Consider the following 57,671-nt stretch of genomic DNA (forward strand, 5'->3'; position numbering starts at 1 on the left):
TTGGAAGCCGTCAATTAAAAGCGAATGTGTGCGAACGCAGATCAGCGTCGCTCGATCGGCTCGATCACTTGCAACGCCAGGTTGCCCTTGTGGGAGCCCATCTTGACCTTGAAGGCCGGCACGCCGTTGGCGCGCATGATCATTTCTTCCGGTAGTTCCACCGGGATCACATCGCCCGGCTGCATGTGCAGGATGTCCCGCAGGCGCAATTGGCGACGGGCAACCGTGGCACCGATCGGTACGTCGACGTCCAGCAAGTCCTGGCGCAAGGCATTGACCCAGCGCTCGTCCTGATCGTCGAGGTCCGACTGGAAGCCGGCATCGAGCATTTCGCGGACCGGCTCGATCATCGAGTACGGCATGGTCACGTGCAGATCGCCGCCACCGCCATCGAGTTCGATGTGGAAGGTCGAGACCACCACCGCTTCGCTCGGCCCGACGATGTTGGCCATGGCCGGGTTCACTTCCGAGTTGATGTACTCGAAGTTGACTTCCATGATCGCCTGCCAGGCTTCCTTCAGATCGATGAAGGCCTGTTCCAGCACCATGCGCACGACGCGCAATTCGGTCGGGGTGAATTCACGGCCTTCGATCTTGGCGTGACGACCGTCACCGCCAAAAAAATTGTCCACGAGCTTGAATACCAGCTTGGCATCCAGAATGAACAGCCCAGTGCCGCGCAACGGCTTGATCTTGACCAGGTTGAGGCTGGTCGGCACATACAGTGAGTGCACGTACTCGCCGAACTTCATCACCTGTACACCGCCGACGGCAACGTCTGCCGAGCGACGCAACATGTTGAACATGCTGATGCGGGTGTAGCGGGCAAAACGCTCGTTGATCATTTCCAGGGTCGGCATGCGTCCGCGAACGATGCGATCCTGGCTGGTCAGGTCGTAGCTTTTGGCTCCGCCCGGTTCAGCAGCGTTGTCGGTCTGTACCAGACCATCGTCGACGCCATGCAACAGCGCATCGATCTCATCCTGGGACAGCAGGTCCTGCACGGCCATGTCGTGTTCCTACTGCAGTACGAAATTGGTGAACAGCAACTGGTCGATAACGACTTTGCCGACTTCTTTCTGCGCGACTTCCTGCACACTGGCAGTGGCTTTCTGGCGCAGCATCTCCTGACCGACCGGAGTCGCCAGGGTGTCGAAACTCTGTCCGGAGAAGAGCATGACCAGATTGTTGCGAATCACCGGCATATGCACTTTCAGCGCATCCAGATCGGCCTGGTTACGCGCTTGCAGGGTAATGCTCACCTGCATGTAGCGTTGACGGCCATTCTGGTTGTAGTTGGCCACGAAGGCCGGGGCCATGGGTTCATAAATCGCCGCAGGCTTGGCATTACTGGCGGCTTCGGCTGCAGGTGCAGGCTTGCTCTGAGCGCTGTGCATGAAGTACCAGGTCGCCCCCACGGACAGACCAATCGCCAGCAACACGGCCAGCACAATCACGAGAATAAGCTTGAGTTTGCCTTTCCCGGCAGGGTCTTTCACTGCTGCTTCGCTCTTCGCCATGCCAATAATCCGTCACTATTCGAGTTTTCACAGGTGCACGGCAAGGCAAGAGCAAGTGTTATGCCAGAAGTGTCGGGAGGGGGAATGGTAGGGACTAGAGGCAATCTACAAGACACCACAAGACCAATGTGGGAGCGAGCTTGCTCGCGATGAGGCCTTAACAGTCGATATCTTTGTGGACTGTTACACCGCTATCGCGAGCAAGCTCGCTCCCACAGGGTTGAGCATTTGATCAGGCGTAGTAGTCGACGGCGCTGGAGCCGATGACGCTGGTGGTGGCGGCCGCTTCAGCCACGCTCACCGGCTGCTCGTCATCCGCCGAGCCCAGGCGACCACCATTGCCACTGGCGGGCCCGTTTTGACCTTGCTGAGCCTGCTGCCCCTGCCCTTGCCAGCCGCGGGACTGGTCGGACACGTTGACATCGACTTGCCCCATGCCTTGCTGGGCAAACATGTCGCGCAGACGATGCATCTGGCTGTCCAACGCCTCACGCACACCTATGTGAGCGCTCATGAAAGTCACTTGAGTCTGCTGATCGGGAACCATGTTCACCCGAATATCCAGGCGACCCAATTCTGCCGGCTGAAGCTGGATATCGGCCGCCTTGAGGTTGGCACTCGACAGGTACATGACCCGATTGACCACTTCCTCGGTCCAGCCGCTCTGATGCATGGCGATTGGTTGATTCACCGGCAACGCATTCGCGGTCTTGGGCGTGGCGGCCTGGGTCAGCGCTGCCAGGCGATTGGCAAAATCGTCAACGCGCGTGTCACTGGTCGCCGATTTCAGGTCCTTGAGCCCGTCGTCGATCAAACCGCTGAAGGACTTCTCGCCTCCCTGGCTAGTGCTGTCCTTGCTGATTTGCACGTCAAGCATGCTCACCATGCCATTGGCAAAGTTCTGCGCCGGGGTGGGCTCGCTATCGGCCTGATCCGGTGTCGCTTTGGTCGGGGACTGGCTGGAGGCCGACACGTGACCACTTTGCTCCAGTGCCAGACGCAAGGCCGGCATCGCGTCCAAAGGATCGGATGCAGGATCAAACGAGGGATCCGTCGTGGCCGCAGGCTGAGCAGGCGCAGGCGCCACCGTCGCCGCAAGAGCCGCATCGACCTGAGGCAGGGTCTGAACCTGATCCTGAGCGACCACTGGCGGTGCTTGAGGATCGGGTACCGGCACTGGCACCGGCGTCGACTGCACCGCCTGCGCCAATGCCGGATCGAGAGTTGGGTCGAGCGGAGCACTATCAGCCACCGGAGCATCCTTGGCCGCTGCAGAATCGCTTGTGTCGCTAGCGGCCTTGTCGCTGGTATCCGCCGGCTTGTCGGCGGGCAAGGATTTGCCGCTATCGGCAACTTTCGCCTCTGGCGCGGCAGACTTGTTGTCAGGCGCCACTTTTTTGCCGGTGCTGTCCGCCACTTTGTCGCGCACGCTTTTACCGGCCCCGTCAGCACTGGACGCCGGGGTAGCTTGCGCCTGTTTGGCATAGACCTGAGAAAAGCTTGCAGCCTTATCCCGGGGCTCCGCAGGCGCTGCCGGCGCATTGACAGGCACGCTGGCAGACACGGACTGAGTCTTGGCCTGCGAGGCGGCCTGAAGAAGCGAATTCGGGGCGAGGGGCATAACGGTCTCCGCTGCACTGGGATCGTAGGTACAGTTGAGAAACAAAGCTGCAAGGGTCGAGCCAGGTCTGCTCAGGTGCTGGAAAAACCTGCAACGAGGGCGCTTTCAACAATGAAAACGCTGGCGCTCTTCACGGTACAAGCGTCGGACGATGGCAAATTCGCCGTCGATTTCGCCGACCAGCTTTTCGATGCCAAATATCTGTTTTTCCTTGGCTCGCAGCTCCAGCTGACTGCACAACTCCGCCAGGCGCAGGGCACCCATGTTGCTGCTACTGCCCTTGAAGCTGTGGGCAGTACTGAGCAGTTGATCAGGGTCTTGGGATTTACGCAGTTGAGTCAAACGCTCTTCAGAGTCCTGAAGAAAAGTATCCAGTAGTGTCGGGTACTCATCTTCCATCACCTCTTGCAGCGCACTCAGTACGTCGTGATCCAGATGAATGTCAGTCACTTGTTCGCTCCTTGATCAAGAATATGCGGATTATGCCTGAGCCTCCCAGGAAAACTCCACGCGGGCACGCCGGCCATTGTCCGACCAACTGGCGTTGTGGCTCAACTGACGAATCAGACTCACACCACGACCCGACAAACGGCCATCGTCGACCGGTCGACCCATGACCCGTTGCACGTCGAACCCCGCGCCACTGTCTTCGACTTCCACCACCAGACAGCCTCCCGCACCTTGCGGTGACAGCTGCATATGCACCCGCAGGTAGCCATCCTCAAGCGCCTCCAGACGCGCATTGCGCTGCTCGTAATACCGCGAAAACCCGGAGGCATCGCGCTTGATACTCGAATCCAGGCCCAGAACACCATGCTCCAGCGCATTGGAATAGAGCTCGGCCAGCACACTGTAAAGCGCCCCGCTTTGCGCCCGCAACCCATGCACCTCAAGCAACAATTGCATCAGATAAGGCAGCGGGTTGAAGCGTTTGAGCGAGTCTGCACGAAACTCAAAACTCACCGACCAATCCAGTGGGCAAGACACACTACTGTCGGAATACACCATGGCCGGAGGCGTGAGTTGCGAGGCCTCGAGCAGGCGAACCTCCAGCATGCTGACATCGTCACGCGCCTCACCACGGAAATCCCGCAGCGCCTGCTCAATCTCCTCGAACAACCGGTCCGGCTCCCGATTGTCGATGAATACTTGCTCCAACCGCTCGACACCAAACAACTGCTCGTTGTCATCACAGGTATCGATCACGCCGTCCGACAACAGGAACACCCGGTCGCCGAGGGCCATCGGGAACACCTCGGTGCGATCATCAAAAGCTTGCGCACTCAACACGCCCAAGGGTAGATGCCGCGCCAGCAACGTGGTGCGCTTGCCGCTGGCGATATCATGCAGATAACCATCCGGCATACCGCCGTTCCAGACCTCCACCGAACGACGCTGAAAACTCAGGCACAACAGGGTCGCGCAACAGAACATATCCACCGGCAGGATACGCTTGAGCTTGGCGTTCATCTCGCACAGCATTTCCGCCAGACCGTAACCCTTGGCGGTCATACCATAAAACACTTCCGCCAGCGGCATGGCGCCGACCGCCGCCGGCAGGCCATGACCGGTGAAATCCCCCAGCAGCACATGCATATCACCGGTCGGGGTGAATGCCGCCAGCAACAGGTCGCCGTTGAACAGTGCGTAGGGGGATTGTGAATAACGGATGTTGGGGGCGCTCAGGCAACCGGAGTGAGCGACCTTGTCGAACACCGCCTTGGCCACCCGCTGCTCATTGAGCAGGTACTCATGGTGCCTGGCGATCAGATCGCGCTGCTCCAGGACCGTCGCCTGCAAGCGCCGCAAACGATCCATCGCCTTGATCTTGGCGCTGAGGATCACCTGGTTATAGGGTTTTGCCAGAAAGTCGTCACCACCCGCCTCCAGGCAACGCGCCAAGGCCTCGCTTTCCGTCAGCGAGGTCAGGAAGATGATCGGCACCAGCGTTTCGCCAGCCAGCAGCTTGATTTGCCGCGCCGCTTCGAAACCGTCCATCACCGGCATCATCGCGTCCATCAACACCAGCTGCGGACGCTGCTGCTGATACAGCTCGACCGCCTCGGCGCCGTTGGCCGCAGCCAACACCTCATGCCCCTGACGACGGACAATACTCGACAGCAGCAAGCGGTCGGCCGCGCTGTCTTCAGCGATCAGTACCGTCAGCGGTTCGGGCGGTGGTGGCATGGCGCTCACGCCACGTCGAAAATTTGTTCGAAGTTGGAGATGGCGAGAATCTTGCGCACATCTGAATTAGCGTGGGTCAACGTGATATCGGCATTCTCGCCGCCAGCGTGATCACGCAATAACAACAGCATGCCGAGCGCCGAACTATCGAGGTAGGTGGCGTCTTTCAGGTCTACCTCGATGGATTCGGGTTTAGGTTCAAGATTCTCGTAGGACTCTCGAAATTCCTGATGCTTGGCGAAATCAAACCGCCCCTTGACCGAAATCGTGAGTTTTTGCCCATCCGCGGATACTTCTGTAACGACTGACATGTTACGGCTTCCCTGTCATTGGCAACGTGTAGAAGGTGTAGCACTTGCAGGGGGCATGAGCAAGGCAGGAAAGCCTTATGGAGCAGTTCTTTTCGGAGCCCAGCCCTGATCAATACGGATCGTGGCGCGGCAAACGCTGGGAAAGCTCGTCGAGCAGCCTCTGCTCGCGCCGGTCTTCGAGTTGACGGGCTTCATCCATGTAACGCTGCACCAGTTTGCGCAGCCCTTCAACCCGGGCAAACGCCTGCTGCCAGGTGTCACGCGCCTTGTTCAGGTTGTTCTGGTGCCAGGCCAGGCTTTGGCGCTGCTGATCGATCGCGGTACCCAGTTGCGCGAGAAAGCCCTGATACCCCAGCAACCATTGCCCCGAGACGCCACTGCTGCCGCGTACGATCCATTGTTCCTGGTACTCGAGGCGGAAGTTTTCGAGGTCGGCGAGCTTGCTTTCGGCCAATCGCACCTGGCCCTGGAAGTGTCCCAGGCGCTGGGCAGCGGTCTTTTCGGCCTTTTCAGCCATATCGACCACGGGCGCCAGGCGCGCCGACCGACTCTGGGCCATAAGGTGTTAGCCGCCAGCCGCCGGGGCGAAGATCGAGCCAAGGTATGCCTCGCTCTCGCCCAGGTTGATGCTGTCGTTCAGGCCCTGACGCAAGTACTTGGCCAACTGCGGCTGCAACGAGATCGCCAGATCGGTTTCCCGATCGCCGCCCGCCACATAGGCGCCGACGCTGATCAGGTCGCGACTTTGCTGATAACGCGACCACAGCTGCTTGAAGTACTGCGCACGGGTCATGTGCTCCGGGCTGACCACCGACGGCATGACCCGGCTGATGGACGCCTCGATGTCGATCGCCGGGTAGTGCCCCTCTTCCGCCAGGCGCCGCGACAGGACGATGTGCCCGTCGAGCACGCCCCGCGCGGCGTCGGCGATCGGATCCTGCTGATCGTCGCCTTCGGACAACACCGTATAAAACGCGGTGATCGAACCGCCGCCCGCCTCGGCATTACCGGCACGCTCCACCAGTTTCGGCAGTTTGGCGAATACCGAGGGCGGATAACCCTTGGTCGCAGGCGGCTCGCCGATGGCCAGCGCGATTTCCCGTTGTGCCTGAGCAAAACGGGTAAGAGAGTCCATCAGCAACAGGACGTTCTTGCCCTTGTCACGGAAATACTCGGCGATTCGCGTGCAATACATCGCGGCGCGCAGACGCATCAGCGGCGCATCGTCCGCCGGAGACGCCACCACCACGGAACGCTTGAGCCCCTCTTCACCGAGGATGTGCTCGATGAACTCCTTGACCTCGCGACCCCGCTCGCCAATCAGCCCGACCACGATGATGTCGGCTTCGGTGAAGCGGGTCATCATGCCCAGCAGCACACTCTTGCCGACGCCGGTGCCGGCGAAGAGGCCGAGGCGCTGACCGCGACCGACTGTCAATAATCCGTTGATGGAGCGAATGCCCACGTCCAGCGGCTGGCTGATGGGGTCGCGCTTGAGCGGGTTGATGGTCGGACCATCCATCGGCACCCAGTCTTCGGCTTTCATTCCGCCCTTGCCGTCCAGCGCACGGCCGGCGCCATCCAGTACCCGTCCGAGCATGCTCATGCCCATCGGCAAGCGCCCGGCATCGGCCAAAGGCACAACCCTGGCGCCCGGGGCGATGCCGGCGACACTGCCGACCGGCATCAGAAACACCTTACCGCCAGAGAAGCCCATGACTTCGGCTTCGACCTGTACCGGGTGATAACTGTCGTCGTTGATCACCATGCAACGGCTGCCCATGGCGGCGCGCAGGCCCTCGGCTTCAAGCGTCAGGCCGACCATGCGCAGCAAGCGCCCTTCGAGGATCGGCTGACCGGGCAACTCGGTGGCCTGCGCATAAGTACTGAGGCGTTTGCCAAAGCTGGTGCGATCAAGGCGCATCAGCGACTTCCGGCTCTGGTTCAAACACTGGGGCAGACGGTTTTTCACTGACGGGAAGCTCCAGCGTCAAATCCGCCTCGGCCGGATGCAGCGCCTGATCGTGCAATTGATCGAACAGCTTGGCCATGATTTGCGTGATACGGGTTTCTACGGTCGCGTCGATTCGGCTGTGCTCGGTCTCGACCCGGCATCCGCCTGGCAACATGGCTTCGTCTTCGACGATGCGCCAGGTCTCTTCATGGCGCTCGCGCAATGCCTTGACCAGCTCGAAGTCCTGCGGATTGATGTACAGACGCACATTCCCGACGCCCAACGGCAGCAATTTCAGGGCTTCGCGCATGACATGCTCGATTTGCGTCGAATCGATGGCCAGTTCGCGCTGAATCACCTGTTTGGCAATGTGCCGGACCAGCCCGACCAGAGACTTCTCGATCTGCGTATCCTGCTCGGCAATCGGTTCGAACAGATTGCCCATCAGCAATTCAAGGCTGGCGAGCTTCGCACTCAGGGCCACGTCAGCTTCCTGACGAACCTTGAGCGTGGTGCTGTGAAAACCTTCTCGCTCGCCGGTGGCAAAGCCTTCGTTGTAGGCTTCCTGACGAATGCTTTCGAGTTCCTCGAGGGTCAGTGGCTGGACTTCCTCCAGCGGCACCTCCTCCATCTCCGGCGGCTCGGGCTCAGGCTCGGGTTCAGGCTCCGGGACGTGCGGGTCGAAGCTGGGCAACGACCAGATATCAAAACCGCGGACATCACGCGCACGGATCAGGTCGGTGGGCGACTCATCACTCTTGGATGCCATAGCGTTAAATCATTTCCTCGCCGCCCTTGCCGCCGAGAACGATTTCTCCGGCTTCGGCCATACGGCGGGCAATGGTGAGGATTTCTTTCTGTGCGGTTTCGACGTCGCTGACGCGTACCGGGCCTTTGGCCTCCAAGTCGTCGCGGAGCAATTCGGCCGCACGCTTGGACATGTTCTTGAAGATCTTTTCCTTGACGCCTTCGTCCGAGCCCTTGAGGGCCAGCACCAGCACGTCCGAGGACACTTCGCGCAGCAATGCCTGAATTCCGCGGTCATCGACGTCGGACAGGTTGTTGAACACAAACATGAGGTCTTCGATCTGACCGGACAGGTCTTCGTCGACTTCGCGGATCGAGTCCATCAGTTGGCCTTCGATCGAGCTGTCGAGGAAGTTCATGATGTCGGCTGCACGCTTGATACCACCCAGGGTGGTGCGCGCGGCGTTGGAGTTGCCGGAGAATTGCTTCTCGAGAATCTGGTTCAGCTCTTTCAGCGCGGCGGGCTGCACGGTGTTCAGTGAAGACACGCGCAAAATAATATCCAGACGTACTTTATGGTCGAAGTTGCCGAGCACTTCGCCAGCCTGATCCGGGTCGAGATACGCCACGACGATGGCCTGGATCTGCGGGTGCTCGTAACGGATCACGTCCGCCACCGCACGCGGCTCCATCCACTTCAGGCTGTCCAGGCCGCTGGTGTTGCCACCCAGCAGGATACGGTCGATCAGGCCGTTGGCCTTGTCTTCGCCCAGCGCCTGGGTGAGCATCTTGCGCACATAGTCATCGGAGCCGACGCCGAGGCTGGTCTGATCGCCGACGATGTCGACGAACTCGCTCATCACCTGCTCGACCTGCTCGCGGTGCACGTTGCCCATTTGCGCCATGGCCACACCCACACGCTGGACCTCTTTAGGCCCCATGTGGCGCAGCACTTGCGCAGCATCGGTTGAACCCAGGGACAGCAGCAGAATCGCGGCTTTGTCGACCCGGGTGAGTTTGGCGATAGCGGCTCGGTTATCACTCATCTGCGTTAATCCACTCTTTCACGACCTGAGCCACACGACCCGGGTCTTCGGCCACCAGGCTCTTGATTGCGTTCAACTGTGCGTCATAGCCTTCGCTCGGGCTAGGCAGCAGAATACTTTGCGGGCCACCGAGACTGACGCGGTCGTTGGCCAGTTCGCCGTCCATGCCGCCCATGCCACCGAGCTCCATATCGCTGCCCAGACCCGCCAGTTGCTTGCCTTTACCGCCGCCGGTGATGTTGTTGAGCACCGGACGCAGCACGCCGAACACCAGCACCAGGATGAACAGCACGCCGAGAACCTGTTTCACCACATCCCAGAACCAGGGCTGCGAGTAAAACGGAATGTCGGCGATGACTTCGCCACGCTCGGCCGAGAACGGCACGTTGATCACGCTGACGCTGTCGCCACGGCTGGCATCAAAACCGACGGCGTCCTGCACCAGACGCGTGAAGCGCGCCAATTCATCGGCGCTCCACGGTGCACGGGTGGTTTCACCGTTGGCCGCGTTGACCTTGACCTGGTCATCCACAACAACCGCAACCGAGAGGCGACTCAAACGGCCCTGCTGTTGCTTGGTGTGACTGATGGAACGGTCGAGTTCGAAGTTCTTGGTGGATTGCTGACGCTTGTCTGCCGGGTACGGTGCCAGCATCGGCTGACCGGTTGCCGGGTCCATGATTTGCTGGCCGTTGGCATCCAGCAGTGGCTGACCCGGCTGCACCATGCCAGCGGAAGCGCTTGAGCCACCGGTGGTTTGTGGTGCAGAAGCCGGCGATGGCGGTTGATTGCTCAGAGCTCCGGGAACGCCTTGCGGGCCGTTGCTGGCCGTGCGCTGTTCGGTCGTCGACTGCTCGCTGCGCAGCGCCGGCTGATCCGGGTTGAATTGCTCCGAGGTCGACTCGACCGCGCTGAAATCCACGTCAGCGGAGACTTCAGCCTTGTAGCGATCGTTACCCAGCACCGGCTGCAGAATATTGTGCACGCGCTGGGTGAGCATGCTTTCCATGCGGCGGCTGTAATCGAATTGCTTGCCGGCCATGGTCAGTTCGGAGTTTTCCGCCTGATCGGAGAGCAAGGTGCCCTTCTGGTCGACGACAGTGATCTGCGACTTGCTCAACTCGGGAACGGCGGTCGCCACCAGGTTGATGATGGCCATGACCTGACCTGGCTCCAGCGAACGGCCTGAATAAAGCTCGACCAGTACCGATGCGCTGGGCTTGCGTTCGTCACGCACGAATACCGAGCTTTTCGGAATCGCCAGGTGCACTCGGGCACCCTTGACGTTGTTCAGACTGGAAATGGTCCGCGCCAGTTCACCCTCAAGGCCGCGACGGTAACGGGTCGCCTCCATGAACTGACTGGTCCCCAGACCCTGGTCCTTGTCGAGGATTTCAAAACCGATGTTGCCGTCGCTGGGAGTGACACCAGCAGCGGCGAGCTTGAGCCGCGCACGCGCCACATCATCGGCCTTGACCAGCAAGGCACCGGAGTTGGGTTCAACGGTGTAGGGAATGTCGGCAGCGGCCAGGGTTTCCATGACCTGCTTGGCGTCCATACCGGCAAGGCTGCCGTACAGCGGCCGATAGTCGGGTTGCTGCGACCACAGCACCACGGCAAAACCAATTGCCACACTCGCAGCCAGGCCAACCAACAGGCCCACCTGACGCAGCATGGTCATCTCGGAGAGGTTTTCCAGGAAGGACAGACCAAACAACGGCGGTTTGCCGTCTGCTGGCGTGACCTTGGCCGGAACGTTATCGGCGACTGCTTCTGCCATGACTCAATACTTCCTTAGACCGGCATCTGCATGATGTCTTGGTATGCCTGTACCAGCTTGTTACGCACTTGGGTCAACGCCTGGAAAGACACGCTGGCCTTCTGCGAGGAAATCATTACATCTGTCAGGTCGACGCCGCTTTTGCCAATTTCGAACGCATTGGCCAGTTGGTTCGAAGCCTGTTGGGTGTCATTGACCTTGTTGACGGCCTTACCGAGCATGTCGGAAAAGCTGCTACCGCCCATTTCCGGCACCGCGACTGCCGCTTTCGGCTGAGCCATGGCGTCCATTTGCATGGACCGCATGTCCAACATCAAGCGATTAAATTCAATACCTTGGCTCATGGTCTACTCTCTCTGACGACCCGCAATTTTTTGACACTCACTCGGCGGATAGAGTGGTGTTAGCAACAAGGGTGCCAGCTCCATGGCGACACTTGAGAAAAGCCCATTCGAGGCTTTGCAGGCGGACGACTTACATGGCAAACCCTTACGCGGAAAACAGATGCGCCTCGACATCCATTCCCGCATCGCGCATTTGCGCCAGCTTGTAGCGCAAGGTCCGCGGGCTGATACCCAGGCGCTCGGCCGCTTCCTTGCGCCGCCCGCGCTCGGAACGCAAGGTATCGATGATCATCTGAAACTCGCGACGCCGCAGGTCATCGCCCAGCGCGCCCGCTGAATCGCCTTGCGGCGCCTCGACTTCGAGCATGCGTGACGGCATCGGAACCGGCGCCAATGCCGGCAGTGGCGCGCAAGCGACCGGCCCCGCAAGGCAAAAGTCCTGCGGCTGAATCAAACCACCCTGCTGCAAAATCAGCGCCCGCTGAATGGCGTTGTCCAGCTCACGCACGTTGCCCGGCCATGGATAACCGATCAGGCAAGCCTGAGCTTCCGGCGACAGCCTGGCGGCGGCATGCTTCATTTTATTGACGTGCTTGGCCAGCAGACGCTCGGCCAGCGGCAAAATATCGGCAGTGCGTTCACGCAACGGACGCCAGGCCAGCGGAAACACCGACAGACGATAGTAAAGATCTTCACGAAAGCGCCCCGCCGCCACTTCGCCCGCCAGATCACGATTCGTGGTCGCCACCACCCGGATATCCAGCGCAATCGGCTTGCGCGCGCCCACACGCTCGACTTCACGCTCCTGCAACACGCGCAGCAACTTGGCCTGAAGCCCCAGGGGCATTTCGGAAATTTCGTCGAGCAGAATGGTCCCGCCATCAGCTTGCTCGAACTTGCCGGCCTGAGCCGCAATAGCGCCGGTGAACGAGCCTTTCTCATGCCCGAACAGCGTCGCCTCGAGCATGTTGTCCGGGATCGCCGCGCAATTGATTGCAATGAACGGCTGACTGGCGCGACGCGAGTGCTGGTGGATGTAACGCGCCAGCACCTCTTTGCCGGTGCCCGACTCACCCGAGATCAATACCGTCGAATCACTGCGCGCCACACGGGCTGCCAGCTCAAGCAACTGCGCACTGGCCGGCTCGAACGCTACCGGACCTTCGCCCTCTGCGGCACCGAGGCACCCCAGGGCATGGCGCGACACCAGATCCAGCAACGCCTTGGGCTCGAACGGTTTGACCAGATAGTCTGCCGCTCCCTGACGCATCGCATCGACGGCGCGCTCAACCGCGCCATGAGCGGTCATCAGCAACACCGGCAATTGCGGCTGGCGAATTCGCAACAAACCCAACAACTGATGACCATCCATGCCCGGCATGTTGACGTCACTGACCACCAGATTGAATGACTCGCTCGCCACAGCCTCCAGTGCGTCTTCGGCCGAGCCCACTGAGGTGTAATCATGACCGGCCAGCAGCAGCGTATCCGCCAATGCTTCGCGCAGCGAGCGGTCATCTTCGACCAGTAAAACCTTGATTGCCATCAGCCTCTTTCCACTCCTTGAGCGCTGGAAAACAACGGCAAGACCACCACTGCACACGTACCGCGGCCTGGCCGCGAGCGCAGCTGCAATTCTCCCTGATGAGCACGAGCCACCGCCTTGACCACGGTCAGGCCAAGGCCGGTGCCGGTGGTTTTAGTCGTAAAAAACGGCTCACCCAGACGCGCCAGCACAGTGGGGTCGATACCGCCGCCGTTATCGCTGACGCACAGCCGAAGGGTGTTTTTACGGGTGTATAGATGGACCTTCAGACGGACATCGCCAGCACTGGCCTGAATCGCATTTTCAATCAGGTTCAGCAGCGCGCCGACCAGCGTGTCGCGATTACACAGCAACTCCCCGGCATGACTGTCGCACTGCCAGCGCACCGGATAATCCTGGACATGCGTCAATGCCGCCGCTTGCAGCGATTGCAGAAGCGCCCCTGGCGTCAGGCGATCAGTCAACGGCAGTTCTCCGCGAGCAAACACCAGCATATCCCGCACCTGATGTTCGAGCTCATGCAGGCGTTCTTTCAAACGCCCGGCAAAGCGTTGCTGGGTAGCGACCGGCAGCTCTTGCTCAGTCAAATGACTGGCATACAGCAATGCCGCGGACAGCGGCGTGCGAATCTGATGAGCCAGGGAGGCGACCATCCGGCCGAGGGACGACAAGCGTTCATGGCGAGCCAATTGATCCTGCAGGTGCCGGGTTTCGGTCAGGTCGTTGAGCAGCACCAACTGCCCCGGCTCGGCATCCAGCGAGCGCGTGGCAATCGACAGACGTCGACCATCCTTCAGGGAAATTTCATGACCATCGTCTTCGCGTGGAGCAAAGCAACGGGCAATGACATGACGCCACAACTCGCCTTCGAGCGGTAGACCCAGCAGCTCGCAGGCCGCCGGATTGGCTTCGCGCACCATCCCGTGGGCGTCAATGACGATGACGCCACCAGGCAACAAGTCGAGAAGGTTTTGCAGCCGGTTGGCCAGGCGTTCTTTTTCGGCCAGCTCTTGCATGCGCTGAGCACTGACCACTGCCAGTTCGCCCTTGAGCTCGGTGACCCGGGCTTCAAGCATGCTGTAGGAATCGGTCAGTTGGCTCGACATCTGATTGAACAGCGCGAACGCCTGCTCAAGGCCAAGCCGACTTGCCTGCTCTACAGAGGGCGATTGCCCCGAGACTTCGGAGACAGGAGACACTTGGGCGGCGTGGGACATCGTGTTCTCTCGCTTGGCTGACCGTCAGTTAAACGGAACGTTGCGAGGGACGTAGCAATACCCGTGCCTAAAAAAAACCGCCCATTATTCAGTGAGTTGAAAAACAGGCGTCAATCATCCGCCTGTTCATCACCTTCGCGACGGCTCATGCCGTACTTGCGCATCTTCTCGACCAGAGTGGTACGGCGAATGCGCAGGCGCTCGGCGGCACGCGCCACGATGCCATTGGCATCATCCAGTGCCTGCTGAATCAGGCCCTGTTCCAGGCCACCGAGGTAGTCTTTGAGGTCCAGACCTTCTGGCGGCAGCATGGCGTTAGCGGTGAAGTCCGGGGTATGGCCATTGATGGCTACCCGCTCTTCAAGATCGCTGCGCAAACTATCGACCAGTTGCTCGTCTTCATCATCGACATAACGGAATTTCTTCGGCAATTCGACCACGCCGATCACGCCGTACGGGTGCATGATCGCCATGCGCTCGACCAGGTTGGCCAGTTCACGGACGTTACCCGGCCAGCCATGACGGCACAGCGACATGATTGCTGCCGAGTTGAAGCGAATGGAACCGCGCTTCTCGTGCTCCATGCGCGAGATCAACTCGTTCATCAGCAACGGAATGTCTTCGACACGCTCACGCAGCGGCGCCATCTCGATCGGGAAAACATTGAGGCGGTAGTACAAATCCTCACGGAAGCTGCCGACCTCGATCATGCTTTCGAGATTTTTGTGGGTCGCAGCGATGATCCGCACGTCGACGCTCTGGGTCTTGTTGCTCCCCACGCGCTCGAAGGTGCGCTCCTGCAATACCCGCAGCAGTTTGACCTGCATCGGCAATGGCATGTCGCCGATCTCGTCGAGAAACAGCGTACCGCCGTTGGCCAGCTCAAAACGCCCGGCACGGCTGGTGATGGCCCCGGTAAAGGCGCCCTTCTCATGGCCGAACAGTTCGCTTTCCAGCAGTTCGGCCGGGATCGCACCGCAGTTGACCGGCACGAACGGCGCGTCGCGCCGCTTGGAGTGATAGTGCAGGTTACGCGCGACCACTTCCTTGCCCGTGCCGGACTCACCAAGGATCAGCACGCTGGCATCGGTGTCGGCCACTTGCTGCATCATCTGGCGGACGTGTTGAATCGCCCGACTGGTGCCGACAAGACTACGGAAAAGATTGGGTTCACGGTGACGACCGCGCTCGCGGGCCTGGTCGTACATCTCGCGATAAACCTGGGCGCGATGCAGGGAGTCGAGCAACTTGCTGTAGCTGGGCGGCATTTCCAGCGTGGAAAGCACCCGGCGACGCTGGTCTTCCGGCAGGTCAATGGAAGAATTATCGCCCATTAACAAAACCGGAAGGAACTCATCCCAGGTAGCGAGTGTCTTTAACAGGCCCGGAAGAGAGCCAGGTGCATTTACCGTCCCGATAAGGACGCAAATAACTTCACGACTTGATGACAAAGAGCCGACTGCCTGCTGCCAGTCATGGCTACCGCAGGGTAAATTTTCTTCGCCCAGAAAATTTAAAATCACCGCCAGGTCGCGGCGGCGGACGCTATCGTCATCAATCAGCAGAATTTTGGTTTCACGCCACATGCAATAGCAACTTCCGTAGTCAACTCAATGCCCGAAATGAGTGGGCAAGCTAGACGCTTGCAGGCACGTTAAGCCTGATAGACGCCTGAAATCTTCAAACAGCCACTAGTTAAGTCAAAAAACCGTGCATAGTCAAATTTATGACGCGTCACGGTCGGATTAACTGAGGATTAACCGAACAGATGGTAAACCTTTGCCGCGCTCTGTGCTTGATGGATCTGTGACATCTCATCGAATATTGCCTGACGCTCTCCCGTCGCCGCCTCCAGCAACTGCCGATAAACCCCCAGCAGCTCCTCAAGGTTATCGCGTAACGCCACCTCATCCAGCGAAGCCTCACTCAAGACGTCTTCCATGCAGGAACGGCAATCCAGGTCCAATTGACCGATAGCTTCCCAGTTACGCTCGGCCAGTGCATCGACCAGCGCTTCACGGGTTTGTTCGATACGCTGCAGTACAAGACTCATGGTGATCTCCTTAAAACTGCGGACCTGGCGCTGCGATGGCATCCCAGCCTTCTTTGACCGTACCCAGCAAATCGGTGACCTCGTCGAGGATCTTCGGATCGCTCTTGATATTGGCCTCTGCCAGACGCTTCATCATGTAGACGTAGAGGTTATCCAGCTCCCCCACCTCATCAGCCTTGTTTTCAAGGTCCAGACCTTCACGCAGGCCGCCGATGATGCCGATGGCCTTGCTGATGAATACACCTTTGCCCGGAATATCCTTGCGCTCCATGGCGCCTTTGGCCTGAGCAATACGATCCAGCCCACCTTCCATCAACATCTGCACCAACCGGTGCGGACTGGCTTCGGAGGTTTGGGCCTGTGCTCCAATTTTCTGATATTGCCGAAGGGCTAACATCGGATTCATGCTCTACCTCATCACAACTCAAGGGCTCGTATAACCAATGTATCGTCTACGAGTCAAAAAACTTTAAATTCAAAAGGCAAAAACCCGGCGTGTTAAAAACACAGCCGGGTTTTTGGCGCCCGCTCAAGACTAGCCAGACTTCTGCGCGTTCAAGGACGTGAAGAACGAGGTGATACTGGTCGACGTCGCCTTCATCTGCCCGACCAACAGATCCATTGCATTGTACTTGGCAGTCAACGTCGCGGTCAGAGTGGTAACCCGCAAATCCAGCGCCGCCTGCTGATTGGTCAGATCGCTTTTCTGCTTGTTCAGGCTGGTGGTGCGCTGATCCAGAATGCCACCGGTCTGCAAGTAAGGCTTGATCGCCGTACCCATTCGGGCCAGCAGACCATTGGTGCTGTTGGTGCCGGTGAACAGCGTCTGAACCTGACTACTCAATCCCTGGGTAGTCATCGCAGCGGTGAACTTGGTGGAGTCAAAGTTCAGCGTACCGAGCTTCTGATCGGTCGTGATACCCAATTGCGCCAGCACCGCCAACTGCCCCCCAGGCCCAGGAGTCACCAACTGACTGCGAATATCGGCAATCAGTGAACGAGGCATCGAGTCACCGGTCAGTGCCGCAGAAACAGTCAGCTTGCCATTGGCATCGGCCGAGGCCTGGGTCAGCGAGGTGACCGTTTTCACCAGCGTGTTATAGGCGTCGACGAACGACTGTATCGACGTCTGCAAACCGCTGGTGTTGGTCGCCACAGTCACCGTCGAGGTGCCCGCTGCAACCAGCGTCATGCTCAAGCCGCCCACAGCCTGGCTGACGGTGTTGGTTTTGCTGGTCACTGCCAGACCATCAACAGTCAGGCTTGCATCAGTAGCCAGCGCATTGATCGTACCGGAACTGGTCGGACCAGGGTTCGCGCCCATCACCTGGGTGCCGTCGATTGCCAGACCGGCAATACCACTGACCGTCAGATCCGAGCCTGCGCCCGTTGTAGTCGACCCGATCACCAGACGCGAACCGCTACTGTCAGTGACGATGTTGGCGGTGATGCCCTGGGCTGCCAGCGTGGTGTTGATCGCATCGCGAGTGGACTGCAGCGTCGCACCAGACGGGATAGTGACGTTATAGGCAGTGCCATTTTGACTGATATTCAAAGTACCACTCGGAATGGCACTGGCAGCACCGCCTGCAAATGAAGCACTGGCCACTTTGGAACCGGTCGCCAGGTTGTTGACTTTAATGTTGTAAGTACCGTTGACCGCAGTGTTATCAGAGGTCACGGTCAAGGTCGCCGGAGTCGACGAGGTTGCCGAAAAACCCGAAAACGCCGGACTTGTCGAGCTGTTCAGTTTGTCCATGGCAGCCTGATAAGCGGCCAAAGCACTTTTGAGCGAACCCACACCGGAAATTTTCGAGGTATTGAGCGTGCCTTGAGTGGTGATCTGAGTCTGCTTGGCCGACTTGTCACTGTTGACCAACGCTGTAACGATCGAACCGATATCCAGGCCGGAACCCAGACCTGTACCCGGTAAAATTGGACTTGCCATGTGCATCTCCCTTTCTGTCAGTCGCCAGTCTTTTGACCACTCACGCCGTCAAATGAACGTGCAACCACTATTCATGCCAGTTGTCAGGCTTTTGCGTCGAACAGCACGTTGCTCGCCGAATTCAGACTGTCCGCCAGCTTCAACGCCTCTTCGGAAGGGATTTGTCGCACCACTTCACCTGATTCGGTGGCAATCACCTTCACGACCACCCTGCCGGAAGCCTCATCGATAGAGAACTCCAGGTTGCGCTTGATCGACTGTACGAACTTCTCGATCTCTTGCACGGCCAGTTTCAGCTTCTGCGCGTCCGCGTCCTTGCTTCCAGCCACAGCCTGAACGCTGTCATTACTGCTACGAGGTGCTGCAGCCGCTTTATCGACCGTCGTACTTGCCGGCTGAGCAGTCGGGTAAGACAAGTTCAGCTTCACGCTCATGTCCATATCCATCACCTCTTAACGTAAAAAGGCGAGAGAGCGCGACCAGCACACTCCCCCGCCAAAACTCAATCCGAAATTACTGAAGCAGCTTCAGTACAGCGGAAGGCAGTTGGTTGGCTTGAGCCAGAACCGAAGTGGAAGCTTGCTGCAGGGTTTGCTGCTTGGTCAGCTGAGCAGTTTCTGCTGCGAAGTCGGTATCTTGTACGCGACCCAGTGCAGCAGTGGCGTTTTCGTTGACGTTCTGCAGGTTGGAGATGGTGCTGGTCAGACGGTTTTGCGAAGCACCGAGGTTTGCACGAACAGCACCAACGGAGGCGATTGCAGCGTCGATTGCGGTGATTGCGCCGTCGATGTTGGTAGCAGCAGTAGCACTGGTAGCACCGGTCAGAACAGTAGTACCGCTGCCTACCGACAGGCTGACGGCGTCGAACTTGCTGCTCAGGGTCAGGGTGATCTGGTTAGCAGTACCGGTGTTGGAACCCACTTGCAGGGTCATGCTGCCAGCGGAACCGTCCAGCAGGTTTTTGCCGTTCAGGTTGGTGCTCTGGGAGATACGAGTCAGCTCGTCGGACATCTGAGTGAATTCCGCGTTGGTCGCGGTCTGGTCAGCAGTGCCGTTGGTGCCGTTACGTGCCTGGACAGCCAGTTCACGCATACGTTGCAGAATGTTGGTGGTCTCTTGCAGAGCGCCTTCAGCGGTCTGAGCCATCGAGATACCGTCGTTGGCGTTTTTGATAGCTACGGTCTGACCGCGGATTTGGCTGCTCATACGAGTAGCGATCTGCAGGCCGGCAGCGTCGTCTTTGGCGCTGTTGATTTTCAGGCCGGAAGACAGGCGAGTCATGGAGGTCTGCAGCGCGTTAGCGGCATTGTTCAGGTTTTTCTGAACAGACAGAGAAGCGACGTTAGTGTTTACGCCTAAAGACATGGTGAGTTCCTCGTTGGTTGGGTACTGCGGCTTCCGGCCCTGGCAACCGCCGGGTGTGGCCTAGAGAACCTTCGTAGTAGTTATCGTCGCGATTGCAGGTTGCTTGAGGGCTTTTTTGAAAAAAATTGCCATCACACTGCCACCCCCGCGAAAACAAAGGCCTGCACGAGACCCACGAGAGAAAAAATGACGTCAGGAAATTGCCGAAAACAGAGAAGCGAAAGGGTCGCCTCGGCCGGCAGCGTACTGTTCAGAAGTGAGCGTGACTCGCCTCCAGCAAGTCGATCAATTCATACTCCATGGTGTCGGCCAACCCCAGCCAGTCCTGCGCTTCCTGAGAGGCCAGCATCGACATGAGCAATTGCGCCCACTGCAACTGGATATCTTCAGGGGCCCGACAAAGCAGGTACTGCACCTTATCGAACACATCGACCATGGTCAGCGCAGCCTCGACGTCGCGCCCGAGACGAAACAACCCGGCGCACTGCCGACAATCGATGACACATTGTGCAAGCTCGCTCATTGCACGAACTCCTGATTGAACGTCGTTCCCACGATCATCGCCCCTGCCCGGCTGCTGTTAAAAAAGCGCACCTGCGGATGCCCGGCGATGTAGCGCTCCAGTTCACACAGATAACTGCGGAAGTTCAACTGCGTCCTGACCCGCACCCCATGCCCATCAAGCACCCAGTGCTTGGCCAGGTTCACCCCCGGCCCCAGATCACCATCGTTCCAGCCGGCATGGGTTTTGTTCATCGGGAACGCAAAGTCGGCACCGAACAGGGTAATCCGGTCCGCCCCCATCTTCACCGCCAGATCCACGGCAGGATGAATCACGCTGCCACCGACATACAGTTCAGCCTTGCTGATCTCCTGGCGCATAGCGGCATAGACCGGGCTGGCGGAATACCCGACGTAACGCGTGCCCTGCCAGGCCTTCAACACCTGTGGGTCGCTCATTGGCAGGTACACCAAAGGGATGTTGCCGGTATCCTCCGGCGGCAAGTGCCTGAAGCTGATGCGTCGGTCGATACTGACCACCAGATCCGGCCGGATGCCGTGCTCGCGCAATGGGCGGTACGCCGTATCGACACTGATGAATAACGGCCGCTGATCACGCTCGCGTATCGCCCGGAGCTGATCGAAATGCAGCTCGAGACTTGGCCCTGTGCCGATCACATAGACTTCCCGACCGGTACACGTCGCGAACAACTCGGCCACATCGCGATCACTGCTGACGAGCTCACGACTCTCCTCCAGCCGCTCAATGATCGCTGGAGACTGCGGATCGAACTCACGATTATTGAAGGTAAGGTGCACTTCGCTGATCAGCCGATCCCGAATCTTGGCATTGAAATCATCTGCCAGCAGCATCTCGGACGGTAATGCAAAAAACGGCAGGTGGATGTCCGACAAGTCGCCGGCATAGATCAACTCGACCCGTGAATCACTGAGCCAGTGCCGCTGATCGAGCAACTGCAACGTCAACGAGAAAATCGCGCCATTGAGGATATGCACGTACAAACGCTGCAGCTCGGCGTTTTCAAGCAGTACTGACTGCAAGTCACCCAGCCCTGTGCCGTAGATATGCACCACCTCGCTTGCCGGCGGCAGACTGGCCGCTTGCAACCGCGCTTCACGCGTACGGTCATGGCGACTGGTGAGCTGGATACCGGCAATGCCCAGGGTCGACCCCAAACCTTCCACCAGCTCAGCCTGTACCGCCGCACTGTCTTCAGTCATCAACCGTACATGCAGCGCCGGCCAGCGACGCTCTATCACCTGAAAATTGTCTTCAACGCTGTCGCTCATGCTGCCTCGGCTGTCATTCAGGCAAAAAAATAGCGTCCAAGGTTACACCTTGGACGCTATTTTTATGCCACAGGATTTAGCTCAAGGACGATAAATAATCGCCGAACCCCACGAGAGTCCTACACCAAAACCGCTCAGCGCAACGCGCTTCCATTTGGCGTCAAGTACGTGTTTTTCCAGCAACAACGGAATGCTCGAAGACACGGTATTACCGGTCTCGACCATGTCCTTGATGAATTTCTCCGGATCACCTTCAAATCGCCGTGCCACGGCATCAACAATCGCCGCACTGCCCTGGTGAATGCAGAACGCATCGATATCGTCGGCGTGCAGACCGGACTCGTCGAGCAACTCGTGCAAATGCGCCGGGACTTTCAGCAGTGCAAAGTTGAACACTTGACGACCGTTCATGAAGAACACCCCGTCAGTGACTTTCAGGTGCGGTGCACCAGAACCGTCGGTGCCGAACTTGGCCTTGCCCAACTGCCACGGAGCATCTTCGCCCATCCAGGTCGCGGTGGCGGCATCACCGAACAGCATGGTGGTGTTGCGGTCTTCGGGGTCGACGATTTTCGAGTAAGGGTCGGCGGTCACCAACAGGCCGTTCTTCAGGCCCGCGGCTTCCATGAAGCCCTTGATCGCGTAGATGCCGTACACGTAGCCGGAGCAGCCCAGGGAGATATCGAAGGCAGCAACGGTGGTGGGCAGGCCGAGCTTGTCCTGAACGATCGCTGCAGTGTGCGGCAGACCTTCTTCGTCGCCGTTCTGGGTAACGACGATCAGCACGTCAATCGATTCGCGCTTGAGCGCCGGATTGTTGGCAAACAACGTATTGACCGCTTCGACACACAGGTCCGAAGTTTCCTGCCCGGCGTCTTTACGCGGCAGGAAAGCGGAACCGATCTTGCCCAGGATGAATTCCTCATCCTTTTCGAATTTTGCACCTTGTGCGTAATTGTCCACGCCGGCTACAGGTACGTAGCTCGCAATGCTCTTTATGCCAATCATTACGGCTTCCCAATAATAAACAGCTGAATACCCCCGTTCGCACGAATCGAGGGGCGCCGACACATAGATTTGGCGTTGCCCGCGACGGGCAACCACAGAAAGCCTAAAGGGCTATCACTGAGCCGGTTACCGGCCAGGCGCCATCTTTCCGATCAATACAATACAGTGAAGATGCGCGTTATGACTCACAGGTCACGCTATTTTGCGCAATCAGCCACACAAGCGCTCATTCGATCAGCGACCAGGCCAGCGCTGTGCCGCGCTTTAAAGGCCCGCGTGCACGTCGTCCGATAATGCTTTCAGCGTGTTTGGGTGCCAGTCCCAACCCCGGGCGAATGGCTCGCAGGTTCTGTGACGTGAACACCTCGCCGGCGGCCATGTCCTGGGCAACGTACAGCGAACGACGATACACCAGCGACTTCTGCTCGGCCTCGGTGACGCCATAATGCACCCGGCCCATGGCCTGCCAGGCGCGCTCGGTCTCGACCACCAGGCTGGCCAGTTCGGACGGTTCCAGCGAGAAACTCGCGTCGACGCCTCCGGCAGCCCGGTCCAGGGTGAAGTGTTTCTCCACCACCGTCGCCCCAAGGGCCACGGCCGCCACCGAGACCCCGACGCCCATCGAATGGTCGGACAGCCCCACTTCGCAACCGAACAGCTCGCGCAGGTGCGGGATGGTTCGCACATTGCTGTTGGCCGGCGTGGCGGGGTAGGTGCTGGTGCACTTGAGCAGCACCAGGTCCTTGCAGCCGGCCGCACGTGCCGCGCGCACGGTCTCATCCAGCTCGGCAATGCTGGCCATACCCGTGGAAATGATCAGTGGCTTGCCAGTGGCGGCAACCCGACGAATCAGAGGCAGGTCAGTGTTCTCGAAACTGGCGATCTTGTAGGCCGGCACGTCGAGACTTTCGAGAAAATCCACGGCCGTGTCATCGAACGGCGTCGAGAACGCCAGCATGCCCAACTCTTTGGCTCGGGCAAAGATCGGTGCATGCCATTCCCACGGCGTATGCGCCTTCTCATACAGCGCATACAACGAAGAGCCGGCCCACAGGCTATTGGGGTCCCTGATGAAAAACTCACCTTGATCCAGGTCCAGGGTCATGGTCTCGGCGGTGTAGGTTTGCAATTTCAAGGCATGCGCGCCGGCCCTGGCCGCGGCCTCGACGATCTGCAACGCGACTTCCAGCGAATGATTATGGTTGCCGCTCATCTCGGCGATGATGAATGGCGGTGCATCGGCACCGATCATCCGGTCGCCAATCTTGAAGCTAGTCATGTCTGTGTTCCTTCAATACGCGCGTGAACACGCAAGCGCTCTGGATAAAACCGGCTTCGCGAAACAGGCTCAGCGACGGCCGGTTGGCAGGCAACACCTGCGCGGTGATGGTGTGCAATTGCGGCCAATGGGCCCTCACAAAGGCTTCGCCGCGGGCCAGCAACGCCCTGCCCCAGCCCAGACCGAAACGGCCTTCGAACAAATAAATCGAGACTTCGGCGCTCACCCCATGAAGGTCGTAGCGCAACACGCCAACCGGGCCATCACCGGCCTCGGCAATCAACAGCAAGCGCTGCTCATTGCTCAAACTCGCCGCCAGCCAGGCCTGGTGCGCTTGCCAGTCGATACAGCGGTTGTCCAGCGACCAGCGCCGTACCGCCTCGGCATTACGACCATCGAACAACAGGCGCGCATCCTTCTGCGTTGCCTTGCGCACCGGCAGCACGGCACCGACCAGCGCTGCCGCGACCCGCTGCGCGCCACGGCCATCGACCAATTGCCGAGAGCGCTCGGCCAGACTCTGGCGCAAACCCTGATTGCCTGCGACAAAACCGATGGCCTGGCGCAATTGCTCGACGCTGACCTGCTCCCGCGCGCCCAGGAACACATGGGCGCCCGAAGTCGCCATGACCTCGCCATTGGCCTGTTGATTATTCGACACCGCAATACAAATCGTCGGCAGCCCCATGGCCGCCCGCTCCCAACTGGTGCCGCCACCGGCACCGATAAACAGGTCGGCTTCGGTCATCAGCCGGTAAAAGTCGCTGACAAAACGCTGTAACCGCCAGTTCGGGCGACTGGCCGTCAGCGCCTGCATCTGCTCCCACGCCGGGTTGTCGGCACCGGCGACGAAGTCGACTTCCAGCTCAGGGAAATCAGTCAACGCGAGCATCGCATGGTGAGTCTGCCTCGCCGCATCGAAGCCCCCGAAGTTAACCAGTACGCGCTTGGCCCGGGGTTTGATTTCGATCGCCGGGCAGCAGAATTCATCGCGCAGCATGGCGAAACGCGGGCCAAGCAACGTCTGGCATCCGCGGGCAAGCAGCGAAGCATAGGCCTCTGGCGTGCCGGAAAGATTCTGGTTGAGCAGCAGATCGACGCTATAGGTACGCGTCGCCAGATCGTCCACTGCGCCGATCCGTGGCGCCCAGCGACGAGCGGTAGTCTGCCAGTGGTGATCGAGGCCGTAATGGTCGGCAATGATCCAGTCGAACGCCGCCTGCTGCCCCAGTGCTTGCCCTAGCGCGGCGATGTCCGCCTGCCACGGCAACATGCTCTCGATGGCTTGCTGCGGGTCTTCGTCGGGATAGCGCTCCGGCAGTGCGAAGGTTTCAAAGCCTTCAGCGGCAAGACTGTCGAGCCGATGCCCCGGCAACCGGCGACAGGCGAATGCCACGTGCACACCCATCCGGCGCAAGACTCTGGCCAGGGTCAGGCAGCGGGCGATGTGGCCGCTGCCAATGGTCGGCGAGGCGTCGGCACGGATCAGCACTCTCATTGCAATTCACCGCCAGCCTTCAGAGCCACATACAGGTACTCGGCGCGCTTCCAGTCTTCGAGGGTGTCGATGTCTTGCACCAGATAGCGCGGCAGGATCACCGGCAGGCTCTGGGTTGAATACAACACATCGCCGCGCAACCAGGCACTGCTGCGGCCCCAATAGAACTGCCCGGCGTCCTGATAGGCCGGCGGCAAATCCTGGGAGCGCGTGTTACGAAATTCCGGGTACAACGCGCTCAAGGCGCCCTGATCGTCAAGGGTCAAGGCACGCTGCAGCGGAAAACCGAAGTCGCACACCGAGAACGCGAACGACTTGTCCGGGTGCAGTTCCAGACGCTGCAAACCCTGTTGCAGAAACCGCGCTTGCAGCAGTGGCGCGGTGGCGTAAATGCAACAGGCGTAATCAAAGTCGCGGCCCTGTCGATGCAGTTCTTCCAGTGCATGGACAATCACCGCCGCCGTACCGGTGAAGTCGTCGGCCAGCGCCGCCGGGCGCACGAACGGCACCTGCGCACCACTGGAGCGAGCCAGGTCGGCGATTTCGTCATCGTCGGTGCTGACCACCACCTGGGCGAACAACCCCGAATCGAGCGCGGTTTTAATCGAGCGGGCAATCATCGGCACGCCGTCGAACGGCTTGAGGTTCTTGCGCGGTATGCGTTTGCTGCCACCGCGGGCCGGGATGATGGCGACGCTGCTCAACGGCGTTTTTCCAGAAGAAACCAGGTGATATCGTCCACCGGAAATTGCGGGTCGCGGCGGTAACCAAAGCCGTAATCCACCAGTTGCAAGTCATCATAGCGATCAAGCATTTCACCGGCAAAATCGCGCTTGAACAACTTGCCGCTGTTACCGCGATACGACACCTCGACCGGCGCCGGGTTGTAGTACTCGGCGATCAGGATGTAGCGCCGGCTCAGTTCATACAGCTGCGCATAGGCCGCTGGCAGCAGCTGCGGCGCGAGGTGAATCAGTACGCCTTTGCTCAGGGTCAGGTCAAAGGTGCGTTCGCGGGGAAAATCGAACAACGAACCGTGCCAGATCTGCGCAATCCCCAGCGCCTGCGCCTGGGCGCACGCGCTGGCATTGATCTCCACGCCAAACAGCTCGCACTGCGGCAACAACTGACGCAGCGCCTGCAGGTTATTGCCGGCGTTGGTGCCCAGTTCCACCAGGCTTTCAATCCGCCCGGCCCGGGTCAACGCCTTGGCAAACAAGGCCAGGTTGGCCGCCACCAAAGGCTGGCCGACGTTACGGTCAACGTACTGGTTGCCGAAGTCGCCCTGCCAGAATTTTTCCTGCTCACTGAGTTCGCGCATCACACATTCCCATTCGCCGCCATGGCAGCATTTATTCGGTCAGCCGGCGCAGTTGCTCGACCACGTAGTCCTGCTGTTCATCACTGAGTAACGGAAACAGCGGCAGGCTGATGGCCTCGGCGTAGTAACGTTCGGCCTGCGGAAAATCACCTTCGGCGAAGCCAAGATCCCGATAGTACGGCTGCAAATGCACGGGAATATAGTGCAGATTCACACCGACCCCGGCCGCTCGCAAACCTTCAATCACCTGTCGATGACTGAGGTTGATACGATCGAGTTGCAGACGCACCACATAAAGATGCCATGCCGACTCGGCGTCGGGCTGAGCGCTGGGCAAGGTCAGTGGCAGGTATGCCAGTAAACGGTCATAACGCGCCGCCAACTCACGCCGACGCTCGATGAAATCATCCAGCTTGTTCAACTGCGACAGCCCGAGAGCAGCTTGCAGGTCGGTGATGCGGTAGTTGAAGCCCAGTTCCACCTGCTGGTAGTACCAGGGGCCATGGCTGGGTTCGGTCATTTGCTCGGGGTCGCGGGTCATGCCGTGGCAGCGCAGGCGTTGCAGGCGCTCGGCCAGGTCCCGGCGATTGGTCAGGACCATGCCACCTTCGGCACTGGTGATGATTTTCACCGGATGAAAGCTGAACACCGTCATCGCCGCGAACTCACCACACCCCACCGGGCGCCCGGCATAAGACGCACCCACCGCGTGGGACGCATCTTCTATCACCGTGAAACCATAGCGCTCGGCCAGTTCGGCGATCATGCGCAGGTCGCAGCTCTGCCCGGAGAACGCCACCGCCACCAGCACTTTGGGCAGCGTGCCATTGTCCTCCGCCGCTTCCAGCTTGGCTTTCAGGGCATAGGCATCAAGGTTCCAGGTCAGCGGGTCGATGTCGACAAAGTCCACCTCGGCACCGCAATAGCGACCACAGTTGGCCGAAGCCAAAAAGGTATTCGGCGTGGTCCACAAGCGATCGCCTGGCCCGAGCCCCGCCGCCAGACACGCAATGTGCAAGGCCGCCGTGGCATTGCACACCGCCACCGCATAATCCGCCTGGCAGCGCTCCGCCATGGCCTGCTCGAAACGCTCGATGGTCGGCCCTTGTGTCAGCCAGTCGGACTGCAACACGGCGGCCACAGCGTCGATGTCCGCCTGATCAAGGCTTTGCCGACCGTAAGGAATCATGCCGACAACCCGGCGTGCAACTCGGCAATCTGTCCGACTGAGAGGAAATGCGCATTGGTGTCTGAGCGATACTCGAAGTCTTCGCTCACGCGACGGCCCTGCTCACCTACGCCATCCAGCGAAAAATCAATGTCGACGTGAGTAAAACGAATCGACGGCTCGATGGTGTAGTGGTCCTCGAATTCCAGGGTCATCCGTGCGTCATCCAGCGGCACCATCAATTCATGCAGCTTTTCACCCGGACGAATCCCGACGACTTTGTGCGGCAAATGCTCGGCCATGCCTCGTGCCAGATCGACGATGCGGATCGACGGGATCTTCGGCACGAAAACCTCTCCGCCATGCATCCGCGCGAAGCTGTCGAGCACGAACTGCACACCGTGATCGAGGGTGATCCAGAAGCGGGTCATGCGCTCGTCGGTAATCGGCAGTTCTTTCGCGTCCTCGGCAATCAGTTTGCTGAAGAACGGCACCACCGAGCCGCGTGAGCCGGCCACATTGCCGTAGCGCACCACTGCAAACCGGGTTTGCTGATCACCGGCGATGTTGTTCGCCGCGACGAACAGTTTGTCCGAGAGCAGCTTGGTCGCACCGTACAGATTGATCGGGCTGGCCGCCTTGTCGGTGGACAGCGCAACGACTTTCTTCACACCGTTATCAATGGCGGCAGCGATGATATTTTCCGCGCCGTTGACGTTGGTACGAATGCATTCAGTGGGGTTGTATTCCGCCGCAGGCACCTGTTTCAGGGCGGCGGCATGCACCACGTAATCGATCCCGCGCATCGCCTGGCGCAAACGTTCGGCATCGCGCACATCGCCCAGAAAGTAACGCATGCATGGTGCATTGAAGGTTTGCTGCATCTCGTACTGCTTGAGTTCGTCACGCGAGAACACCACCACCCGCTTGGGCTGGTACTGCTCGAGCAAACGCCGGATGAACATGCGTCCAAACGAACCGGTGCCGCCCGAGATGAAAATCGATTTGCCGTTGAACATGCCGCGAATCCTTTTACCTGTGCACCAGACTTAAACCAGCAACCGCGCCCAATCCACGCTGGTCGCATTGTCAAGGGTGAAACCCTTGCCGGTCAGGGCGAGGTTCTTGTTGTACGCCAGATCGTGCTGGAACGGCCCGGCCCATTTTTCACGCAGAGCCGCAAGCACCTGCGGTGCATCGGGCAAGGTGCCTGGATGGATGACCTGCACTTGCGGCGTCCACACCACCAGATAACCAGCCTGACCGGCCTTGAGGCACAAGTCGACATCACCGTAGGCATTGGCAAACGCGTGTTCGTCCAGCCCGCCAACCTCGTCGAACAGCGCTTTGCGAATCATCAGGCACACCGCTGAGACGGCTGAGTAATTCTGTTCCAGCACCAGACGATTCAGATAGCCCTTGGCATCCTTCGGCTCACCGACGAAGGCCGAACCGACACTGTCGTTCATGCCCAGGATCAAACCGGCCTGAGTCACTTTGCCGTCGCGATCCAGCAGCTTGACGCCGACCACACCGACTTCCGGTCGCTGGGCCTGGTTGAGCAGGGACTCGAGCCAGTTCGGGTTGACCACTTCACTGTCCGCCGCCAGCAGCACCAGGTATTCACCCTGAGCCTGCTGGCTGGCCTCGTTATACAACGCCGACTGGCTGAGACGCTCGTGCGCCCGCAGGACACGGACCTTGTCGCCCGGCTGCCCGAGGCCGTCCAGCCATTGCAGGATGTCCGGTGACTGGCTCGCGTTGTCGGCGATCAGCACTTCGTAACGGGTGTAGCGGGTTCGTTGCACAATGCCGGTCAGGCACCGTTGCAACTGCTCCAGATTGTCCTGGCTGGCCAGGATGATCGACACCAGCGGACGCTCGGTGTGACGGTAATCGATTTGATACGTGCCTGGCTCGGCCGAGCTGATCTGCGCCTTGTAGCCACGGGTCGCGAGGTGACGGATCAACGCCTGACGTTCGTGGGCATTGTCTTCCAGTACTGGCGCGCGAGTGATCAGCAACGGTTCGTCCAGATGGGCCAGCCAGGCCAGGCCGCCCTGCTCGATGATGCGCAGCAACAGGTCAAACTCCAGCGCCTTGCTGAAGTCGGCCTGGTAACCGCCTGCTTCCAACAGTACATCCTTGCGGATCAGCCAATGCTGCGCCATCAGCGTTGGCAGGCTTTGCAGCAGGTCGAGGTTGAAGCCTGGCCGGAATACATCGACCAGCGCGCCACTGGGGTCACGCTGAATCTCGTCCACTGCCACCGCTCGACAGTCGGGCGCGGCGTGCAGTTCCAGACCTGCGCGCAACAAACCGCCAGCGGTGAACTCGTCCCCCGCCTCGGTCAGCAGCAACCAGTCGCACGGCGATTGACGCGCGATCTGATTAAGCTTGTCGACATAGTTGGCTTGCGTCACGCAGACAAAGTGCAAGGTGTTGTGCACCGTCGTTGCCGCCAGCGGCTTGCCCGTGGTGAACACCACGATCTTGAAGGCGTGGTTGTGACCTTCCAGCAGACTGTCGAGGGTGATCTGTAGCTTGGCCGCGTCGTTGTCCAGATCCAGCACCAGAATGCCAAACTGTGGACCGCCGTTGTGGGCAGCCAGATAACGCGACGTCGCAGCGACTTCGTCAGCGTCCGGGGTGCGTGCCACCAGCCACTTGAGCAGCCGACCGGAGCGCATGGCACCGAACGCCTCTTCATTGCCTCGCGTCGATACCGCGTCCAGACGCTCGGCCCAGGCAGACATGTCCCGTGCGTCATCCGCTTCGCCCAGAAGCTCCAACTGCTGCGCCAGACGCTTGACCACCTGACGATTGAAGGGGCCGCTGTCATACGCATGCCACAGCCGCTCGACAACGCTTTCGACGGTGTCGTTGTTGCGTGGCCGCATCATGTCTTCCTGATGGGCCCAGATACCTTCGAGCCCCTGAAGCTGAACACGACCGGCCGGCATCGCGTGCAGCAAAAACTCATACTGGCTCAACAGGTCGAAGAACTGTTGATTGTAGTAAGGCAGTTCAACGTACTGCAAAAGCCCGAACCGACGATCCGGCCCCTTCTGTACGTTGGTCCAGCGCGACTCGAAAATCGGTTCGGCGGTCAGTGACCGACCGGTGCGCAAGCAGTCGGCCATCGCCTCGAAACTGTCGAGTGCCAGCTGCTTGCCCTGCTCAGGGTCGAGACCGGTTTTGGTACTCGGCAGCGTCGACAATAGCTGGGCGAACCTCTCACGATCTGCCACCGATTTTGCATCACTGGCAGTCAGCGTGCCGTAGACCTCGGTGTTGTGCTCCGATGCCAGGTAATTGACCTCACGCACCACATAAGGGATCGGCAGGATTCGAGCCTTGGCCATTGCCAGCATGTAGTACGCATGGCCAATTTCCTGCCATTCGAAGATGGTGTCCTCCGGCATGACCGCATACCAGTCACGCAACAGCTCAGTGCGGTGAACGGCATAGAACGGCGGGATGTACTGCTGCATGAAGTCGATGACCCGGTCCTGAGCACGCTCGGACGAATAGTCTTCACAGACCTTCTTGTCCCGACGGTAGTAGCTCACGCTGCTCGCCAGGGCCAGATACATCAGGCAATAGCCATGGCACATGCCGTAGTCCGGGTTCTCTTCCAGGAACGAGACCGAAGCGTCGAGGGCATCATGCACGATGAAGTCATCGTCGGCGGCGAACGCCATATAGGGCGTGGTGACATGCTGCACGCCGTAGTGAAGCTTGGCCCGCAAGCCCTGGTAGCCGAACTGCGGCAGATGCCGATAGTCGACCGAGGGGTACACACCGTCGATGCCTTCGGTGATGTGGGTCGAAGAGTCCAGCAGCAGAATCCTGCAAGGCAAGGTGCTATAGAACTTCACCGCCCGGCGCACAAATGCCGGGCGGTTGTGGGTGACCAGCACCACCGTCAACAACTCGTTCAGTGGTAATCCGCTTTCAGAACCGTACTTGCCTTGCATATTTTTCCCCACAACCGGCGTATCGCCCGATGAACTCATCAATGATGTCGTTGCTTAACGAACCCGACGCAGATAGCCGTCCGGCGCCACGCTGATCAGTAGCTTGTTGTCCATCTGTACATCGATTTCGAAATCGCGGTTTTCTTCCAGGTACGCCCAGACCGCAGTTTTCGGGTTGTCGCCCTGGCCCCACGGACGGTCCGGGAAGGCGTCTTCCGGCATGTCTTCGACCACGGTATCCATCACCACACAGTAACTGTCGACCGAAACCAGCGGCGCATACAGGCGCAGTTCTTCAAGTACATGGTCATGGGTGTGGTTGGAGTCCAGCACCAGGATGACTTTCTTGCCGGCGGCTGCGGCACGCACCTGATCGGCGATGGCCGGATCAATGCTCGAACCTTCGATCATCGAGATGCGCTTGCTCATCGGATGGCTTTCGATGGCCTCACGGTTGTGCGGGCGGATATCCAGGTCGATACCCAGCACTTCACCGTGGCCCTGCAATTCCAGCAGGGAGGCGTAGTAAATAATCGAACCGCCATGGGCGATGCCACATTCGATCACCAGGTCCGGCTTGACCTGCCAGATGATCTCCTGCATCGCCATCATGTCCTGAGGCAACTGAATGATCGGGCGGCCCATCCAGGAGAAGTGATAGCTGTATTTGTGCAGGGCCGATTCGTTGAAGAAATCGCGGGCCAGGCCCTTGAGTTTTTCATCCTGGCCCTGAGCGCGGATCTGCTCCTGGCACTCGGCTTCGAATGCTTGAATTACGGTCTTGTCGGTCATTTTCAAGTCTCAGTAAAAGTCATTGGAACGAAGCGCTGTCGACCGCGTGGTAGACATATCGCCCACCGGTCATGCGCTTGATTTCTTCGAGGTAGTTGGAGTTCATCACAAACAGATTGGCGCCTTCGGGCAAGGCATCCATCGCCTCTTGCGGCGAGGACACCCGCACGCCGCTGAGGGGCAGATAACGCCCCTGCTTGGCCGGGTTGATATCCACCACCTGATCCACCGCGACACCGGCGCGTTGCAGGAACAACGAATAAATCACGCCTTTGGAGGACGCTCCCCAGATGCCCGAACCGTGTTCGGGAGCGCTCTGAATGATCTGCACAGCCCGTTCGAGGCTGGCCGTGAAGTTGGCCGGCAGGCTCATCCGCTCAATCGTTTGGGCTGGGGTCGTTTGCAGGCTCGACAGGTCCGCAACGATGTACAGGTACTGACCGCCAAACAAGTGTCCGGCCTCATGCACGGTACCGAACAGTCGACGCAGGTCATCGAGCCGGAAGTAATTCACGTGCTCGTAAAATACATCGAACCAGGCACTGCGCTCGAGGATCCAGTCAAAGCACGGCACCTCGATGTAGATCTGCCCGCCGCCCTGGTTGGCCTCGGCGATCTGCGCCAGAAACGCCACCGGATCAGCGATATGCTCCAGCACATGACGCAGCACCACCGCATCCGCCGCCAGGCCCAGACCACGGGTGAACGGGGCCTTGATCACGTCGGCATTGCTGCCCTCGTAAGCCGGGTCGATGCCGGTAATGGCATACCCGTGGTCGCGCAGTTGCTCGAGGAAATAGCCCTTGCCGCAGCCGACCTCGATCAGGTTCTGGCCCTCGAAGTGCCGGGCAATGACGGCCTCGACATCACTCAGATGCTTCTTGAACTCGGCCGAATGGGCCTGCTCATTCTGGTAGTCGCTGTCGTAGCTCAGTTTGTCGGCATCGAAGGCCTGATTGAAGATCAGCCCGCTGACCTGATCCTGTACCAACACGATATCGGCGCTGGCCGATGCCCTTGCTGACGCAGCATCGGCAAACGTCCGGTTCTGCAACACCGGCAGGCCTGTGGCCCGATATAGCTCATGCACCATGCTCAGCTCCCGTTAGCTGTTGCAACCGTTCGGCCACACCCCAGAACGCCATGGGTTCGTGGGTTGCATAACCGTAGTGGCCAAGATTCAAGGTGATCGACGCATTGCGCTCACGCAACCGCTGCTCCACCAATGCTCGTACCGATATCGGCCGACCGCTGGAACAATTGATCACCCCGTCAAACGCGCGATGCTGCAACACCTTCGCCAGATAAGCAGCGGCCGTTTCGATCGGCAGGTAATCGCGCAATTGCTCACCGGCGGACATATTGAACTGCGCCTCGCCGCTCTCGATCGCCCGATCAAGGCTGGCCAGCAGGCTGTTGGGGTTCTGCCCGGCACCGTAGAGGTAAAACAGACGGGCCCATTGCAGGGTAAAGGGACGTTCATGCTGCAAGGCCTCAAGGAACAGGCGCAAAGTGTTTTTCGCCAGCCCGTAAGGGTTACTCGGCTGAGGTGCGGTCGCTTCGCTCAGCGGGCCGCTCTGCATCCCGTATTCGAAGCAGGTGCCGGTTACCAGCACTTGGGATACCCCTGCCTCGACCACGCCTTTGATGAAGCGGTAATCGGCCATCAGGTTATGCTCGAAATGAAACAGCGCCTGATAGTTCGGCAACCCGGGCCATGCCAGATGGGCGAGTGCGTCTACGCCATCGGTCAGCGCGGCGATATCCAGATCGACGGCATGAATATCCGCCGCCACGAACTCCACCGCATTGATCCACGGCAGGCCTTGAGCGGCCTCGGCATTGCGCGCCACCGCCCGCACCTGGCAGCCATTGGCCAACAGCGCCGACACCAGATGACGCCCGACAAAGCCGGTGGCGCCGGAGACCAGGATCTTCATGCCGATCACAGCAGGGTCAACTCAGGCACGGCGATCACAAAGCGCCCGCCCCACTCACGCACCTGAGCCTGTTGCTCGCTGACTTCCTGCAACAGGTTCCACGGCAGGACCAGTACGTAGTCGGGTCGCTCGATGGCCAACTGCTCGGGAGACACCACCGGAATACGGCTGCCCGGCAAGAACTTGCCTTGCTTGTGCGGGCTGGCATCCGCCACCCAGGCCAGCAGGTCTGGCTTGACACCGGCATAGTTGAGCAAGGTGTTGCCCTTGGCGGCGGCGCCATAACCGACTACGCGTTTGCCTTCGGCCTTGGCCTGCAACAGGAAACGCAGCAGTCCGTGTTTGATCTGTTCTGCGGCCGGGGCCAGGGTCGCGTAGTAGGCAGCGGTTTTCACCCCGGCCACCTGCTCGACCTGCAACTGTTGTTGCACCGCAGGCGTTACTTCACGGCGCACACCATCGGCACGCTGCACGAACACCCGTAATGATCCGCCATGGGTCGGCAGCTCGCTGACATCGAAGACTTCCAGGCCATTGCGTTCACACAAACGCTGTACGGCTGTCAGCGACAGATAGGAATAGTGCTCGTGGTAAAGGGTGTCGAACTGCTGCCCGGCCATCAGCGTCAGCAGCTGCGGGAACTCGAACGTCGCCACGCCCGTGCGCTTGAGCAGCGTCGCGAAACCGCTGAGGAAATCATTGATGTCCGGCACATGCGCCAGCACATTGTTGGCGGCCATCAGGTCCGCACCCCAGCCTTCGCTCAGCAACTGCGAGGCGCTGTCGCGACCGAAGAACAGCTCGCGTATGTCCAGGCCTTTTTCCCGCGCGGCCTGTGCCGTGCTGCGGGTCGGCTCGACGCCGAGGCAACGGATACCGCGTTGTGCAACGTACTGCAGCAAGTAGCCATCGTTGGCGGCAATTTCCACGACACGACTGTCGGCGGTCAGCCCGAAACGCTCGACCATCTCGGCCACATACCGATCGGCATGGGCCAGCCAGGTACTGGAAAAGGAACTGAAGTACGCATAATCGGCATCGAACAGACTGTCGGCGCTGGTGTAGTCCTCGGTCTGCACCAGCCAGCATTCCTGGCAGACCGCAACTTTCAACGGGACCCATTGCTCGGCCTGCTCCAACTGCTCGGCCCGCAGGTACGCGTTGGACGGCGGTGAGGTGCCCAGATCGATCAACGGCAACGCCAACGGGGTGCCGCAACCTCGGCAGTTCATAGACGCACTCCAGGGAAATGGTCATCAAGCCAGGGATGGGCGACATCCCGGGTCGACAGATTTTTGACAGGCTCAGGCCAGGCAATCGCCAGACGCGGATCGAGCACCGACAGGCCGCCCTCGTGATCCGGGGCGTAATCGGCGCTGTGCAGATACAGCAGCTCGGCATCGTCACTCAAGGTCTGAAAGCCATGGGCGAAACCTGCCGGAATCAACAGGCTGCGACCATCACCGGCACGCAGGTGCTCGGCGTGCCACTGTAAAAAGGTCGCCGAATCCGGTCGCAGATCGACCGCGACGTCCCAGACTTCACCGCGCAGGCAGGTGATCAGTTTGGCTTCCGGGGCCTGGGCATTCTGATAATGCAAACCGCGCACACTACCGCGCTCACGGGTGCAGGACTGGTTGATCTGACGAATAGGGAACGGCTCGCCAAAGGCGCTCAGGCTGCCCTCGCAGAACAGCCGGGCGAAGTGCCCGCGCTGATCTTCATGGCGTTTGTGCTGCACACTGAACAAGCCCTGGAGAGGCAACGCACTGATGCGAAATTCGCTCACCGCAGCCCCCGATACAGGTTCAACTGGCTCAAGGTGACTGCACGCATGTCATCGCCATTTTCCCAGGCCAGGTGCCAATCCAGAGTGTGCTTCAGACAGTCTTGCAGCGACCAGCGCGGCTGCCATGCCAACACCTGACGGGCGCGACTGCTGTCCAGTCGCAACAGGCCGGCCTCATGCAACTCACTCGGTTCGACGCGCAAACCTCGCGCATGCGGCCAACGTTTGGAGAGCAGTTCGACCACTTCGCCGACGCTGCACATGTCACCTTCACTCGGCCCGAAGTTCCACGCACCGGCGAATTGCGGACCGAACTCATACAGACCCGCCGCCAATTGCAGGTAACCGGCCAGCGGTTCCAGCGCGTGCTGCCAAGGGCGTACCGCCTGTGGGTATCGCAGGGTCACCGGTTCATTCGCCGACCACGCCTTGAGCACATCGGGAATCAACCGTTCCGGGGCGAAATCACCGCCACCGAGCACATTCCCGGCGCGTGCCGTGGCCAATGCCAGACCGTGCTCGGCATGCCGTTCGGCAGGAAAAAACGAGGCCGCGTAAGACTGCGCCAACAACTCGCAACACGCCTTGCTGCTGCTGTAAGGATCATGGCCGCCAAGGGCTTCGTTCTCGCGATAGGGCCACAGCCATTCCTGATTGGCGTAGACCTTGTCGGTGGTCACCAGCACGCACGCACGTACCCCGCCGATCTGGCGAATCGCTTCCAGCAGATTGAGCGTGCCCATGACGTTGCTCGAGTAAGTCCCGAGCGGATCACGGTAGCCTTCGCGCACCAATGGTTGTGCTGCCAGATGCAGGACGATTTCTGGCTGAACCTCGGCGATCAGCTCCAGCAACGCCCCCAGGTCACGCAAGTCACCGCGCTGGTCATTAATGCCTTCAGCAACGCGCGCCAGCTCGAACAGACTTGGTTCGGTGGACGGGTCCAGGGCAAAGCCCGTGACCTCAGCCCCCAGGCTTTGTAGCCACAGCGTCAACCAACCGCCTTTGAAACCGGTGTGCCCGGTAACCAGTACCCGCTTGCTGCGCCAGAATTGCGAACTCAGTCCCACTGCTTCCATGGGGCCTCCCCGCTCTGCCACAGGTGCTCCAGATGGTTCTTGTCACGCAGGGTGTCCATCGGGTGCCAGAAACCATCGTGCTGGAACGCGCTCAGTTGCCCCTCGGCAGCCAGGGTCATCAACGGCTCGGACTCCCAGACTGTTTCGTCGGCGGTGATCAGCGACAGCACTTTGGGTGACAAGACAAAGAAGCCGCCGTTGATCCAGCCGCCATCGCCACGAGGTTTTTCGATGAAGCCGCGCACCAGATCACCGTCGCGCTCCAGTGCGCCGTAACGTCCGGGTGGCTGCACCGCCGTGACCGTGGCCAGCTTGCCGCTGCTCAAGTGAAAATCCACCAGCGCGCCAATATTCAGGTCCGAAACACCGTCGCCATAGGTAAAGCAGAAGGCTTCCTGATCTTCCAGATAGCGGCTGGCACGACGCAAACGGCCACCGGTCATGGTCTCTTCGCCGGTGTCGATCAAGGTCACACGCCAAGGCTCGCTATAGTTCTGGTGAACGTCCATGCGGTTGTTCGACATGTCGAACGTGACGTCAGAGGTATGCAGAAAGTAGTTGGCGAAAAAGTCCTTGATCGCGTAGCCCTTGTAGCCAAGGCAAATCACGAAGTCGTGAATTCCGTGTGCGGAATATTGCTTCATGATGTGCCAGAGAATTGGCTTGCCGCCGATCTCGATCATCGGCTTGGGCTTGAGGTGCGACTCTTCGCTGATCCGCGTGCCCAGGCCACCCGCCAGAATAACTGCCTTCATCTTGTCCCCTCTTGTTCGTCACAGGGCCAGCCCAAGCCCTACAAGGCTTTGCGACCGTCTGGATAAATCGTACGAGGCTGCACCCATGACCTTCCGGCTGCACCGCATATGCTCGATTTATGGCGATTTTCAGGGGGACTTGCAGGAAACGCGCCAGCTCGAACGGCGGCGCTGTGTAGCCGCTACCTTCAGGCAGCGGCTACACGGAGGGTATCAATCGGCCAACCAGCCATTTTCCCAGTACCGCACGTTATCTCCGCGCAGTATGTAGTCGCGCAGCACCGCTTCGCGCAGTTCATCGCCCATGCGGTAGCTGGCGTCCGGGTCGGCCAGGTGCATGCGGATGGCTTGCAACCACTCATCGGTGCTGTTGCTGACAACCCGAGTGCATGGCAGATAACCCCGATACGCCTCGGTATCGGTACAGACCACCGGGTAGCCGCAGGCGCCGTATTCCAGCAGACGCAGATTGCTCTTGCAGTCGTTGAAGATATGAAACTCCAGCGGCGCCAGTGCCAGGTCGAGGTTCAGACTGGCCAGCTTCGCCGGGTAGACACTGAGGTCGATCACGCCATGGAACTCATGCATGTAAGGCAGCAATTCTTCGGGACACATACCAAAGAACACCCAATCCACCTCGTTGGCCAGCTCGCGAACGACGTCGGCAATGATCGCCAGATCGCCCGAGTGACTGGTGCCGCCCCCCCAGCCAACTCGTGGCTTTTTCGAGGTACGACGCTGACTGCGTAAACCATCCCAAAGATGTGTCGCGAGCATGTTCGGCACGACCCGGATGTCGTGATGCATCGACGACAACGCATCGGCCAGTGGTTGAGTCGAAACCACCACCCGATCGCACAGGCCGATACCGCGACGGACCAGACGCTCCATCTCGACGTTGTCCGGCATATTGCGAATGTGCGCGTTCTTCTTCGGCGCCTTGATGACATAGTCATCCAGCTCGAAAATCAGTCGAGCGTTGGTATAGGGCTTGAAGGCGGCAATCTCGTTGATCGGCCCTTCGCTGTAGCGACCCTGCAAAATGATCACGTCCGGAGACTCGCGCTCGATCTCGATGATCGACGGCAGATCGTAGTAGATCCGCCCGGTCGCCCGACCAGCCTTTTCCAATTCGACCAGCGGCTGGATCGTCCGATAGTGACCGACCGCCGAGGAATTGACCGGCAACGCCATGACCTTCGGTACCTGGCGAACGGAAAACGGGCTCCAGCCCGTGCGCAAGCCTGGCTCCAGACTGTAGCTGGAGCCACCGAGCGTATTCAGCATCTGGTTGGGGTTATACGCCGGATCGCGGGCAACGATGGGCAACCAGCGCCGGTAGAAGGTTTCCTGCTCCTGAGCGCGAAGCGCCAGTTCAGCAGCGTCTGCTACCGCTACGGGCTGTGTGCCGAGGGCCAATTGGGCGTACGGCGTCCACACCACCAGATAGCCGTTTTGACGGACCCGCAAACACAAATCCACCTCATTGAGGGTCAAGGCAAAATCCTGCGCCTGTAGCCCGCCAACACGCTCGAACACCGCCTTGCGCACCATCAGGCAATCGGCACCGACGGCGCTCAAATCCTGAACCACCTGCAAGCGGTGCATATAGCCGGCCGCATTCAGCGAGTCACCGAAAAATGGTGAACCGGCCGGCCCTTGCAGCCCGAGAATCAGGCCGGCATGCAGCACGCAACCGTCAGGATTGAACAGCTTGGCCCCGACGACACCGACTTCTGGACGCTGCGCATGATTGAGCAATTCACCCAGCCAGTCCGCACGGGTGACCACCACATACGGGTCGAGCATCAGCAGGTATTCACCGCGAGCCTGCTGCGCCGCAAAGTTGCGCGTCGCCGCGACATTCCCCTGCTGCGGATACGTCAGCACCCGCAACCGGTCACTGCCCAACTGGGTCATGGCACTCAGCCACTCAAGCGTCTGTGCAGACTCACTGCCGTTGTCGACCAGCAGTAACTCGTACTCGCTGTAGGCGGTTTTCTCCAACAGGCTTTCGACACACCGTTGCAGCACTGCCAACTGGTCCTTGCAGACAATGATGATCGACACCTGCGGCCGCTCGGCGTGCAGGTAATCGACACGATTGAGCAAGGTAAAACTGCCCTGGCGAACCTCATGGGCAACGCCCAATCGCTGAAGATGCGCCTCCAACACTTGCGGGTTGAGCTCAATGACGTCGGGCAGCGCCAGCCACTGTGCCAGGCCGAGCGTCGACTCCAGCATCACCTCGGCAATATGTTCGACGACCTCCACGCCATCGCCCTCGACCATGCGCCACAGCACATCGTGAGGCGCCAGCTCGCCATAGCTTGAATTGAAGCCACCCAACGCCAGGAAACGCTCACGCTGAAACGCCAGGGATCGCCCGACGTAGGGATAACTGCGCATCAGGTCCAGGTTGAAATCCGGCTTGAAGACCGGGTCTGCCGACTCACCGTCACGCAATCCGCCTTCGTCGCCATACACACACAACGCACTCGGCGATGCACTGATGCGCTCGGCCAGCAGCAACAGCGCCGGCTCCACCAGACGATCGCCGGCACGCAGCACGTAGAACCAGTCGACGCCGTCGAGTTGCGCCAGCAATGCGTTGAGCTGCGCGCACCAGTCCTCCTGCAACGGCAGGTTGAACACCCGCTCATCGAGCTGAGCTTCGGTACACGCGCTGGACAACACCAGGGTCAGCTCCGGCGCATAGAGCTGTCCGGCAAGGCTTTTCAGAGTGAGATCCAGATTGGCTCGGCTGGCCTGCTCATCGATGATGATCGGGACAATTTTCGGCTGTCGCGCCCAACCGGCCACGGTTTCCGGCAATAGACGTCGCTGAGTCTCACTGAGCGTGCGACACGCCAGCCATTGCGTGTACAGTTGGGAAAAACTCTCGCTGGCGATACCTACCCGATATTCCTGGTTGGCCTGGCGAGCGCCCAGGGTTCGACTCAGGGGCAACTCGTCCCAGACGCGCGGTGCCTCGCTGGCGCGGCTCAACGGCAGATAACGAACCCAACCCGCCGCCGGGGCGCCCTCGCCACCTCGAACCTTGAGCATTTGCACCAGCCAGTGTTTTTCCAGCTCTGCCGCATCTTTCATCGGCTGCTGACGAATCAAACGCTCCGGATGCAAGCGCTCGACACTCAACACGTAGTTGAGCTGCGCCATGTTGCCCCGGCGCATCAGGCAGATGTACAAGGCCAGATCGAGCGACGCGACAAAGCAATGGCCAGGTTGAGTCAAGGCCGGCATCAGCTCCTGCACATCCTTGCGGCGGAACAGCGCACTGCTGAAACCACCGACGAAGTTGACCGGGAAGTTCTCGAAAATCGCCAGCAGGTCATCGCCCTTGAATATCCCGCAAACCGGCGACAGCGTGCTGTTCTCCAGGCGTGACGGCAACGGGTGATCGTCAGCATCCCAGAACACCCGCTGGGCAAGCACCAGATTGATGTCCGCCTGCCCGGTCAGGACCTGCGCCTGACGCTCGATACACGCAGGAGATAGCTGATCGTCATCGCAGAGGAACTTGATGTACTCGCCCTTTGCCTCACCCAGACAGGCCAGCAGATTGCCGACAAACCCAAGCGCCTGCGGGTTTCGTACATACCGCACGCGCTCAGCAGCGTCGCCCGTCAGCGACTCGACAACCTGCTGAATCTCATCGCCGCGACTGTCGTCGCACACAATGATTTCGAGGTTGGCGTATTGCTGGATCAGGGCACTGCGCAGGGCCTGGGCGAAGAAGCGCGGATTGAAGGCGGGAATGACAAGGCTGACTAACGAGACTGGATTCACGGCGGGGCTCTCAAGCGGCGGACGCTCACCCGGTCGGGTGAGCCCCTGAAACCGCTGAAAAAAGGCGATTGGTATTCGGCGGTTTACGGCCGGGCGCTTTCGCGCCAGGCCCCCTTAGATCTTGTTGAACAGACCCAGCTGACTGATTTTGCTGAACGCCAGTTGCGCGGCCTGCAACATGGTTTGCTGCAACGTGAGACGGGTCATGACCGCCGCCGGATCGGAGTCGCGGATAGCCGACTGGCTGGCCGTGTTGGCAAGGCTCAGACTCTGGTTGGTTGCCGTCTGATCATCCAGGGCCTGACCCCGCACGCCCACGGCAGTGATGGCTGAACCCAGCTGCGCCTGCGCAGTGTCCAGGTTACCAATGCCCGACGCGACAGCTGCCTGCATTTTTTGCAAGGCCACTGCGTTGTTATCTGCCGGGGCAGTCAACGCCGTACGCAACTGGCTCAGGGTGTCCAGAACGTTCTGGGTCTGGTGATCATTGGGCTGGACAACAAACTGATCGCCGGCGGCCGGAGTACCGCCGAGCGTGAAAGTGACCCCCGCCGCTGTCGCCGTAGAGCCCGCCATGACACCCGAGGAAACCGGCTTGCTGCTAGCCGTGATCGGCGATGCATACAGATCGTAAGCGGTGGCGCTGGTGAACTTGAGAATCGCCCCGCCCGTCGGGAAGGTGCTGTTATAGGCGGTCGAGTTGGTCTGGGTAGCACCGGAGATCACCGCCACGGACGGGTTGCCTGGGCTGCGCGAGGTGTTGATAGTGTCCGGCTTGACCGTCAACTGGAAGCTATGGCCGGCAATCACTGCGTCCGGAACGGTATCGCCAGACTTCAGATTGATGTTCAGCGTCATGTCCACGCCGCGGAAACTGACCGTCTGGTTAGCCGCGTCTTTATTGCTGACCACACCGTTCTGGCTGGCCTCGGCGGTAACATCGGCACCCAGCGCATCGGTGATCTTCAGCTGCGTGCTGCTGACAAAGCTCACGGTGTAAGGCTGACCTGCGGCGAACTTGGAATCGAACGTTGCGCCATTGCTGATCTGGCCGTCGGACAGCGTCACGCGACCGTCATCCACCGCAGGTGCGGTCATGGTGGTCTGAGAGCGAGTGGTATTGGCCGCCTTCTGGAAAGCATCCCAACCGGTGATGTTGCTGGCAACCGACATGGAGTCACCAATGGCCAGGTTCACCTCGGACTGGTCACCGTTGTAGCTGTAGGTACCATCGGAGTTTGCCGTGTACGGAGGCGTGCTGGTTTTGGAGCCGCCAAACAGGTAATTGCCATTGGCGTCCTGACTGTTCATGAGACCCAACACCTGGTTCTGGATCTGCCCCAACTCCTGGGCCGCGGCCCCACGATCGGCATCGGTTTGCGTACCGTTGCTGGCCCCCAACGTCAGCTCCTTGGCTCGCTGCAAGGCGGTACCAATGGCGCTCAAGGCGGTTTCGGCCTGGCTGTACGAGCCCTTGAGGTTGCTGATGTTGCCGGCGTACTGATCCAGCATCGAACTCTGTTGCCCGAGCTGAATCAAACGCGCAGCACCAATCGGATCATCGGCTGCTGTGTTGACCTTGGTCAGACTGCTCGCTTCGGCGCTGGTCTGCAGTGCGTTGCTGTAGTTACGCTGATAGTTGGCAGCGGTCGTTTCGTAATACTGGGCGGTAGAAATGCGCATGAATTACGACTCCTTAAAGACTGTTGATCAGCGTGCTGAAAGTTTCCTGCGCAGCCTTGATGATCTGCGATGAGGCTGTGTAGTACTGCTGGTATTTCACCAGATTGCCGGACTCTTCATCGAGGTTGACACCTGACAGGGCATCGCGGGCGCTCTTGGCTCCGGTCAGAATCACCGAGGCGGCGTCGCCGTCAGACTTGGCCTGAGCAGCCTGGGCACCGACATTGGAAATCAGTTTGCCGTAAGCATCCGAGATGCTGACGCCTTTGCTCGCCGAGCCGGTTTCCACAGTCTGCTTGGTCTGCAAGCCGACCAGCGCGGTCCCGTTACGGTTGTCCGAAGAGTTGGCACCGGTCAACGAAATACTGAAGCTTTCACCCGAAGCAGGCGAACCGCTGACGGTGGTTTGAATCGAGAACGTCTTCTGTACGCCCGCGCCGTCCAGGATCGGGGCACCCGTGCCATCGACCATATTCACTTGCAGGTTCAGGGTATTGCTTTGACCGGGAACGATGGTGCCCGTCCCCATGCTGACGCCCTTGGCATCGTAAAGCTTATAACCCTGGGTCCCGGCAGCCGCGGGATCGAACACCACTTTGACCGGTGTCGAATACTGGAGCCCGGTTTGCAGGTCGGCATTGGCCGCCGGGTTGTAGATATCCAGGGTGCTGGTCAACGTTGGCTGACTGTAGGTACCTTTGTTGTTGGCACTGGCGACACCGCTCAGAGGCGCAGCCGCGGCGAGCGTTTTCGGATCGGTGATCACGGTCTGGATATCACTGGCACCGCTGCGGGTCGGCGTCACCTTGAAGGTGTCGCCAGCGCTCATCGCGCCGCCGCCATTGAGCGCCATGCTGAAGCCGTCAATCACCGGAGCCGGTGTCGTGGCGGTGCTGAAGGCCCCCATGTTGGTGCCATCGGAGCGCGTGACGCTGTAGTTCGTGGCGCTGCTGAAAGTCACCTGATAATCGTTGGTGGTCAGCTTGCCCGTGTCGTTGATGGTGACATTGAGGTTACCGGAACCGGCGCTGTTACCTGCCTGGGCAATGCTGCGCTGAGAGATCAGCGTCGCACTGTTGATGTTGCTGAAGATCGCCGAACCGAAGTTGCCGTTCTTGTCGACACCCTGCGCCTGCTGCTGGTTCATCTGATCGGCGACAACCAGTGCCACTCGCCCCAGCTCGTTCATTGCCGGGTTGAGCACTTCGCTGCGATAACTCAGCAAGCCACCCATCTGCCCGGTCGTCACCACCGACGTAATATCGATGACGCTCGAACCGCGATTCAACTGGAGCGTCGACTGGGTCGGATCAGTCTTGCCCGGTACGGTTTCCAGGGTGTTGGTGGTGCTGCCCATCACCAACGGCTGACCGCTGCCGATGTAGACGTCGTAGTTGGTACCACGCTCGACAACCTGAGTACCGACCAGATCGGACAGCTGACGAACCGCCTCGTTGCGCTTGTCGAGCAGGTCGCTCGGCCCACTGCTGTTACTGGTGTTGCTACCCGCTGTTTGAGAGATCTGCTGGTTGTACTGGGCGATCGAGCTCGCCAGCTTATTCACCTGGGACGCCATGTCCGACAGGTTGGAATTGATGCCGGTGTTCTGGTCGCTCAACTGCTTGGAAATCGAGTTGAAGCGATCGCTCAGGGCCTTGGCATTGGTCATCACCGATTGGCGGGACGCATCATCGGAAGGCGTGGTCGCGACACTTTGCAGGGAAGTGAAGAACTTCTGCAGCGCGCCACTGAGGCCGGTGTCCTTGTCGGACAGCAGTGTGTCGACCGGTGTGACCTGCCCCAGATAGGACGAGGCCTGGCCGTTAAGCGAAGTGCTGGTCTGCAACTGAGTGTCGAGGTACGCACTGTACACCCGACGCACGTCCGCCAGGGTCGTGCCCGTGCCGATGAATACGTTGTTGCCGTACTGAATCGAGGACTTGCTGGTCTGCACGGTTTGCTGGCGCGAATAGCCGGCCGTATCAACGTTGGCAATGTTGTTGCCGGTCACCGCCAAAGACGATGAGGCCGCATTCAACCCCGACATCCCGATATTGAGCAAACTCATGGTTCAGACCTTTTTACCTTATGCCTATAAAGGCGTCGTGGAAGAGCCCGCCGCAGCGTAGTTCTGGTAACTCTTCATCTGCTTGGCTATCTGCGAAATCTTGCTTGCGTAGTTCGGGTCGGTTGCATACCCGGCCTTTTGCAACTCGCGTACAAACTGTTCCGGGTTATCGGCCGACTTCACAACATCTTGATAGCGATTGTTGCTTTGCAACAAAGTTACCAGGTCATGGAAGCTGTCCTTGTAAGAGCCGTAGGAACGGAACTCGGCCGTCTCCTTGACCATCTCGCCATTCCTGAATTCGCTGGTGATCGCCCGCGCCGAATCGCCTTTCCAACTGCTGCCGGCCTTGATGCCGAACAGGTTGTGACTGCTGCTGCCATCCTGGGCACGCATGACCGATTTACCCCAACCGGTTTCCAGGGCCGCCTGGGCCACCAGATAACGCGGATCGACACCAATGCGGTCGGCGGCTTCCTTGGCCATCGGCATCATCGTATTGACGAATTCGTCGGCAGAGCTGAAGGCTTTCTTCGCCGGTGCCAACGGAATTTGAGCCATGGCACGACCATAAATCTGCATCCGCCCGCTCGATGCGGAATCCGTTTGCGAGGCCAGCCAATCGCCATTGAACAGCGGATCGGAGCCGGTCTTCGCGCCCTGAGGCAATTGAGTTTTGTTGAGTGCCGTCGAGGTGGTCGCAGCGGTCGTCGATGCCGACGGCACCAGACCAGCGAGCAAGCGGTCCGCGAGTTTCGGCGGCAGCGCCAGACGACGCTGATTGAGCATCGCCACGTCATTGCGGTGTCCATCGAGCGATTGTTGCGGCGGGTTGACCGCGCGCGACGCCCACAACGGCCGCTGACCATTGAGCCGCGACAACGGCCCATTGGTGCCCACCGTACCGGCAGCCACCGGCGTTGATACTGCCGCTTTCGCCGCTTCCTGTTTGGCCGCAGACATCGCCGCCGCCTCGCCCGGCGCCAGCGGTTTATTCTTCGACATCTGGCGCATCAGCACGTCGGCCAGACCAATACCACGACCCTGACGGGACATGGAAACCGCCAACTGCTGGTCGTACATTTCCTGGTACTGCTTGGCCGCAGGCGTGTTGAGCGGATTGTCCTTGCCCAGCGTCTCGGTGGCCGAGCGCATGGACTTGAGCATCTCGCTGAGGAACAGCGATTCAAACTCCTGCGCCACTTTGCGCATGTTCGCATCGCTGTTCTTGTCACCGACCTTGAGCTGGTTAAGCCGGTTCAGGTCCGAGTACGAACCCGAATCGCCGCTGCTGACCAACCCGCTCTTGTGAAGATCCATGTTCGCCATGTCAAATCACGATCAAATCGGCTTGCAGGGCGCCAGCCTGTTTCAACGCTTCAAGGATCGCCATCAAGTCACCCGGCGCTGCGCCGACCTGATTCACCGCACGGACAATTTCGTCCAGCGTGGTGCCAGGGCCAAACTTGAACATCGGCTTGGCTTCTTGTTGAGCATTGACCCGAGAACGCGGCACGACGGCCGTCTGACCGTTGGACAAAGGTCCTGGCTGGCTGACGATCGGGTCTTCGGTGATGGTCACGGTCAGGCTGCCGTGAGTCACGGCGGCCGGTGAAACCTTGACGTTCTGGCCGATCACGATGGTGCCGGTCCGCGAGTTGATGATGACCTTGGCCACCGCCTGACCCGGATCGACTTCGAGGTTTTCCAGGATCGACAGGTAGTCGACGCGCTGGCTCGGATCGAGCGGCGCAGTGACGCGGATCGAACCGCCATCAATCGCCTGTGCAACACCAGGGCCAAGCATGTTGTTGATCTTGTCGACGACGCGCTTGGCGGTGGTGAAGTCGGAGCGATTGAGGTTCAGGGTCAGGCTGTTGCCCTGATTGAAACCGCTCGGCACCGAACGCTCGACCGAAGCACCACCCGGGATGCGACCGGCCGACGGAACGTTGACGGTGATCTTCGAACCGTCGCGACCTTCAGCATCAAAACCACCGACCACCAGGTTGCCCTGGGCGATCGCATAGACGTTACCGTCGATACCCTTGAGCGGTGTCAGCAGCAAGGTGCCGCCACGCAGGCTCTTGGAGTTACCGATCGAGGACACGGTGATGTCGACCTGCTGACCCGGCTTGGCGAACGCCGGCAAATCGGCACTGACCGACACCGCCGCGACGTTCTTCAACTGCACGTTACCAGAGCCGGCCGGCACCTTGATGCCGAACTGCGAGAGCATGTTGTTGAAGGTCTGCAGGGTGAACGGGGTTTGCGTGGTCTGGTCACCCGTGCCGTTAAGCCCGACGACCAGGCCGTAGCCGATCAATTGGTTGGAACGCACGCCCGAAATACTGGCGATGTCCTTCAACCGCTCAGCCTGAACGCCGAGGGAAGTGGACAGCAACAACACGGCCGCCATCAGGTGCTTGAAATTAAACATGAGTCGTTTCATCACCTAGAAAGGGAACAACGGGCTTAAGAAGAAACGGTCGAACCAGCCTGGCTGACTCGCGTCGGCAAACGAACCGGTGCCCGAGTAGGTGATCCGTGCATCAGCGATACGCGTCGACGGCACCGTGTTATCGGTAGCGATATCGTCCGCCCGGACCAGACCGGCAATGCGCACCAGTTCATCACCGGTGTTGAGGGTCATCCACTTCTCGCCACGCACGGCAATGATGCCGTTGGGCAGCACGTCGGCAACGGTGACGGTGATCGAACCGACCAGGCTGTTGCCCTGCCCTGCCTTGCTGTCACCCTTGGTTGCGCGGTCACCGCTGTAATTGGCACCCAGACTCAGAGGACTGTTGGTGGCCGGGGTGCCACCGAACAACGAGGTCAGACCGAGTCCGGTCTTGCTGGTTTTGTCCACCTGGGAGTTGGCGTTTTTACTGGCCTGGGTCTTCTCGTTCAGGGTGATGGTAATGATGTCACCGACCCGGAATGCCTTGCGGTCGCCGTACAGGTTCTGCTCGAAACCGGCCTGATAGATCGAGCCGTTGTTCGCCGCTGCCGGCAGCGGTGTACGAGGCAACACGGGCGCGTAGTACGGGTCATTGGGCTTCGGCGTCGGGCCGACACAGCCGGCGAGCACGACGATCCCACTCAGTGCGAGAACAGATACAAAGCGATTCATGACCCTACCTCACGGTGTTGCAGGCGGCTGCATGCCGCCTCATAGACTTGATTACAGATTCTGCGTTACGAACGAGAGCATCTGGTCAGCGGTGGAAATCACCTTGGAGTTCATCTCGTAAGCGCGCTGAGTGGTGATCATGTTGACCATCTCTTCAACGGTGCTGACGTTGGAGGTTTCCAGGGTGTTCTGCAGCGTGGTACCAAAACCATTCAGGCCCGGCGTACCGATTTGCGGCGCACCACTGGCGGCGGTTTCCTGGAACAGGTTGTTACCCATGGCCTGCAAACCAGCCGGGTTGATGAAGTCGGCGGTTTGCAGGTTGCCGATCACCTGCGCAGCAGCGGCGCCTGGAATGGTGATCGACACGGTGCCGTCACGACCGACCGTGAAGGTCTGTGCGTTGTTCGGAATGACGATGGCCGGCTCAAGGGCAAAGCCGCTGGCGTTGACGATCTGGCCATTGGAGTCCAGGTGGAACGTACCGTCACGGGTATAGGCGGTCGTGCCGTCCGGTTGCAGTATCTGGAAGAAACCGCGACCGTCGACCGCCATGTCCAGCGGCTGGTCGGTGGTTTGCAGGCTACCGGCGGTGAAGTTTTTCTGAGTGCCGACAATGCGCACACCGGTACCCAATTGCAGACCCGACGGCAGTGCGCTGTCCTGGGTCGACTGGGCGCCTGGCTGACGCTTGATCTGGTACAACAAGTCCTGGAACTCGGCACGGTCACGCTTGAAACCCGTGGTCGATACGTTTGCCAGGTTGTTGGAAATAGTCGTCAGGTTGGTGTCCTGGGCGGACAGACCTGTTTTGGCAACCCATAGAGCCGGAAGCATTCAATTCTCCTCGTGCGCCTGTTTTACGGCGCGACGTTCTGATAATTAGCTGATCTGCAAGACCCGAGCCATGGCCTGGTCGTCGTCTTTGGCGGTGTTCATCATCTTGATGTGCAGTTCGAATTGCTTGGACAAGGCCAGCACCGAGGTCATCTCTTCAACGGCGTTGACGTTGCTCGATTCAAGGAAGCCCGACACCAGTTGCACGTTGGCATCGACCGGTGCCGGCTTGCCGTCTGCGGTCTGGATCGAACCGTCCAGACCTTTGGTCATGTTCTTGATGTCCGGGTTGACCAGCTTGATGCGGTCGATTTCTGCGATGACGCGCGGACCTTCACCCATTGACCGAATGCTGATGGTGCCGTCCTGACCGACTTCGATTTTCTGCTCGGGCGGCACGGCAATCGGGCCACCGTTGCCCATGACCGGCATGCCGTTGCCGGCGCGCAGCACGCCCAAGGCGTCGACATTCAGGCTGCCGGTGCGCACATAGCTTTCACCACCGTTCGGATTCTGTACGGCAATCCAGCCATTACCCTGGACCGCCACATCGAGATCGCGACCGGTTTCAATCATCGCGCCAGGCGAGAAGTCGGTAGCCGGACGTTCGGACAGGGCAAACGCTCGCGCCGGAAAGCTGTCGCCAAACACCGGCATCGACCGCGCCTGCTCCAGGTCTTTCTGAAAACCGTTGGTGGAGATGTTCGCCAGGTTGTTGGCATGAGCCTTTTGCGCCAGTGCGTTCTGGCTGGCGCCGGTCATTGCCACATAAAGGTACTTGTCCACAGTCTTTCCTCTGCATGTCGGACGTTTGCCGCCCACCGCTGTACTGCTGAGCCTCAAGCAATTTGCAGACCAACTTCCACGCAGAGGTTCGAAGCCCTCTAAACAAAGGACTTGAGTGGAATTGGAGGGGAATGGGCGATTGTGTCAAAGACGAAAAACCGGCGCGGTTATGCCGCTTCGCGGCAACAGATCAAAAGATCTTCAGCTGTTGTCTTTTCCAACCTCGTATTCACGCAACTTGTTGGCAATGGTGGTGTGGGACACGCCAAGGCGCTTGCCCAGCAGGCGACTGCTCGGGTACTCGGAATACAGCCGCTCCAGCACCGCCTTTTCGAAACGCCCGACAATCTCGTCCAGCCCGCCTTCCAGCGAGAAATCCCCCAGAGGCTGGCGCACGCCGTAATCCGGCAGGCGAATATGCTCTGCCTTGACCGTGCCGCCGTCACACAACGACACCGCCTGGAACAACACGTTTTCCAACTGCCGGACGTTGCCCGGCCAGTGGTAATGACTGAGCCGGTCCATCGCCGCCGGTGCCAGTTTCGGCAATGGGCAACCGATCTGCCGACTGGCCTGATCGAGGAAGTGCTCGACCAACGGCGTCAGACCGTCGAGGCATTCACGCAGCGGCGGGATGTGCAGTGAAAGCACATTCAAGCGATGGTAAAGATCCTGACGGAATTCGCCGCTGGCACACAGCTCAGACAAATCGACCTGAGTGGCGCAGATCACTCGCACATCCAGGTAAACCTCTTCATCGCTGCCGACCCGGCGGAAGCAACCGTCCTGCAAAAACCGCAGCAGTTTCACCTGCAAGCGCGGGCTCATTTCCCCGACGCCGTCGAGAAACAGCGTGCCGCCCGCCGTCAGTTCCAGCAGCCCGAGCTTGCCTTCGGCCCGCGCCCCTTCGAACGCGCCCGGGCCATAACCGAACAGCTCGGTCTCCGCCATCGACTCCGGCAGCCCAGCGCAATTAAGCGCCATCAATGGCGACTGTCCGCGCGGGCTGGCCAGGTGGCAGGCACGCGCCAACAGTTCTTTACCGGTGCCGGTCTCGCCCTCGATCAGCAGCGGCGCATCCAGTGGCGCCATGCGTCGCGCTTCACGAACCACCGCAGCCATGACCTTGGAGCTCTGGAAGATGCTGTCGAAACCGCGCAACTCCTGCTTGCGCACGTTATAGATGCGTTCCCCGACCCGATCCGCCCGGTGCAGCGTCAGCACCGCACCGGCCATGGCCTCGCTGTCATCATGCTCCGATTGCAACGGCGCGATATCGGCCAGGAACACGTCGCCCTTGACCTTGACCCGCAAGCCATTGATCCGCGATTTATTGGCGCGCACCAGCTCCGGCAGATCGAAGTCCTCGGCATACCGCGACAAGGGAATACCCGGCACCTCGTCCACCCGCACCCCGAGCAATTGCGCGGCGGCGCGGTTGGCCGCAACGATCGAGCCGCCCATGTCGATCGACAGCACCGGAAACTCCAGCGCGCCGAGCAAGGCATTCAGCTCCATGTGCCGACGCTCGCTGGGCATCAGCCCTACACGCTTGACGCCGAACACACCGGTGATTGCCTCAAACTTCGGACGCAATGCCTGGAACTGAAGGTTGATCAGGTTCGGGCAATGCAGGTAGATCGCGTTGCCATGCTCGCCGCCGACCTCACCGCGAGCGACGTTGATCCCGTACTCCACCAGCAGGTTGAGGATGTCGCGCAGGATACCGATGCGGTTCTGGCAGTGGACTTTGATACGCATATAAAGGCCCGAACGGTGGTAAATGGGGCGCATGGCGAGGATTTTTCTGCCGAGGCGCGAAGTTTGTCGTCAAGATTATGTGACAGCTCAAGGCCTTTTCAAACCCGGGAATCTCAATACCTACGCCACAGCCGCTCATCCGTAACGAATACTTTACGAAAAACAGGGAATTCTCCTACGCGCAACGCTCAAACACTGCTGCAAGGTCGCACACTTCGGGTTATTTCTAGGTCCATAGGCAACACGACATAACAAGAATGTATCCCTTTGCAGGAGAGCAGCATGAAGCAGACGCAATACGTGGCCCGCGAGCCCGATGCGCAAGGTTTTATTCACTACACCGCTGAAGAACACGCAGTGTGGAATACGCTGATCACTCGCCAGCTGAAAGTGCTCGAGGGGCGTGCATGCCAGGAATACATGGACGGCATCGAAAAACTCGGCCTGCCCCATGACCGCATTCCGCAACTCGACGAAATCAACAAAGTCCTCGGCGAGACCACCGGTTGGCAAGTCGCCCGGGTGCCGGCGCTGATTCCGTTCCAGACCTTCTTTGAATTGCTGGCCAACAAGCAGTTTCCGGTCGCGACCTTTATTCGTACTCGCGAAGAACTGGACTACCTGCAAGAGCCGGACATTTTCCACGAGATCTTTGGGCACTGTCCGCTGCTGACCAACCCCTGGTTCGCCGAATTCACCCACACCTACGGCAAACTCGGCCTACAGGCTTCCAAAGAAGAACGGGTCTACCTGGCGCGCCTGTACTGGATGACCATCGAGTTTGGCCTGGTCGACACCCCGGAAGGTCAACGCATCTACGGCGGCGGCATCCTCTCCTCGCCGAAAGAAACCGTGTACAGCCTGTCCGGCGAACCGGAGCATCAAGCCTTTGACCCGCTGGAAGCGATGCGCACGCCGTATCGCATCGACATCCTGCAACCGCTGTACTTTGTCCTGCCCAACCTCAAGCGCCTGTTCGATCTGGCCCACGAGGACATCATGGGCATGGTCCAGCAAGGCATGCAGCTGGGCCTGCACGCACCCAAGTTCCCGCCTAAACCCAAGGCGGCCTGAGAACGCCGCAGTCGCGGCGCCCCTCGAAAAATAGTAACGTCTAACAAGAACCGAATTCAGGAATACACCATGAACGCTCTGAACCAAGCCCATTGCGAAGCCTGCCGTGCCGATGCCCCACAAGTCAGCGACGAAGAACTGCCGGTACTGATCAAGCAGATCCCTGACTGGAACATCGAAGTTCGCGACGGCGTGATGCAGCTGGAAAAAGTCTTCCTGTTCAAGAATTTCAAATTCGCCCTGGCCTTCACCAACGCCGTGGGTGAAATCTCCGAGGCCGAAGGTCACCACCCAGGCCTGCTCACCGAGTGGGGCAAAGTCACCGTGACCTGGTGGAGCCACTCGATCAAAGGCCTGCACCGCAACGACTTCATCATGGCTGCGCGCACTGACGAAGTGGCCAAAGACGCCGAGGGCCGTAAATAATGCATTTCGACGCCATCGGCCGAGTACCCGGCGACCCGATTCTCGGCCTGATGGAGGCCTATGCGCAGGACAGCAATCCGCGCAAGTTCGACCTTGGCGTGGGCGTCTACAAGGATGCCCAGGGCCTGACCCCGATTCCGCAGTCGGTGAAACTCGCCGAACTGCGCCTGGTGGATCGTCAGACCACCAAGACCTACATCGGCGGTCACGGTGACGCGGCATTCGGCAACGTGATCAATGAGCTGGTGCTTGGCGCCGACTCCGCGCTGATCGCCGAACAGCGCGCCGGCGCCACCCAAACCCCGGGCGGCACCGGCGCCTTGCGCCTGAGCGCCGACTTCATCGCGCAATGCCTGCCGGGCCGCGGCATCTGGCTGAGCAACCCGACGTGGCCGATTCACGAAACCATCTACGCTACTGCCGGCCTCAAGGTCAGCCACTATCCGTACGTGGGCAGCGACAATCGCCTCGATGTCGAAGCGATGCTGACGACCCTGAACCTGATTCCCAAGGGCGATGTGGTGCTGCTGCACGCCTGCTGCCACAACCCGACCGGTTTTGACCTGTCCCACGATGACTGGCGCCGTGTGCTGGAGGTGGTTCGCAGCCGCGAACTGCTGCCACTGATCGACTTCGCTTATCAGGGTTTTGGCGATGGTCTGGAGCAGGACGCCTGGGCCGTGCGGTTGTTTGCCGCTGAACTGCCTGAGCTGCTGATCACCAGTTCCTGCTCGAAAAACTTCGGCCTGTACCGCGACCGCACCGGCGCGTTGATCGTCTGCGCGAAGGATACCGAAAAGCTGGTGGATATCCGCAGCCAATTGGCCAACATCGCCCGCAACCTGTGGTCGACACCACCGGATCACGGCGCCGCCGTGGTGGCAACCATCCTCGGCGACCCGGAGCTGAAACAGCTGTGGGCCGATGAAGTGGAAGCCATGCGTTTGCGCATCGCGCAGTTGCGCTCGGGCCTGGTGGAAGCGCTGGAGCCACACGGTTTGGGCGAACGCTTCGCGCATATCGGTGTGCAACGCGGGATGTTTTCCTACACCGGTTTGACGCCGGCTCAAGTGAAAAACCTGCGCGACCACCACAGCGTGTACATGGTCAGCTCCGGTCGCGCCAACGTCGCCGGGATTGATGCCACACGTCTGGATTTGCTGGCGCAAGCTATCGCTGACGTCTGCAAGTAACCCTTCTCCTGATCGTTCCCACGCTCTGCGTGGGAACGATCTGTCGTAGACCTGTCTAGACAATCCCATCCGTCGCAACAAAGGGAGATAAAAGTCTTTCTGTCATCTCCCCTGCTGTATCCTGCCCAGGCTTTTTAAAAGCGCGGATCTACACAGCGATTTAAAAACAGACCTTGCGAGGAGCAACCAACATGCACGAGATTCCTAATCTCCCCTTCCCAAGCCTGCACGAAACTGCGCAGACAACCCCGCAACAAGCCGGCGCCCAACAGCCCGAGCCGAAAGAAGCCACTGGCAGCCGCAAGGCCGACAGCGAAGACTGAAAAAGCACTACCCAGACCGTGTGGAAAGCGCTGACTCATGCGCTTTCCACACAGCCTGAACCAAGGACCCGCACATGACCGACACCTTCACCGAAAACCAGGCCAGCGTGCTGATCGGTACTGCCGAAAAGATGATCGATGTCTGGAATCGCCTGACACCCGAAAAACAAGCCCTGCTACTGGCCCGTTTCGGCAGCCAGGAAAACGCCCTCGCCGCACTGGTCACCACGCAATTGGTCGCACCTGCCAAATCCTGATTACGGCCAGACTACACAACGGCCGACACCTGACGCCAACTTCTCCCCCTCTGCGCATACAACCACCGGTATCATAAGCAGCCTATCTATCCTGCTGTCCCGTGGACCCATTCCCATGCCAGATCATCAGCGCCCCATGGCGGTCACGCTGCAAGTCGTTTCCATCGTCCTGTTCACCTTCATCGGCTATCTGAATATCGGCATCCCCTTGGCCGTGTTGCCGGGCTATGTGCACAGCGACCTGGGTTTTGGCGCGGTGATCGCGGGCCTGGTGATCAGCGTGCAATACCTCGCCACCCTGCTAAGCCGCCCATACGCCGGACGGATCATCGACAACCAGGGCAGCAAACGCGCGGTGATGTACGGTCTGGCCGGTTGTGGCTTAAGCGGAGTGTTCATGCTGCTGTCAGCCTGGACACAAAGCCTGCCGACCTTGAGCCTGATCAGCCTGTTGATCGGTCGACTGGTGTTGGGCAGTGCCGAAAGCCTGGTCGGTTCGGGATCGATCGGCTGGGGCATCGGCCGGGTCGGTGCAGCGAATACCGCCAAGGTGATCTCCTGGAACGGCATCGCCAGTTACGGTGCGCTGGCTGTCGGCGCGCCGCTCGGCGTGCTGCTGGTTCATCACTTGGGGCTGTGGAGCATGGGCGTGAGCATTCTGCTGCTCGCAGCGCTGGGGCTGCTGCTGGCCTGGCCGAAAACCGCGGCGCCGATCGTTGCCGGTGAACGCCTGCCGTTCATGCATGTCCTGGGGCGAGTGCTGCCCCACGGTTGTGGACTGGCACTGGGCTCGATCGGCTTCGGCACCATCGCCACCTTCATCACCCTGTATTACGCCACCCGACACTGGGACAACGCCGTGCTCTGCCTGAGCCTGTTCGGCGCCTGTTTCATTGGCGCGCGCCTGCTGTTCGGCGACCTGATCAATCGCCTCGGCGGTTTTCGCGTGGCGATTGCCTGCCTGTCGGTCGAAACCCTTGGCTTATTGCTGTTGTGGCTAGCACCGGACGCACACTGGGCACTGGCGGGCGCGGCGCTGAGTGGGTTCGGCTTTTCGCTGGTGTTCCCGGCGCTGGGCGTGGAAGCGGTGAATCTGGTGCCTGCCTCCAGCCGTGGCGCGGCGGTCGGGGCTTACTCGCTGTTCATCGACTTGTCACTGGGGATCACCGGGCCGTTGGCGGGCGCCATCGCGGCCGGATTCGGCTTTGCCTCGATCTTCCTGTTCGCCGCCCTCGCCGCCTTGAGCGGTTTGATGCTCAGCTTCTATCTGTACCGCCAATCACCACTGCATCTGAATGAAAAGTATCGTGAAGAACGCGAAGCGCCCTAGAAGTCGACTTTGCCGCGCCCGGCCTTGATCGAGCCGCGCTTGGTTTTTGACTCCAGCCGACGCTTCTTCGAGCCCAGGGTCGGCTTGGTCGGACGACGTTTCTTTTCAACCTTGGTGGCGCTGAGGATCAACTCGGTCAGACGCGCCAGCGCATCGGCGCGGTTGGCTTCCTGCGTGCGGTATTGCTGGGCCTTGATGATGATCACACCGTCGCTGGTGATCCGGCTGTCACGTAGCGCCAGCAAGCGCTCCTTGTAGAACTCCGGCAAGGATGACGCGGGAATATCAAAGCGCAAGTGCACCGCGCTGGAGACCTTGTTGACGTTCTGCCCACCCGCGCCTTGCGCACGGATGGCGGTCAATTCGATCTCGGCATCCGACAGATGCACGTTGTTGGAAATCACCAGCATGGAAAAGCGTGTCCGCGTTAGGAGTGCATCAGGATACCCGAATAGCCTGAAGGAGATTACAGGCTCGTTCCCACAGAGTTTTGTATGAACCCTGAAAACAACAAACCCGGCACATGGCCGGGTTTGTCGTTTCTGCTTTCTGCGTTACTTCACTGCAGAAGCCGCAGCATTCAACGCGTGCTGAGCGCTGCGTTTGTTCTTGATGTTGTAGCAGACCCACATGAACAGGACCCACACCGGAATCGCGTAGACCGAGATCTGGATGCCCGGGATCATCAGCATGATGCACAGGATAAAGGCCACGAACGCCAGGCAGATGTAGTTGCCGTACGGGTACCACAGCGCCTTGAACAACGGCGTTTGTTTGGTGCGGTTCATGTGCTGGCGGAACTTGAAGTGCGAGTAGCTGATCATCGCCCAGTTGATCACCAGCGTTGCAACCACCAGCGACATCAGCAGTTCCAGCGCGTGCTGCGGGATCAGGTAGTTCATCACCACCGCAACGAACGTTACCGCG

At 59.7% G+C, this 57,671-nt stretch carries 54 protein-coding genes (1 of these 54 only partly in view); 6 read left to right on the plus strand and 48 right to left on the minus strand.

The features are described from left to right. Window positions 1-41: 41 nt before the first annotated feature. From fliM to FPT12_RS04890, 46 genes are all read right to left on the minus strand, one after another. Window positions 42-1,010, minus strand: a complete 969-nt coding sequence (fliM, locus tag FPT12_RS04665; RefSeq protein ID WP_145014859.1) for a flagellar motor switch protein FliM — start codon at window positions 1,008-1,010, stop codon at window positions 42-44. Between the two features lie 9 nt (window positions 1,011-1,019). After that, a complete protein-coding gene (gene fliL / locus FPT12_RS04670) occupies window positions 1,020-1,520 on the minus strand; it encodes a flagellar basal body-associated protein FliL (RefSeq protein ID WP_145014860.1) in 501 nt (166 codons plus the stop codon). Between the two features lie 232 nt (window positions 1,521-1,752). Further along, a complete protein-coding gene (locus FPT12_RS04675; protein WP_145014861.1) occupies window positions 1,753-3,141 on the minus strand; it encodes a flagellar hook-length control protein FliK in 1,389 nt (462 codons plus the stop codon). 105 nt (window positions 3,142-3,246) lie between these two features. Further along, complete coding sequence (locus FPT12_RS04680) at window positions 3,247-3,591, minus strand: Hpt domain-containing protein (RefSeq protein ID WP_145014862.1); 345 nt, start codon at window positions 3,589-3,591, stop codon at window positions 3,247-3,249. 30 nt (window positions 3,592-3,621) lie between these two features. Next, window positions 3,622-5,328: a fused response regulator/phosphatase gene (locus FPT12_RS04685; protein ID WP_145014863.1), complete on the minus strand. Its 1,707-nt coding sequence runs from the start codon at window positions 5,326-5,328 to the stop codon at window positions 3,622-3,624. A 5-nt stretch (window positions 5,329-5,333) separates the two neighbouring features. After that, window positions 5,334-5,639: an STAS domain-containing protein gene (locus tag FPT12_RS04690; protein WP_145014864.1), complete on the minus strand. Its 306-nt coding sequence runs from the start codon at window positions 5,637-5,639 to the stop codon at window positions 5,334-5,336. A 109-nt stretch (window positions 5,640-5,748) separates the two neighbouring features. Beyond that, the gene (fliJ, locus tag FPT12_RS04695; protein ID WP_145014865.1) at window positions 5,749-6,198 is read right to left on the minus strand and encodes a flagellar export protein FliJ; all 450 of its coding nucleotides are present in this window, start codon (window positions 6,196-6,198) and stop codon (window positions 5,749-5,751) included. A 6-nt stretch (window positions 6,199-6,204) separates the two neighbouring features. Continuing rightward, entirely contained in the window at window positions 6,205-7,563 is a 1,359-nt protein-coding gene (gene fliI / locus FPT12_RS04700) for a flagellar protein export ATPase FliI (RefSeq protein WP_145014866.1), read from the minus strand. After that, on the minus strand, window positions 7,553-8,362 hold the full coding sequence (gene fliH, locus FPT12_RS04705) for a flagellar assembly protein FliH (protein WP_145014867.1): 810 nt from the start codon (window positions 8,360-8,362) through the stop codon (window positions 7,553-7,555). The genes fliI and fliH overlap by 11 nt, the downstream gene beginning before the upstream one ends. A gap of 4 nt (window positions 8,363-8,366) precedes the next feature. Continuing rightward, window positions 8,367-9,386: a flagellar motor switch protein FliG gene (gene fliG, locus FPT12_RS04710; protein ID WP_145014868.1), complete on the minus strand. Its 1,020-nt coding sequence runs from the start codon at window positions 9,384-9,386 to the stop codon at window positions 8,367-8,369. Further along, window positions 9,379-11,166, minus strand: coding sequence for a flagellar basal-body MS-ring/collar protein FliF (gene fliF / locus FPT12_RS04715; RefSeq protein ID WP_145014869.1), 1,788 nt, complete (start codon window positions 11,164-11,166; stop codon window positions 9,379-9,381). Before fliF ends, fliG begins: the two co-directional genes overlap by 8 nt. Before the next feature lie 14 nt (window positions 11,167-11,180). Beyond that, window positions 11,181-11,510 (minus strand): flagellar hook-basal body complex protein FliE, encoded by a 330-nt coding sequence (gene fliE / locus FPT12_RS04720; RefSeq protein WP_123423330.1) that lies wholly within the window; start codon window positions 11,508-11,510, stop codon window positions 11,181-11,183. A gap of 145 nt (window positions 11,511-11,655) precedes the next feature. Further along, window positions 11,656-13,056 (minus strand): sigma-54 dependent transcriptional regulator, encoded by a 1,401-nt coding sequence (locus FPT12_RS04725; protein ID WP_145014870.1) that lies wholly within the window; start codon window positions 13,054-13,056, stop codon window positions 11,656-11,658. Beyond that, entirely contained in the window at window positions 13,056-14,273 is a 1,218-nt protein-coding gene (locus FPT12_RS04730) for a PAS domain-containing sensor histidine kinase (RefSeq protein ID WP_145014871.1), read from the minus strand. The genes FPT12_RS04725 and FPT12_RS04730 overlap by 1 nt, the downstream gene beginning before the upstream one ends. Window positions 14,274-14,383: 110 nt before the next feature. After that, complete coding sequence (locus tag FPT12_RS04735; protein ID WP_145014872.1) at window positions 14,384-15,859, minus strand: sigma-54 dependent transcriptional regulator; 1,476 nt, start codon at window positions 15,857-15,859, stop codon at window positions 14,384-14,386. Window positions 15,860-16,029: 170 nt separating this feature from the next. Further along, on the minus strand, window positions 16,030-16,326 hold the full coding sequence (locus tag FPT12_RS04740; protein ID WP_103315609.1) for a flagellar protein FliT: 297 nt from the start codon (window positions 16,324-16,326) through the stop codon (window positions 16,030-16,032). 10 nt (window positions 16,327-16,336) lie between these two features. Beyond that, entirely contained in the window at window positions 16,337-16,732 is a 396-nt protein-coding gene (gene fliS, locus FPT12_RS04745) for a flagellar export chaperone FliS (protein ID WP_145014873.1), read from the minus strand. Between the two features lie 129 nt (window positions 16,733-16,861). After that, window positions 16,862-18,274 (minus strand): flagellar filament capping protein FliD, encoded by a 1,413-nt coding sequence (gene fliD, locus FPT12_RS04750; protein ID WP_145014874.1) that lies wholly within the window; start codon window positions 18,272-18,274, stop codon window positions 16,862-16,864. Window positions 18,275-18,357: 83 nt separating this feature from the next. Next, a complete protein-coding gene (locus FPT12_RS04755) occupies window positions 18,358-18,714 on the minus strand; it encodes a flagellar protein FlaG (protein WP_145014875.1) in 357 nt (118 codons plus the stop codon). A gap of 73 nt (window positions 18,715-18,787) precedes the next feature. Next, the gene (locus FPT12_RS04760) at window positions 18,788-19,639 is read right to left on the minus strand and encodes a flagellin domain-containing protein (RefSeq protein WP_145014876.1); all 852 of its coding nucleotides are present in this window, start codon (window positions 19,637-19,639) and stop codon (window positions 18,788-18,790) included. 250 nt (window positions 19,640-19,889) lie between these two features. After that, window positions 19,890-20,162, minus strand: a complete 273-nt coding sequence (locus tag FPT12_RS04765) for a hypothetical protein (RefSeq protein WP_145014877.1) — start codon at window positions 20,160-20,162, stop codon at window positions 19,890-19,892. Further along, window positions 20,159-21,451, minus strand: a complete 1,293-nt coding sequence (locus tag FPT12_RS04770; protein WP_145014878.1) for a motility associated factor glycosyltransferase family protein — start codon at window positions 21,449-21,451, stop codon at window positions 20,159-20,161. Before FPT12_RS04770 ends, FPT12_RS04765 begins: the two co-directional genes overlap by 4 nt. 81 nt (window positions 21,452-21,532) lie before the next feature. Continuing rightward, window positions 21,533-22,459, minus strand: a complete 927-nt coding sequence (locus FPT12_RS04775) for a ketoacyl-ACP synthase III (protein ID WP_103315602.1) — start codon at window positions 22,457-22,459, stop codon at window positions 21,533-21,535. A 226-nt stretch (window positions 22,460-22,685) separates the two neighbouring features. Beyond that, window positions 22,686-23,738, minus strand: a complete 1,053-nt coding sequence (pseI, locus tag FPT12_RS04780; protein WP_145014879.1) for a pseudaminic acid synthase — start codon at window positions 23,736-23,738, stop codon at window positions 22,686-22,688. After that, on the minus strand, window positions 23,731-25,236 hold the full coding sequence (pseG, locus tag FPT12_RS04785) for a UDP-2,4-diacetamido-2,4,6-trideoxy-beta-L-altropyranose hydrolase (protein WP_145014880.1): 1,506 nt from the start codon (window positions 25,234-25,236) through the stop codon (window positions 23,731-23,733). Before pseG ends, pseI begins: the two co-directional genes overlap by 8 nt. After that, a complete protein-coding gene (pseF, locus tag FPT12_RS04790; protein WP_145014881.1) occupies window positions 25,233-25,940 on the minus strand; it encodes a pseudaminic acid cytidylyltransferase in 708 nt (235 codons plus the stop codon). Before pseF ends, pseG begins: the two co-directional genes overlap by 4 nt. Continuing rightward, window positions 25,937-26,557: a pseudaminic acid biosynthesis-associated methylase gene (locus FPT12_RS04795; protein ID WP_145014882.1), complete on the minus strand. Its 621-nt coding sequence runs from the start codon at window positions 26,555-26,557 to the stop codon at window positions 25,937-25,939. The genes pseF and FPT12_RS04795 overlap by 4 nt, the downstream gene beginning before the upstream one ends. A gap of 31 nt (window positions 26,558-26,588) precedes the next feature. Beyond that, window positions 26,589-27,746: a UDP-4-amino-4,6-dideoxy-N-acetyl-beta-L-altrosamine transaminase gene (gene pseC / locus FPT12_RS04800; RefSeq protein ID WP_145014883.1), complete on the minus strand. Its 1,158-nt coding sequence runs from the start codon at window positions 27,744-27,746 to the stop codon at window positions 26,589-26,591. Beyond that, a complete protein-coding gene (gene pseB, locus FPT12_RS04805; protein ID WP_145014884.1) occupies window positions 27,743-28,744 on the minus strand; it encodes a UDP-N-acetylglucosamine 4,6-dehydratase (inverting) in 1,002 nt (333 codons plus the stop codon). The genes pseC and pseB overlap by 4 nt, the downstream gene beginning before the upstream one ends. 30 nt (window positions 28,745-28,774) lie before the next feature. Further along, window positions 28,775-31,705, minus strand: a complete 2,931-nt coding sequence (locus FPT12_RS04810; protein ID WP_145015004.1) for a TIGR00180 family glycosyltransferase — start codon at window positions 31,703-31,705, stop codon at window positions 28,775-28,777. Between the two features lie 54 nt (window positions 31,706-31,759). Further along, complete coding sequence (locus FPT12_RS04815; RefSeq protein WP_145014885.1) at window positions 31,760-32,497, minus strand: cephalosporin hydroxylase family protein; 738 nt, start codon at window positions 32,495-32,497, stop codon at window positions 31,760-31,762. Between the two features lie 19 nt (window positions 32,498-32,516). Then, window positions 32,517-33,590, minus strand: a complete 1,074-nt coding sequence (locus FPT12_RS04820) for a class I SAM-dependent methyltransferase (protein ID WP_145014886.1) — start codon at window positions 33,588-33,590, stop codon at window positions 32,517-32,519. Beyond that, window positions 33,580-34,437, minus strand: coding sequence for an NAD(P)-dependent oxidoreductase (locus FPT12_RS04825; RefSeq protein WP_145014887.1), 858 nt, complete (start codon window positions 34,435-34,437; stop codon window positions 33,580-33,582). The genes FPT12_RS04820 and FPT12_RS04825 overlap by 11 nt, the downstream gene beginning before the upstream one ends. Window positions 34,438-34,442: 5 nt before the next feature. Beyond that, on the minus strand, window positions 34,443-35,669 hold the full coding sequence (locus FPT12_RS04830) for a class I SAM-dependent methyltransferase (protein ID WP_145014888.1): 1,227 nt from the start codon (window positions 35,667-35,669) through the stop codon (window positions 34,443-34,445). After that, entirely contained in the window at window positions 35,666-36,226 is a 561-nt protein-coding gene (locus FPT12_RS04835; RefSeq protein ID WP_145014889.1) for a dTDP-4-dehydrorhamnose 3,5-epimerase family protein, read from the minus strand. Before FPT12_RS04835 ends, FPT12_RS04830 begins: the two co-directional genes overlap by 4 nt. Next, window positions 36,223-37,305, minus strand: a complete 1,083-nt coding sequence (rfbG, locus tag FPT12_RS04840) for a CDP-glucose 4,6-dehydratase (RefSeq protein WP_145014890.1) — start codon at window positions 37,303-37,305, stop codon at window positions 36,223-36,225. The genes FPT12_RS04835 and rfbG overlap by 4 nt, the downstream gene beginning before the upstream one ends. Next, window positions 37,287-38,060, minus strand: a complete 774-nt coding sequence (gene rfbF / locus FPT12_RS04845; protein ID WP_145014891.1) for a glucose-1-phosphate cytidylyltransferase — start codon at window positions 38,058-38,060, stop codon at window positions 37,287-37,289. Before rfbF ends, rfbG begins: the two co-directional genes overlap by 19 nt. Before the next feature lie 213 nt (window positions 38,061-38,273). Continuing rightward, window positions 38,274-41,870 carry a glycosyltransferase gene (locus FPT12_RS04850; RefSeq protein ID WP_145014892.1) on the minus strand — a complete coding sequence of 1,199 codons (3,597 nt, stop codon included), beginning with the start codon at window positions 41,868-41,870 and terminating at the stop codon, window positions 38,274-38,276. A 114-nt stretch (window positions 41,871-41,984) separates the two neighbouring features. After that, on the minus strand, window positions 41,985-43,553 hold the full coding sequence (locus tag FPT12_RS04855; RefSeq protein ID WP_145014893.1) for a flagellar hook-associated protein 3: 1,569 nt from the start codon (window positions 43,551-43,553) through the stop codon (window positions 41,985-41,987). A gap of 13 nt (window positions 43,554-43,566) precedes the next feature. After that, on the minus strand, window positions 43,567-45,621 hold the full coding sequence (gene flgK, locus FPT12_RS04860; RefSeq protein ID WP_145014894.1) for a flagellar hook-associated protein FlgK: 2,055 nt from the start codon (window positions 45,619-45,621) through the stop codon (window positions 43,567-43,569). A 24-nt stretch (window positions 45,622-45,645) separates the two neighbouring features. Beyond that, a complete protein-coding gene (gene flgJ, locus FPT12_RS04865) occupies window positions 45,646-46,941 on the minus strand; it encodes a flagellar assembly peptidoglycan hydrolase FlgJ (protein WP_145014895.1) in 1,296 nt (431 codons plus the stop codon). A gap of 10 nt (window positions 46,942-46,951) precedes the next feature. Further along, on the minus strand, window positions 46,952-48,061 hold the full coding sequence (locus FPT12_RS04870) for a flagellar basal body P-ring protein FlgI (RefSeq protein WP_054596272.1): 1,110 nt from the start codon (window positions 48,059-48,061) through the stop codon (window positions 46,952-46,954). Window positions 48,062-48,076: 15 nt separating this feature from the next. Beyond that, entirely contained in the window at window positions 48,077-48,757 is a 681-nt protein-coding gene (gene flgH, locus FPT12_RS04875) for a flagellar basal body L-ring protein FlgH (protein ID WP_145014896.1), read from the minus strand. Window positions 48,758-48,808: 51 nt separating this feature from the next. Next, window positions 48,809-49,594, minus strand: a complete 786-nt coding sequence (flgG, locus tag FPT12_RS04880) for a flagellar basal-body rod protein FlgG (protein ID WP_019692406.1) — start codon at window positions 49,592-49,594, stop codon at window positions 48,809-48,811. A 45-nt stretch (window positions 49,595-49,639) separates the two neighbouring features. Next, a complete protein-coding gene (locus tag FPT12_RS04885) occupies window positions 49,640-50,380 on the minus strand; it encodes a flagellar basal body rod protein FlgF (RefSeq protein ID WP_145014897.1) in 741 nt (246 codons plus the stop codon). Between the two features lie 201 nt (window positions 50,381-50,581). Continuing rightward, the gene (locus FPT12_RS04890; RefSeq protein WP_145014898.1) at window positions 50,582-52,141 is read right to left on the minus strand and encodes a sigma-54-dependent transcriptional regulator; all 1,560 of its coding nucleotides are present in this window, start codon (window positions 52,139-52,141) and stop codon (window positions 50,582-50,584) included. A 282-nt stretch (window positions 52,142-52,423) separates the two neighbouring features. Here FPT12_RS04890 and phhA point away from each other — a divergent pair, with 282 nt between their 5' ends. From phhA to FPT12_RS04915, 6 genes are all read left to right on the plus strand, one after another. Then, window positions 52,424-53,215, plus strand: a complete 792-nt coding sequence (gene phhA / locus FPT12_RS04895) for a phenylalanine 4-monooxygenase (RefSeq protein WP_145014899.1) — start codon at window positions 52,424-52,426, stop codon at window positions 53,213-53,215. 69 nt (window positions 53,216-53,284) lie between these two features. Next, complete coding sequence (locus FPT12_RS04900; protein WP_019692410.1) at window positions 53,285-53,641, plus strand: 4a-hydroxytetrahydrobiopterin dehydratase; 357 nt, start codon at window positions 53,285-53,287, stop codon at window positions 53,639-53,641. Then, window positions 53,641-54,834: an amino acid aminotransferase gene (locus tag FPT12_RS04905; protein WP_145014900.1), complete on the plus strand. Its 1,194-nt coding sequence runs from the start codon at window positions 53,641-53,643 to the stop codon at window positions 54,832-54,834. The genes FPT12_RS04900 and FPT12_RS04905 overlap by 1 nt, the downstream gene beginning before the upstream one ends. 191 nt (window positions 54,835-55,025) lie before the next feature. Continuing rightward, window positions 55,026-55,157 (plus strand): hypothetical protein, encoded by a 132-nt coding sequence (locus FPT12_RS27890; RefSeq protein WP_256676601.1) that lies wholly within the window; start codon window positions 55,026-55,028, stop codon window positions 55,155-55,157. Window positions 55,158-55,231: 74 nt separating this feature from the next. Then, a complete protein-coding gene (locus tag FPT12_RS04910) occupies window positions 55,232-55,414 on the plus strand; it encodes a hypothetical protein (RefSeq protein ID WP_145014901.1) in 183 nt (60 codons plus the stop codon). Window positions 55,415-55,529: 115 nt separating this feature from the next. After that, complete coding sequence (locus tag FPT12_RS04915; protein WP_145014902.1) at window positions 55,530-56,744, plus strand: MFS transporter; 1,215 nt, start codon at window positions 55,530-55,532, stop codon at window positions 56,742-56,744. Here FPT12_RS04915 and arfB read toward each other — a convergent pair. Then, a complete protein-coding gene (gene arfB / locus FPT12_RS04920) occupies window positions 56,741-57,154 on the minus strand; it encodes an alternative ribosome rescue aminoacyl-tRNA hydrolase ArfB (RefSeq protein WP_145014903.1) in 414 nt (137 codons plus the stop codon). The genes FPT12_RS04915 and arfB overlap by 4 nt on opposite strands. Before the next feature lie 144 nt (window positions 57,155-57,298). Continuing rightward, window positions 57,299-57,671 carry the final stretch of an amino acid permease gene (locus FPT12_RS04925; RefSeq protein ID WP_103315581.1) on the minus strand. 1,049 nt of this gene lie beyond the right edge of the window, so 373 of the gene's 1,422 nt are visible here — the last part of the coding sequence; its start codon lies off the right edge, out of view; the stop codon is at window positions 57,299-57,301.

The sequence above is a fragment of the Pseudomonas sp. H3(2019) genome, from assembly GCF_007713465.1.
Classification (GTDB): Bacteria; Pseudomonadota; Gammaproteobacteria; order Pseudomonadales; family Pseudomonadaceae; genus Aquipseudomonas.

What these genes read in the sequence shown, in the direction of transcription:
- fliM (WP_145014859.1), bottom strand. Translation starts at nt 1,010, where the DNA reads ATGGCCGTGCAGGACCTGCTGTCCCAGGATGAGATCGATGCGCTGTTG.
- fliL (WP_145014860.1), bottom strand. Translation starts at nt 1,520, where the DNA reads ATGGCGAAGAGCGAAGCAGCAGTGAAAGACCCTGCCGGGAAAGGCAAA.
- FPT12_RS04675 (WP_145014861.1), bottom strand. Translation starts at nt 3,141, where the DNA reads ATGCCCCTCGCCCCGAATTCGCTTCTTCAGGCCGCCTCGCAGGCCAAG.
- FPT12_RS04685 (WP_145014863.1), bottom strand. Translation starts at nt 5,328, where the DNA reads ATGCCACCACCGCCCGAACCGCTGACGGTACTGATCGCTGAAGACAGC.
- FPT12_RS04690 (WP_145014864.1), bottom strand. Translation starts at nt 5,639, where the DNA reads ATGTCAGTCGTTACAGAAGTATCCGCGGATGGGCAAAAACTCACGATT.
- fliJ (WP_145014865.1), bottom strand. Translation starts at nt 6,198, where the DNA reads ATGGCCCAGAGTCGGTCGGCGCGCCTGGCGCCCGTGGTCGATATGGCT.
- fliI (WP_145014866.1), bottom strand. Translation starts at nt 7,563, where the DNA reads ATGCGCCTTGATCGCACCAGCTTTGGCAAACGCCTCAGTACTTATGCG.
- fliH (WP_145014867.1), bottom strand. Translation starts at nt 8,362, where the DNA reads ATGGCATCCAAGAGTGATGAGTCGCCCACCGACCTGATCCGTGCGCGT.
- fliG (WP_145014868.1), bottom strand. Translation starts at nt 9,386, where the DNA reads ATGAGTGATAACCGAGCCGCTATCGCCAAACTCACCCGGGTCGACAAA.
- fliF (WP_145014869.1), bottom strand. Translation starts at nt 11,166, where the DNA reads ATGGCAGAAGCAGTCGCCGATAACGTTCCGGCCAAGGTCACGCCAGCA.
- fliE (WP_123423330.1), bottom strand. Translation starts at nt 11,510, where the DNA reads ATGAGCCAAGGTATTGAATTTAATCGCTTGATGTTGGACATGCGGTCC.
- FPT12_RS04725 (WP_145014870.1), bottom strand. Translation starts at nt 13,056, where the DNA reads ATGGCAATCAAGGTTTTACTGGTCGAAGATGACCGCTCGCTGCGCGAA.
- FPT12_RS04730 (WP_145014871.1), bottom strand. Translation starts at nt 14,273, where the DNA reads ATGTCCCACGCCGCCCAAGTGTCTCCTGTCTCCGAAGTCTCGGGGCAA.
- FPT12_RS04735 (WP_145014872.1), bottom strand. Translation starts at nt 15,859, where the DNA reads ATGTGGCGTGAAACCAAAATTCTGCTGATTGATGACGATAGCGTCCGC.
- FPT12_RS04740 (WP_103315609.1), bottom strand. Translation starts at nt 16,326, where the DNA reads ATGAGTCTTGTACTGCAGCGTATCGAACAAACCCGTGAAGCGCTGGTC.
- fliS (WP_145014873.1), bottom strand. Translation starts at nt 16,732, where the DNA reads ATGAATCCGATGTTAGCCCTTCGGCAATATCAGAAAATTGGAGCACAG.
- fliD (WP_145014874.1), bottom strand. Translation starts at nt 18,274, where the DNA reads ATGGCAAGTCCAATTTTACCGGGTACAGGTCTGGGTTCCGGCCTGGAT.
- FPT12_RS04755 (WP_145014875.1), bottom strand. Translation starts at nt 18,714, where the DNA reads ATGGACATGAGCGTGAAGCTGAACTTGTCTTACCCGACTGCTCAGCCG.
- FPT12_RS04760 (WP_145014876.1), bottom strand. Translation starts at nt 19,639, where the DNA reads ATGTCTTTAGGCGTAAACACTAACGTCGCTTCTCTGTCTGTTCAGAAA.
- FPT12_RS04765 (WP_145014877.1), bottom strand. Translation starts at nt 20,162, where the DNA reads ATGAGCGAGCTTGCACAATGTGTCATCGATTGTCGGCAGTGCGCCGGG.
- FPT12_RS04770 (WP_145014878.1), bottom strand. Translation starts at nt 21,451, where the DNA reads ATGAGCGACAGCGTTGAAGACAATTTTCAGGTGATAGAGCGTCGCTGG.
- FPT12_RS04775 (WP_103315602.1), bottom strand. Translation starts at nt 22,459, where the DNA reads ATGATTGGCATAAAGAGCATTGCGAGCTACGTACCTGTAGCCGGCGTG.
- pseI (WP_145014879.1), bottom strand. Translation starts at nt 23,738, where the DNA reads ATGACTAGCTTCAAGATTGGCGACCGGATGATCGGTGCCGATGCACCG.
- pseG (WP_145014880.1), bottom strand. Translation starts at nt 25,236, where the DNA reads ATGAGAGTGCTGATCCGTGCCGACGCCTCGCCGACCATTGGCAGCGGC.
- FPT12_RS04795 (WP_145014882.1), bottom strand. Translation starts at nt 26,557, where the DNA reads ATGCGCGAACTCAGTGAGCAGGAAAAATTCTGGCAGGGCGACTTCGGC.
- pseC (WP_145014883.1), bottom strand. Translation starts at nt 27,746, where the DNA reads ATGATTCCTTACGGTCGGCAAAGCCTTGATCAGGCGGACATCGACGCT.
- pseB (WP_145014884.1), bottom strand. Translation starts at nt 28,744, where the DNA reads ATGTTCAACGGCAAATCGATTTTCATCTCGGGCGGCACCGGTTCGTTT.
- FPT12_RS04810 (WP_145015004.1), bottom strand. Translation starts at nt 31,705, where the DNA reads ATGCAAGGCAAGTACGGTTCTGAAAGCGGATTACCACTGAACGAGTTG.
- FPT12_RS04815 (WP_145014885.1), bottom strand. Translation starts at nt 32,497, where the DNA reads ATGACCGACAAGACCGTAATTCAAGCATTCGAAGCCGAGTGCCAGGAG.
- FPT12_RS04820 (WP_145014886.1), bottom strand. Translation starts at nt 33,590, where the DNA reads ATGGTGCATGAGCTATATCGGGCCACAGGCCTGCCGGTGTTGCAGAAC.
- FPT12_RS04825 (WP_145014887.1), bottom strand. Translation starts at nt 34,437, where the DNA reads ATGAAGATCCTGGTCTCCGGCGCCACCGGCTTTGTCGGGCGTCATCTG.
- FPT12_RS04830 (WP_145014888.1), bottom strand. Translation starts at nt 35,669, where the DNA reads ATGAACTGCCGAGGTTGCGGCACCCCGTTGGCGTTGCCGTTGATCGAT.
- rfbG (WP_145014890.1), bottom strand. Translation starts at nt 37,305, where the DNA reads ATGGAAGCAGTGGGACTGAGTTCGCAATTCTGGCGCAGCAAGCGGGTA.
- rfbF (WP_145014891.1), bottom strand. Translation starts at nt 38,060, where the DNA reads ATGAAGGCAGTTATTCTGGCGGGTGGCCTGGGCACGCGGATCAGCGAA.
- FPT12_RS04855 (WP_145014893.1), bottom strand. Translation starts at nt 43,553, where the DNA reads ATGCGCATTTCTACCGCCCAGTATTACGAAACGACCGCTGCCAACTAT.
- flgK (WP_145014894.1), bottom strand. Translation starts at nt 45,621, where the DNA reads ATGAGTTTGCTCAATATCGGGATGTCGGGGTTGAATGCGGCCTCATCG.
- flgJ (WP_145014895.1), bottom strand. Translation starts at nt 46,941, where the DNA reads ATGGATCTTCACAAGAGCGGGTTGGTCAGCAGCGGCGATTCGGGTTCG.
- FPT12_RS04870 (WP_054596272.1), bottom strand. Translation starts at nt 48,061, where the DNA reads ATGTTTAATTTCAAGCACCTGATGGCGGCCGTGTTGTTGCTGTCCACT.
- flgH (WP_145014896.1), bottom strand. Translation starts at nt 48,757, where the DNA reads ATGAATCGCTTTGTATCTGTTCTCGCACTGAGTGGGATCGTCGTGCTC.
- flgG (WP_019692406.1), bottom strand. Translation starts at nt 49,594, where the DNA reads ATGCTTCCGGCTCTATGGGTTGCCAAAACAGGTCTGTCCGCCCAGGAC.
- FPT12_RS04890 (WP_145014898.1), bottom strand. Translation starts at nt 52,141, where the DNA reads ATGCGTATCAAAGTCCACTGCCAGAACCGCATCGGTATCCTGCGCGAC.
- phhA (WP_145014899.1), top strand. Translation starts at nt 52,424, where the DNA reads ATGAAGCAGACGCAATACGTGGCCCGCGAGCCCGATGCGCAAGGTTTT.
- FPT12_RS04900 (WP_019692410.1), top strand. Translation starts at nt 53,285, where the DNA reads ATGAACGCTCTGAACCAAGCCCATTGCGAAGCCTGCCGTGCCGATGCC.
- FPT12_RS04905 (WP_145014900.1), top strand. Translation starts at nt 53,641, where the DNA reads ATGCATTTCGACGCCATCGGCCGAGTACCCGGCGACCCGATTCTCGGC.
- FPT12_RS27890 (WP_256676601.1), top strand. Translation starts at nt 55,026, where the DNA reads ATGCACGAGATTCCTAATCTCCCCTTCCCAAGCCTGCACGAAACTGCG.
- FPT12_RS04910 (WP_145014901.1), top strand. Translation starts at nt 55,232, where the DNA reads ATGACCGACACCTTCACCGAAAACCAGGCCAGCGTGCTGATCGGTACT.
- FPT12_RS04915 (WP_145014902.1), top strand. Translation starts at nt 55,530, where the DNA reads ATGCCAGATCATCAGCGCCCCATGGCGGTCACGCTGCAAGTCGTTTCC.
- arfB (WP_145014903.1), bottom strand. Translation starts at nt 57,154, where the DNA reads ATGCTGGTGATTTCCAACAACGTGCATCTGTCGGATGCCGAGATCGAA.